Here is a 56,952-nt window from a genome sequence, read left to right as displayed (position 1 = left end):
CATACGCCTTCAACAACCTGCAGGAATTCCTCGACCTGTATTACCAGGGCACCGACGTATTGCGCACCTCGCAGGACTTCTACGACCTGACCTGGGCCTACCTGTTGCGTTGCAAAGCGCAGAACGTGATTCACACCGAACCGTTCTTCGACCCGCAGACCCACACCGACCGGGGTATCCCGTTCGAAGTGGTGCTCAACGGCATCGCCGCGGCACTCAAGGATGGCGAGCAGCAACTGGGCATCACCAGCGGTTTGATCCTCAGTTTCCTGCGCCACCTCAGCGAAGAAGAAGCCGAGAAAACTCTGGACCAGGCACTGCCATTCCGTGACGCGTTTGTCGCGGTCGGTCTCGACAGCTCCGAGATGGGCCACCCGCCGAGCAAGTTCCAGCGCGTGTTTGATCGCGCCCGACACGAAGGTTTCCTGACCGTTGCCCACGCCGGCGAAGAAGGCCCGCCGGAGTACATCTGGGAAGCCATCGATCTGCTGAAAATCCAGCGCATCGACCATGGCGTGCGCGCCATCGAAGACGAGCGCCTGATGCAGCGAATCATCGACGAGCAGATCCCGCTGACCGTGTGCCCGCTGTCGAACACCAAACTCTGCGTGTTCGATCACATGTCCCAGCACAACATCCTCGACATGCTCGAGCGTGGCGTGAAGGTCACGGTGAACTCCGATGACCCGGCGTACTTCGGTGGTTACGTGACCGAGAACTTCTACGCGCTGCATGAACACTTGGGCATGACCCAGGATCAGGCCAAGCGTCTGGCGCAGAACAGCCTGGATGCGCGACTGGTAAAACCCTAAGCAACACCGCATAACCCTTGTAGGCCTTCGCCTGCTCGCGATAGCAGGGTGTCAGCTAAAAAATCTATATCTGACACACCGCTATCGCGAGCAGGCTCACTCCTACATTGGATCGGTGTTAGCCGATAGATTGGGTTTCGGTCAGCTCTTCAAGGGTTTTACCCCGGGTCTCCATCCCGAACAGCCACACCACCCCCGCCGCAATCGCAAAGCACGCCGCGCCCAGCGCAAACACCCCGCCCTGCCCGGTAATCGGGAACACCAGTCCGGTCACCAACGGTCCGAGCAGCGAACCCACGCGGCCAATCGCCGAGGCGAAGCCCGAGCCGGTCGCCCGCGCCGACGTCGGATAAAGCTCCGGCGTATAGGTGTAGAGCACCGCCCACATGCCGAACAGGAAAAACTGCATCAGCAACCCGGTGCCGATCAGCAGTGCCACGTTGCCGCCAAACACCGCGCTCTGCCCATACAGGAACGCCATTACACCACCGCCGAGCAACGTCACGATGCACACCGGTTTGCGCCCCCAGCGCTCAACCAGCCATGCGGCCATGAGAAACCCGGGAATCCCGCCCAGGGAAATCAGCACCGTGTAATACACCGACTGCGTCACCGCGAAACCCGACTGTTGCAACAGCGCACTGAGCCACGACGTCAGCCCGTAAAAGCCGAGCAGCGCAAAGAACCACAGACTCCAGAGCATCGTCGTGCGCTGGCGATACTGCGGCGACCAGATCTGTTTCAGCGCCGCAAAGAAGTTGCCCGGCGGCGTCACGGTTCGCGGCAATCGAATCGGTTCCGGCAACGCGGCACCGCCGAGCGACGAACGCACCCGCGCCTCGATGCCGTTCAACACCTTATCCGCAGCGTCATCGCGCCCGGCCTGCTCCAGCCAGCGCGGTGACTCGGGAATGAAAAACCTGATCGCCAGTACGAACACCGCCGGCACCGCCAAGACCAGAAAGATGTCGCGCCAGCCAATCAGCGGCAGCAGAAAGTAGGACAGTACGCCGGCAGCCACGAAGCCGAGCGGCCAGAAGCCGTCCATCAACGCGATGTAACGTCCGCGGCGCTGCGCTGGAATCAGCTCGGAGAGCATCGACTGGGCGATCGGAAACTCCATGCCCATACCGATCCCCAACAGGATGCGGAACAGCGTCAGCGTCTCGACCGTTTGCGCTGTCGAGCACAGATAACTGGCCACGCCCCACAGCACGATGCTCCACTGAAACACCGGTTTGCGCCCGAAGCGATCGGCGAGCATGCCGGACAGCGACGCCCCCAGCACCATGCCGAAAAAACTCGAGCTGGCGAGCAATCCCGCTTGCGCACTGCTCAGGCCGAACTCGGCTTTGATCGAGCCGAGCAGGAAGGTCATCATCGCCAGATCCATGGAATCGAAGAAAAAAGCCAAGGCGATGATGATGAAAATGATCCGGTGATAACCGCTGATCGGCAGTCGTTCCAGACGTTCTGCCGCGCTGTAGCCGTGAGTCTCCATGCCACCTCCCCCATCCGAAAAATATCCCCGGATCGAGTGTGCTTGATCGCGAAACGGCGTTCGTGCTGGATACGACCTGTTCGCAGTCGCGGGCGACGCCAGAAGCGCTTCCGCAGTTCCGGACGTCGATTGCGAGTGCTCTACAACGCCATTTCCAGCTCGGTCTCCTTGGCAAAACGGTGAAGTTCCCGTTGGCCGGTGGCGGTCAATTGCAAAGCTCTCGAGTCGTTGGGCAGGGTCAGCCAGCCGGACTGCATGAACAACTGCAATAACGCGGCGCCGAGTGATCCCCCCATGTGCGGACGACGTTCGCTCCAGTCTGGACAAGCACACGCCACCTGCACGTTGCGATGGGCCAGCGCCTGAATGAACACGCCACGTCCAGCCAACAGTTTCGAACCCTTGTGGGTCACCACGACGCGTTGTTCGAGCTGTTCGATCCAGCCGGCATCAAGCAAACGCTGATACAGGTCCGCCGCCAGCGTACCGCCGAGGTGGTCATCGCAAAAACGCGCGCGCAACAATGAGGACGGCGCGGTTTGCGGTTTGGCCATGGGGGTGGTGCGTTTGAAGACCTCGGGAATTTCCCGTGGAGCACTGGCGATGGTGGCGCTGGCCAATGCTTCTATCGCAGCACCGACCTCCGGTGCCGAGAGACGGAAAAAGCGTTTGCGACCACGGACTTCGACCTTCAACAGACCACCCGTGGATAGCCGCGCCAGATGCGCGCTGGCCGACGATGGCGACAGCCCTGCCAGTAGCGCAAGCTCCTCGGTTTGCCGGGCCGAGCCATCCATCAACGCCCACATCATCGCGCTGCGCTTGGGGTCGGCCAGCAACGTGGCGATCTGGCTGATGCAAGGTGCATGTTCCATGTGTTCACTCCCTGTTGAATCGTATCGTCTACTGCTCGGAGACATCTTGGCCGGTAATGAGTCATCGGCCAAGACGCGAAAATCGCCATGAACCGGGGCGAGGCAAGCCGCTGACGCAGCCTGCTCCGGCACAGAACCCGCAGCAGTTGCGCGACCGTCACTCGAAGACTGGCGACGCGGTGCGTGGGTCTCCGGGCCGGGGTGTCGGTGCTGGCATGAGGCGGGCGCTAGTATAAGCGGGTTAGCCCGCGCGTCCTGCGCCGGGGCCTGCGCAGGTGGTGATTGTTCCTGACAGAAATTTCTCTATTTACCTGCGACTAATGATCAACTTCCGAAAAAGCGGGAAATTGACTACTCACTTCAGCGCATCGGCTGGCGAGCATTTCCCTCAGAAGGTTCACCGGCTTACTCAACTGGGCGCGATGGGCGCACAACAAATTCAGCGGTGCGCGCTCACAAAGCAGCTCTGGCAGCAGCACTTTGAGCCGCCCGGCGAGCACATCCGCACCCACGTCCAGCCACGACTTGTAGGCAATTCCGGCGCCGGCCAGCGCCCACAGACGCACAACGTCGGCGTCATCGCTGAAACGGTCACCACTGACGGTCAGACCAACTTCACGTTTACCGTCATGAAAACTCCAATGGTCATGCACCCGGCTGCCGAGCATGTACAACAGGCAGTTGTGCTGGGCCAGTTGTTCGAGCTGGCGCGGTTCGCCGTGTCGGGCCAGATACGCCGGGGAGGCGCACAGCACGCGGCGGTTGTGCGGGGCGATAGGCAAAGCAACCAGACTTGAGTCCTCCGGCTCGCCGTAACGCAAAGCGATGTCCACGGGTTGGCGGAACAGGTCGGCGATGCGATCGCCGAGCAGCAAGCGCACGGTCAGCTTCGGGTGCTCGCGCTGGAACTCGTCGAGCCACGGCAGCAACAGGTTGCGGCCGAAGTCCGAAGGCGCCGACAACTGCAAAACCCCACTGACCTGATCCTGTCCGCTGGCCAGCAAGCGCCGACCTTCATCAAGATTGCTCAGCGCCGCCCGCGCGTATTCGAGAAAGCCTTCGCCCTCGGCGGTCAGGCGCAGGCTGCGGGTCGAGCGAGCGAGCAAGCGTGCGCCGAGCTGCTGTTCGATCCGTTTCAACGCCGCACTCGCCACGGCAGCGGACATGTCCATCACCCGCGCGGCTGCCGACAGACTGCCCAGATCCGCCGCCCGGACAAACAACTGCAAATCGTCAAAACGCAGCATGCTCAGCCTCGATTATCAAAAAAATATTGAAAGAGACTGCTCTTTTAGCCGGTTTTATCTCGCAGAGAAATAGCCAATCATCTCTCCATCGCATTCATCCCGCTTCTCTGGAGCCGAGCATGTCCCAGCCCTTCACCGCTATCGCCACCCTGACCGCCAAACCCGGCCAACAGGATCTTCTCGAACAAGGCCTGCGCGCCCTGGTTGAACCGAGCCGCGCCGAAGACGGTTGCAGCCAGTACGATTTGCACCGCGACCTCGCCGATCCGCAGGTGTTTTATGTGATCGAACACTGGGCCAGCGAAGCGATTCTTGAGGCGCACAACAACAGCGCGCACTTTCAGCACTTCCAGGCCAGCGCCGGCCACGCCATCGAACACTTCCAGCTCAACCGCCTCGGCGCGATTGTCTGATCCCTTCTTCTATTACCCGTACGGAGCCACTCATGAAAGCCATCGCCTATTACGCTTCCCTGCCGATCAGCGACGCCAAGTCCCTGCAAGACATCGAACTGCCAGAACCGGTCGCCGGCCCGCGCGACGTGCTGGTGGAAGTCAAAGCCATTTCGGTCAACCCGGTCGACACCAAAGTGCGGCAGAACGCGGCACCGGAAAACGGCGCGGCAAAAGTGCTGGGCTGGGACGTTGCCGGTGTGGTCAAGGCTGTCGGCAGCGAAGTGACGTTGTTCAAGGCCGGCGACAAGGTTTTCTACGCCGGCTCCATCGCCCGCGCGGGCGGCAACAGTGAACTGCATGTGGTGGATGAGCGCATCGTCGGCCATATGCCGAAATCCCTCGGTTTTGCCGAAGCCGCCGCACTGCCGCTGACCGCGATCACCGCATGGGAGTTGTTGTTCGAGCGCCTGCAAATCCGCGAAGGCAAAACCACAGAAGACCAGAGCCTGCTGATCGTCGGCGCGGCTGGCGGGGTGGGTTCGATCCTGACGCAATTGGCCAGGCAACTGACCGGCCTGAAGGTCATCGGCACCGCATCCCGCGAGCAAACCCGCGATTGGGTCAAAGAACTGGGCGCCGACCTGGTCATCGATCACAGCCAGCCGCTGAGCGAAGAACTCAAGCGCGCCGGGATCGACAGCGTGACCCACGTCGCCAGCCTGACCCAGACCGACCAGCACCTGGATCAACTGGTCGAAGCGCTGGCGCCGCAAGGCAAACTGGCGTTGATCGACGATCCGAAGTCGCTGGACGTGAGCAAACTCAAGCGCAAGAGCCTGTCGCTGCACTGGGAGTTCATGTACACCCGCTCGCTGTTCGAGACGCCGGACATGATCGAGCAGCACAAACTGCTCAACCGCGTGGCGGATCTGATTGATGCCGGAACGCTGAAGACCACGGTGGGCGAGCATTTCGGCACGATCAATGCGGCGAACCTGCGTCGCGCCCATGAGCTGCTGGAAAGTGGCAAAGCCAAGGGGAAAATTGTTTTAGAAGGTTTCTAAAAAACCGCACAGCGCAGCCTTCGCCGAACCTAGAGCGGTCGGCGGAGCTGCGCTGTTTTTTGCCGTCAGTCCGATGCTTGACCCTTGTCACAATTGCGATCGTATTCAGGTCTACAATCGAAGCCTCTGCGATACATCTTTTACGCAAGGGAGGTCAGCAATGAAGATCCTGATAAAAGAAGTGGCAAAGTCTCAATGGCAGGTTCGTCTGGACCAACACGCCGTGACATTCCGCAGTGAAGCCGAAGCACTGGCCTTCACCCGCACCCTCGAAGCGCGACTGTGCGCACCCCATCAGATTCCCGATCGCAGCCAGCAGCGCGCCGCCGGCTGAGGTATTCATGCCTCGGCCTGAGCTTGCGCCAGTGCCCGGGCATTCTGCAGACGGCGGGTGAGCAGGGCCACGCACACCACCAGCAAACCGCACAGGCTGATGACCATGGCCATCGGCACGGCGGTGCCGTCGTGCAACACCCCTACCAGCGCCGAAGCGGCGGCGGCGACACTGAATTGCATACAGCCGAGCAGCGCCGAAGCACTGCCGGCCCGTGCACCCTGCCCGTTCATCGCACAAGCGGCAGCATTGGGGCTGATGCAACCCAGGCTCGACACGCAGATGAACAGTGGAATCAGCAGCGGCCACAAGGACTCTGTGTGCATTGCGCTGACCGCGAGCAGCGTCAGCCCGGCGGCGAAGTAAACCCATACCGCCCGCGACAGCAGGAATGCCGGGCCGCGCTTGGCCAACATCCGCGCGTTGACCTGCGCCACCAAAATGAACCCCGCCGCGTTGGTGCCGAACAGCCAGCCGAAATGCTCGGCCGGCACGCCATACAGTTTGATGAAGATAAACGGCGAACCGGCGATGTAGGCAAACATCCCGGCGATGGCGATGCCGCCGGTCAGGGCGTGGCCGAGGTAAACCCGGTCCTTGAGCAAGCGCCCGTACTGACGCAGCGCGCCGGACAACGGCTGACGCGGCATGTGCGCCGGCATACTTTCCGGCAGCCCCAGCGCCACGGCCAATCCGGCCAGCGCGCTGAATCCGGTCAGCACCAGGAAGATCGACTGCCAGCCTGTGGTGTTGACCAGCAGACCGCCGAGCATCGGCGCCAGAATCGGCGCCAGGCCCATCACCAGCATCAATTGCGAAAAGACTTTCGCCGAACCGACTGCGTCGCACTTGTCGCTGACCACCGCCCGGGAAATCACCATCCCGGCACAGCCGCCCAGCGCCTGGACGAAACGCGCACCGATCAGCCATTCCAGGTTTGGCGCATAAGCGCAGGCCAGGGATGCCAAGGTGAACAGCGTAAGGCCCACCAGCAACGGGATGCGTCGACCGAAGCGGTCCGCCACCGGGCCATAAGCCAGTTGGCCGATGGACAGACCGGCGAAATACGCCGCCAGCGTCATCTGCACGTGTTTCTCGTCGGTGCCGAACGCCAGCGCCATCGAGGGAAAGGCAGGTAAATAGAAGTCGATCGCCAAGGGCCCGAAGGCAGTCAAGGCACCGAGAATCAGAATGGTACGGAAGTTCATCAGGCATCCAGGTTGGCAAGTCGGCAGCCCGACAGTCTAGCCGCGCCCGAACGCCTTGAACATTCCGATAGCTCGCTAACGATCAAATTCAGACGAGCTTCACCTCATATCCTTCCTCGCGGATCGCTTCGATGACCTGATCAGCACTCATGGCGCTTTCGACGCCGACCTCTTTAGCCGCCAGATCAACCCGCACACTGGCCGCTGGATCCTTGGCCTGCACGGCGTTGGTGATGGCTTTGACGCAGTGACCGCAGGACATGCCTTGAACGTTGAACACTTGCATGGAATGACTCCTTTGAGTGAGGTTGCCCGCAGTCTCGAGCTTGCCACGATGGCAAGGTCAAGTTCTTCAATAAACTGCCGGGCTGGCAATCGGCGCCGCGCTCGGCCAAGCTGCGTACATCAATGACTCGATTCAGGAGATTCAGCCATGCGCTGGTCAGCTTTCAGCCTGTTTGGCTTTCTCAGCCTCTTTGCCGCCGTCCCTCAAGTGCAAGCTGCTGGCGAGGATTATGCGGTGCTGATCATTTCCCGCGAGCGCCTGGAAGTGTCGACTTCTTGCGAGATCGGCGTGTACATCCAGGATCAGCTTTCGGCGCGGCTGCTGCAGGAGCAAAGCATTTCCTTCAACTTGCCGCCGGGCACTGTTTCGCTGCGCTTGAAGTTGCTGCCGGGACAGGTCGCCGGTTGTAACCCGGGGATGCTCGCGCCGGGGTCGCAGGAGATCAAACTGCATGCCGGTGATGTGCTGAAGTATCGGTTGGCGATGAATTCGGAAGGCGTCTACTTGAAGCCTGCGGCTCTCGAATACTGAGTCGCTAGCCAAAAGATCGCAGCCTTCGGCAGCTCCTACAGGGATTGCACTCCAATGCAGGAGCTGCCGAAGGCTGCGATCTTTTGCTTTTGAGATTGGCGCTTGACCTTGCCCGCATGGCAAGGTTGATCCTTGTAGGCATCTACTACAGGGAGTACGACCGATGTCCGATTCCATCACGTTCGATCTGCCGATTGCCGGCATGACCTGCGCCAGTTGCGCCGGCCGTGTCGAGCGGGCGTTGAGCAAAGTCAGCGGTGCCAGTGCCGTCAGCGTCAACCTCGCCACCGAGCAGGCCCGCGTACAGGCACCGGGCGACAGTCTGCCGGCGTTGCTGGACGCGGTCGAACGCGCCGGTTACAGCGTCCCGCAGCAGACTATCGAATTGAATATCGAAGGCATGACCTGCGCGTCCTGCGTCGGCCGCGTCGAGCGCGCCCTGAACAAAGTCCCCGGAGTGAAGAACGTCAGCGTCAACCTGGCCAACGAACGTGCACACCTCGAATTGCTCGGTCAGGTCGACCCGCAAACGCTGCTTGAGGCCGTGAGCAAGGCCGGTTATTCGGCCAGCGTCTGGCAAGCCGAACACCCGCAAACCGATAACCAGCAACAGCGCCTCAAGCATGAACGCTGGGCGCTGATCTGCGCGATCGCCCTCGCCCTGCCGCTGGTGGCGCCGATGTTGCTGCAACCGTTCGGCATCCACTGGATGCTCCCGGCCTGGGCGCAATTCGCCCTCGCCACGCCCGTGCAGTTCATATTCGGTGCACGCTTTTATGTAGCGGCGTGGAAAGCCGTTCGCGCTGGCGCCGGGAATATGGACTTGCTGGTGGCCCTCGGCACCAGCGCCGGCTACGGTTTGAGTCTTTACGAGTGGGCCACCGCCGCCGGGCGCATGCCGCATCTGTATTTCGAAGCGTCGGCGGTGGTCATTGCGTTGGTGCTGCTCGGCAAATACCTGGAGAGCCGCGCCAAACGCCAGACCGCCAGCGCCATCCGCGCGCTGGAAGCATTGCGTCCGGAACGGGCGATTCAAGTCATCGACGGTCGCGAGCAGGATGTCGCCATCAGCGCCTTGCGCCTGAACGATCTGGTGCTGGTCAAACCCGGCGAGCGTTTCCCGGTCGACGGCGAAGTCATCGAAGGCCAGAGCCACGCCGATGAAGCACTGATCAGCGGCGAAAGCCTGCCGGTACCGAAACAACCCGGAGACAAAGTCACCGGCGGCGCGATCAACGGTGAAGGCCGCTTGCTGGTGCGCACCCAGGCGCTCGGCGCAGAAACCGTGCTGGCGCGGATCATCCGTCTGGTAGAGGACGCTCAAGCCGCGAAAGCACCGATCCAGAAACTGGTGGATAAAGTCAGCCAGATCTTCGTGCCAACGGTGTTGCTGATCGCGTTGGTGACACTGATCGGCTGGTGGCTCTACGGCGCGCCAATGGAAACGGCACTGATCAACGCCGTCGCGGTGCTGGTCATCGCCTGCCCGTGTGCGCTGGGGCTTGCCACGCCGACGGCGATCATGGCCGGCACCGGCGTAGCGGCGCGCCACGGCATTCTGATCAAGGACGCCGAAGCACTGGAACGCGCCCATGCAGTCAGCAGTGTGGTCTTCGACAAAACCGGCACGCTGACCTCCGGCACGCCGCGCATTGCCCATTTCAGTGCAGTGGATGGTAATGAAGACACGCTGCTGAAACTGGCCGGTGCGCTGCAACGCGGCAGTGAACATCCGTTAGCCAAAGCGGTGCTGGATGCCGCAGCGGAACGAGGCCTGAACGTGCCGGATGTCAGCGACAGTCAATCGCTGACCGGTCGCGGCATCGCCGGCAATCTTGAAGGCCGGCGTCTGGCGCTGGGCAATCGGCGGATGCTCGAAGAAAGTGCTTTGAACGCGGACAACCTGAGCGAATCTGCCCAGACTTGGGAAGCCGAGGGCCGCACCCTGTCGTGGTTAATCGAACAAAGCCCGGAACCGAAAGTACTCGGTTTGTTCGCCTTCGGTGACACCCTGAAACCCGGTGCACTGGAAGCCGTGCAGCAACTCGCCGCCCGGGATATCCACAGCCATCTGCTGACCGGCGACAACCGTGGCAGCGCTCGCGTGGTCGCCGAGGCCCTCGGCATCAGCAATGTCCACGCCGAAGTGCTGCCAGCGGACAAAGCCGCGACCGTCACCGAGCTGAAAAAAACCGGCGTGGTCGCCATGGTCGGTGACGGCATCAACGACGCCCCGGCCCTCGCCGCTGCCGACATCGGTATCGCCATGGGCGGCGGCACCGACGTGGCCATGCACGCGGCGGGCATCACCCTGATGCGCGGCGATCCACGGTTGGTGCCGGCGGCGCTGGAGATCAGTCGCAAGACTTATGCGAAGATCCGCCAGAACCTGTTCTGGGCCTTCGTCTATAACCTGATCGGCATTCCGCTGGCGGCGTTCGGTTTTCTCAATCCGGTGCTGGCCGGTGCGGCCATGGCGCTGTCGAGCGTCAGCGTGGTGAGCAATGCGCTACTGTTGAAAACCTGGAAACCCAAGGACCTGGAGGAACACCGATGAACATCGGCCAAGCGGCCAGACACAGTGGCCTGAGCGCGAAAATGATCCGCTATTACGAGTCGATCGGCCTGCTCAAAGCGGCGCATCGCACCGACAGCGGTTACCGGGTCTATGGCGACGATGATCTGCACACGCTGGCGTTTATCAAGCGCTCGCGGGATCTGGGCTTTTCGCTGGAGGAAGTCGGCAAACTGCTGACCCTCTGGCAGGATCGCCAACGGGCCAGCGCCGATGTCAAAGCCTTGGCCCGCCAGCACATCGACGAGTTGAATCAGAAGATCCGCGAGCTCGGCGAACTGCGCGACACCCTGCAAGACCTCGTCGAGCACTGCAACGGCGACCACCGCCCCGATTGTCCGATCCTCAAGGAGCTGGCGTCGGGCTGCTGCGCGCAACCCGCCCGCGCTTGAGCGCCAAAAACTTTATCGTGAGCAATGTGCCGAGGGGAATGCCGTGGAACAGCATGACCACGGCACCCGGCGTCCACCAGGCGTAGAACGGCGCGGCAATCAGCATGCCGATGCCGAACCCGGTCATTTGCAGCAAAGTCAGCACGCTGAAGATCGGCAGGCGCAATTGCTCGGGTTCACGTTGCAGACGCGACATCAGCCCGACTTCGGAAAAGCCGTCACCCAGTCCCGCCGGCAATGAAAACAGCAGCAGGCCGTAGAGGCTGTGTTGCTGGAACATCAGGATAAAGCCGCAGGACATCAGCGCCACGCCGAAGAAAAACCGCCGTTCCAGATGGATGTTGTCCGAGCCTTTGAGACGGCTGGCGATTCGCGCACCGAGGAGCTTGCCGCTGGCCCACACTGCGAGCATCAGCCCCAGCGTGGTACTCGCCGACTCCGGCGTGAGCAGTCTGGAGATGATCGGAAAGCCGACGTTGTGCGCGGCGCTGCCCAAAGTGTCGGCCATGGTGACCGCGAGCATCGCGGCAATCACCGGCGCAGAGCGCAGGCCTTGCTTGAGCGCTGTCCATTCGCCGCGTTCCGGTGCGTCGTTGACGGTTGCGGGTGCGAACCGCAGCGGCACAATCAATAACGCGGCCAGCAAATAGGTCAGCGCATTCAGTGCGAACACCGTTTCAAAACCAAACCCCGCCACCAGCAACCCTGAAACCAGGCTGCCGCCAACCATCGCGGCGGACGAGGCCGAGGTGATCCAGGCGTTGGCCTTGAGCAGTTGATCAGCGGGGATCAGACGCGGCAACTGACTGTTGAGGCCGATGGCGAACATCGAGTTGCCCAAGCCCAGACCGAAGGCAATCACCGGCAACAGCATGGCTTGCTGGCTGACAGGCACAATCAATAACAGACCCAGCACACTGGCGCGCAGCAGATCGAACGCGATCAGTGGCGCGCGTCCGCTGCATCGCCGGTAAAACGCGGTGCCGATCAAACTGGCAAAGATCCCCCCACCCACGCGGCTGGCGAGGAAAATCCCGACGCTCATGGCGCTGTTGCTCAGCAGGTAGACGTAGGTGGCCAGCGCGACCATGTTGAGAAAGGCGCCGAAATCGGAGATCAGTCGAGCGGTGACGATCAGGTGGGTGTTGCGCGGGGTGGTCACATTCAGTCCTTGAGTGTGGTTGGAGCGGTGGACAGTAGACGCGAAATTGCGTTGATCCGAAAGGGCCCTCACCCTAACCCTCTCCCAGGGGGAGAGGGGACTGATTGGGGGATGCTGTGGAGATACGCCGACCTGAAATTTCTTTACCGAATCCAAACAGGTCCAAACGCTGACCTCGTCCAATCCATAATCGACCCGGTATTTCAGGTCGATGTATGACGCAAGACACCTCGGTCGGCCCCCTCTCCCTCCGGGAGAGGGCTGGGGTGAGGGGCTTTTCTGAGTATCAAAAAAAACCCGGCCGAAGCCGGGTTTCTCATCAAGCGATCACTGCATCCACGGTGGCGGCGGTGGTTCGTCGGACTTGCCTTTCGGCTCGTCGTCCGCTGCCCGGATGGCCTGCTTGCGTTCCTCGTCGAGGCGCGCCGCTTCGATCTCGCGCAACACCCCGCCCACGTCGGCCAGGTCTTCCGGATCATCGAACTCACCGGTCAGCACACTGTTCGGGTGCAGGGTGCCGGCTTCGTACAACGCCCACATTTCCTTGGCGTACTTGGTCAGCTTCAACTCCGGGGCAAAGCGTCCGAAGTAGGAAGCCATGTTGCCAACGTCGCGTTCCAGCATGCTGAACGCGTGGTTGTTGCCGGCAGCGTCGACGGCTTGCGGCAAGTCGATGATGACCGGACCGGTCGGCGTCAGCAGCACGTTGAACTCCGAGAGGTCACCGTGCACCAGACCGGTACACAACATCAGCACGATCTGCGAGATCAGGAACGCGTGATACTCGCGCGCCTGATCCGGCTCCAGCACCACGTCATTGAGACGCGGCGCGGCATCGCCGAACTCGTCGGCCACCAGTTCCATCAACAGCACGCCGTCGAGGAAGTCGTAGGGTTTGGGCACCCGCACGCCGGCGCCGGCCAGACGGAACAGCGCCGCCACTTCGGCGTTCTGCCAGGCATCTTCGGTCTCTTTGCGACCGAACTTGGAGCCTTTTGCCATTGCGCGAGCCTGTCGGCTGTTGCGCACCTTGCGGCCTTCCTGATACTCGGCCGCCTGGCGGAAACTGCGTTTGTTCGCCTCCTTGTAGACCTTTGCGCAACGTAACTGATTGCCACAGCGCACCACATAAACAGCTGCTTCTTTGCCACTCATCAGTGGGCGCAGCACCTCGTCGACCAGACCGTCCTCGATCAGGGGTTCAATGCGTTTTGGAGTCTTCATCAGCTTTTATTGTGGGTCCTTTATTACCAAACACGCGAATGTCACTCGTTATACGGCAATCCTCGCATCACGGGGAGGGGTTGCCGACCTGTGAACGTTGAGAATGCACACACTGTGCCGGATTAAACAGGGCCAACTCTGCGCTCGCGCATCGACCGTGGGGAATCATAGCCGAGGCTGTTGTACTTGTTGGTACATGTCTTCAAGGGCATTTGCGACAGAATCTGACATCCGGCTGATGCCCCTTCGGCAGATTTTTGCAAAGTCGCCTCAATTTCCCTGTTTTGCAGCCGAAGCCCTCAATGACAGAGGGATTTGTCCGGCAATCGTTCCACAACAATCAGCGATGCCGCGCTCGGGGATACGAGTGATCCACAACGTTTTCGGCTGCCAATAAACCACAAGTCATCTGCACTGCGTGGGCCTACAAGAAAATCTGGAGCGCGGATGAACATCAAACAGAAATTGACGTGGGCGTTTGCAATCATCGCCTGCTTGCCGGTAGTGCTGGTCGCAACGCTGGTGGTGATGAACTTGCGCAGCGATGCCCGGGACAGTTTCGTCGACAGCAGCGGTCGCGAAATCCGTCAGGTCAGCAATGCCATGCAGCTGTTTTTTGATGGCATCAGCCAGAACGTCGATTACCTGGCGGCGCAGCCGCTGATCAAAAACACCGACGACAGCCTCAAGACCTACATGGGCGCCAACGCCGAATCCATCCCGCAGGGCGAGATGGACAAAAAGGTCTTCGCGTTCCTCCAGGACCTGGGCAACGCCCACCCGGCTTACGCCTACGCCATCGTTGGCACCGCCGCCGGTGGTTATGTGTCGTGGCCGGACGATCCCAAACTCAACAATTACGACCCGCGTCAGCGGCCGTGGTACAAGGCTGCCCAGGCCAAACCGGGCAAACCGTTGCGGACCGCCGCTTACTACTGGGCGCAGGACGATGCGACCTACGTCAGCACCGTGCGCACCATCGACAACAAACTCGGCAGCAACGGCGGCGTGGTCAGCATCGACGTGACGCTCAAGCAGCTCACCGAGATCGTCAAACAGATCAAGCTGGGCGAAACCGGCTACCTGATGCTCCTGGAAAACAGCGGCACGGTGCTGGTCGATCCGAAACAGCCGGAACACAACTTCAAGCCGCTGGACAGCCTCGGCGAAGGCTATGCGCAGCTGGCCAAGGCCGGCAAAGGCCTGGTCGAAGTCGAGCTTAACGGTGAGCGCTACATGGCCAACGTCTGGCCATCGGAACAATTGGGCTGGACCTTCGTCGGCCTGATCAAGCAGAGCGATGTGATGAGCTCGGCCACGCAACTGACCTGGCTGATCGCAATCATCGCCGCCGTGCTGGCCGTGCTGTTCGCCGTGGTTGGCGCCAGTTTCGCCACCCTCATCGTGCGGCCGATCCGCAGCGTCGCCAGTGGTCTGGAAGGCATTGCGCAGGGCGAAGGCGACCTGACCAAAAACCTCGATATCCGGGGCAACGACGAAACCGCGCAACTGGCCAACTGGTTCAATCAGTTCCTCACCGCGATCCGCAGCCTGATTCAGCATATCGGCGGCGCCGCCGGGAAAATCCTCGCGACCTCGCAGAGTTCGACCCGCGTCTCAAGCGATATGGCCGAAGCCGCCGGGCGTCAGCGTGAAGCCGTCGACATGGTCTCGACCGCGTTCCACGAAATGGTCGCCACCGCCAACGAAGTCGCACGCTCGTGCAGTCAGGCGGCTGACTCCGCCGACAGCGGCCAGCGCCAGGCCCGCCAAGGCCAGCAACAGATTGATGCGGCGGTGCACAGCGTCGATCAACTGAGCCAGGAACTGGAGCAATCGGCGCAGTCAATGCAGCAACTGGAGCGCGACAGCAACGATATCCAGTCGATCCTCGGCACCATCCGCTCCATCGCCGAACAGACCAACCTGCTGGCGCTCAACGCCGCCATCGAAGCGGCGCGTGCCGGTGAACAGGGGCGCGGTTTTGCCGTGGTGGCGGATGAGGTGCGCGCACTGGCCAAACGCACGGCGGATTCGACGGCAGAGATCGATGGCTTGCTCGGCAATCTGGCCAAACGCACCAGTCAGGTCACACAACAGATGCACGCCAGCCTGCAGGTCTCGCAGCAGTCGGTGACGCGTATCGGCGAGGCGCGCGAAAGCTTCGGGCAGATCCGCGAATCGGTGGACGTGATTCGTGACATGAACACGCAAATCGCTACCGCCGCTGAAGAACAGCATCAGGTGGCTGAGGACATCAACCGGCACATCAGCCAGATTCACGGGGATGCGCAGTTGGTGGCAGAACTGGCCAACTCGGCGCGTCTGGATTCGCAGAGTCTGGCGGGGTTGTCGAATGAGCTGGATGGGTTGGTCAGACGGTTTCGTACCTGAACCTCAACAGCCACCCTCATCGGAACGCCGCCCGCCCAGCCCTCTCCCAGAGGGAGAGGGGGCTGACCGAGGTGTCTGGCGTTATGCATCGACCTGAAATACCCCGTCGATTATGGATTCGGTAAAGCAAGATCAGGTCGGTGTAACTCTAAAGCATCCCCCAATCAGTCCCCTCTCCCTCCGGGAGAGGGTTAGGGTGAGGGGCTTTTCAAGCGTCAGCGTTCGATAATGGCGGTGACGCCTTGGCCCCCGGCGGCGCAGATTGAAATCAGCCCCCGGCCCTTCCCCGCCGCGTCCAGCAACTTCGCCAGGTTCGCGACGATGCGCCCACCGGTCGCCGCAAACGGATGCCCGGCCGCCAGCGAACTGCCCTTAACATTGAGCCGGCTGCGATCGATCGCACCCAGCGGCGCGTCGAGGCCCAGGCGCGTTTTGCAGTATTCGGGATCTTCCCAGGCCTTCAGCGTGCACAGCACCTGAGCGGCAAAAGCCTCGTGAATTTCGTAGTAGTCAAAATCCTGCAAGGTCAGCCCGTTGCGTGCGAGCAATCGCGGCACGGCGTACACCGGCGCCATCAGCAGCCCTTCGGCGCCGTTGACGAAATCCACTGCCGCCGCTTCGCCGTCGCGCAGATAAGCGAGGATCGGCAAACCGCGTTCCTTCGCCCACTCTTCACTGCCGAGCAGCACCACAGACGCGCCATCGGTCAGCGGCGTGGAGTTGCCTGCCGTCAACGTGCCTTTCGCGCTTTTTTCGAAGGCGGGTTTCAGCGTTGCGAGTTTATCCAGGGTCAGGTCCGGGCGCAGATTGTTGTCGCGGGTCAGACCAAGGAACGGTGTCATCAGGTCGTTGTGCCAGCCCTCGCTATAGGACGCAGCGAGTTTGTGGTGGCTTTCGAGAGCCAGTTGATCCTGATCTTCACGCGGGATGTTCCAGGTCTGCGCCATCAGTTCGCAGTGCTGCCCCATCGACAGGCCCGTGCGCGGTTCACCGTTACGCGGAAATTCCGGGATCAGGTGTTGCGGCCGCAACTGCAGAAAGGTTTTCAGCTTGTCGCCGGTGGTCTTGGCGCGGTTGGCTTGCAAGAGGATTCTGCGCAGGCCTTCGCTGACACTGATCGGCGCGTCCGAGGTGGTGTCGACGCCACCGGCGATGCCGCTCTCGATCTGGCCGAGGGCGATCTTGTTCGCCACTAGAATCGCCGCTTCCAGGCCGGTGCCGCAGGCTTGCTGAATGTCGTAGGCGGGCGTCGTCGGGGACAGACGCGAGCCGAGCACGCATTCGCGAGTCAGGTTCATATCTCGTGATAATTTCAGCACCGCACCCGCCACCACTTCGCCGATGCGCTGGCCGTGCAGGTTGTAGCGTTCGATCAGGCCTTCGAGAGCGGCGGTGAGCATCGCCTGATTGCTGGCAGTGGCGTACGGCCCGTTGGAACGAGCGAAAGGGATACGGTTACCGCCAATGATTGCGACGCGGCGCAGCTGACTCATGAATAACTCCTTTTCCGAAGGTTTGAATTCACGCCAATCCCCTGTAGGAGTGAGCCTGCTCGCGATAGCGGTGGGTCAGATAAACATTTCTTGACTGATACACCGCTATCGCGAGCAGGCTCACTCCTACAGGGGTCAGCTGTGTTTCTGAATGTGGGTTCGGCAACACAAACGCCGGGGGCAAACTACTCTGCTGTTCTAGCGTAGGCCTTATTGCGTGGATCGAACGATTGATTGCCATCGGTAGTCCACACTTTGAACCCCAACTTCTGGAGAGCGTTCCATGTCTGACCGCTATATCGACTTCGCCAACTCGTCCATTGGCCACCGTCTGGTCGGGGCGCTGGGCCTGCCGTCGCCGGTGCGGCTGGAACGCTGGCAGGCCGGACGCCTGCGGCCGGTGGAAGGGGCGCTGCTGATCGGCGGCGGGCCGCTAGCCGAGCGTGTCAGTGCGTTCGCCAACCGTTTGACCGACGGCATCTACCGCTACGGCGAACAACCGGCAACCGCTACCGAATGGATTCCCGGCCACGGCCCGAAACTCAAAGCCGTGGTGTTCGACGCCAGCGAGTTGCTGCACACCGACCAGCTCAAGCAACTGCGCGAATTCTTCCAGCCGTTGATGAAGAATCTTGAGCACAGCGCCCATCTGGTGATCCTTGGCCGTGCCCCGGAAACCCTCAGTGATCCGTTTGCTGCCAGTGCGCAACGAGCGCTGGAAGGGTTTTCCCGTTCGCTGGCCAAGGAACTGCGCAGCGGCGGCACGCTGCAATTGATCTACGTCGGTGAGGACGCCGAAGATCAACTGGAAGGCCCGCTGCGGTTTTTCCTTTCGCCGAAAAGTGCGTTCGTGTCCGGCCAGGTGATCCGCCTGACGGCTTGTGCGACGCCAGTGACTGACTGGACCCGGCCGCTGGCCGGACGCAAGGCGCTGGTCACTGGTGCGGCTCGCGGTATCGGCGCATCGATTGCCGAAACCCTGGCGCGCGACGGCGCCGAGGTGATCCTGCTCGACGTTCCGCCGGCGAAGACCGATCTGGAAGCCCTTGCCGCCCGCCTCGGCGGCCGCGCGATTACCCTGGATATCTGCGCCGCCGATGCCGCCACGCAATTGATCGAACAACTGCCTGACGGCCTCGATATTCTGGTGCACAACGCTGGCATCACCCGCGACAAAACCCTGGCCAATATGACCCCGGAATTCTGGGACGCGGTGCTGGCGGTCAACCTCAATGCACCGCAAGTGCTGACCCAGGCTCTGCTCGACAGCGGCACGCTGCGCGACAACGCGCGGGTGATTCTGCTGGCCTCGATCAGCGGCATTGCCGGTAATCGCGGGCAAACCAACTACGCCGCGAGCAAGGCCGGGCTGATTGGTCTTGCGCAAGCCTGGGCGCCTACGCTGCTGGAACGTGGGATCAGCATCAATGCCGTCGCCCCCGGTTTTATCGAGACGCAAATGACTGCACACATTCCGTTTGGCCTGCGTGAGGCGGGCCGACGCATGAGTTCGCTCGGTCAGGGCGGTTTACCGCAAGACGTCGCCGAAGCTGTTGCATGGCTGGCGCAACCGGGCACCGGCGCATTCACCGGGCAGGCGCTGCGGGTCTGTGGACAAAGCGTTCTGGGGGCTTAGGCATGAGCATCGAATGGCATACGCTGGATCGCGAACCGAGCCTGCCCGGGCTCTACGCACGGGCGGCGACGCGACGCAAAATCACCGGCACCCAATTACCCGACAGCGGCTTGCGCTGTTGGGTCGATGTCGATGGCCAACGCCTGGCGGCCTATCGCCAGGTCTGCGGATTCGTCGATGACGGTCTGTTGCCGCCGACGTATCCGCACATCCTCGCCTTTGCATTGCAGATGCAATTGCTCACCGCCAAAGCATTTCCGTTCCCGCTGTTGGGCCTGATTCATCTGAGCAACCGCATTCGCGTGTTGCGCCCGATGGGCGGGATCGGTCGCGCGCAGGTCAGCGTGCGCGTGACGAATCTGCAAGCGCATCCCAAAGGTGCGACGTTCGATCTGCTGACCACCCTGGATGATCAGCTCGGGCCGCTGTGGGAAGCGGAAAGCCAGATGCTCTGTCGCGGCGTCAAGCTTGAGGGCGAGCCGGTCGAGCAGACCTGGGAGCCATCGCAATCGCTGGTGGAGGTGGCGCGCTGGAAAGCCCCGGCCGATATCGGTCGGCAATACGCCAAAGTCTCCGGAGACTACAACCCGATTCACCTGAGTGCGGCCAGTGCCAGGTTGTTCGGTTTTCCAACGGCCATTGCCCATGGTTTGTGGAACAAGGCGCGGACCCTCGCGGCGCTGAACGATCATTTGCCCAAGGCCAACCTTGAGATCGCCGTGCACTTTCGCAAACCGGTGCGCCTGCCCAGTGAGGTGACCCTGCTGGCGAGTGCGGCGGGGTCCAGTGGTGAGTTGCGGTTGATCGGTGCGCAAGACCTGGAACACATGGTCGGGCAGTGGCAACCGATTGCCTGAGCACGCGGGATACCGTTAATTGTGTGTATATAACTTAAGTTTTCGTCGTCATTCCCCCTTCCGCTGAAAAAACCAGGGCCTTGATTATCAAGGCCTTTTTTTGTCCGGCTATATCCTGGGTATTAGTCCTTAGGCGCTGAACTTCACCTTATATATAAAGGCGTTAATACCAACTTGAGAATGGCCTGAAACCTGCCCCTGGACTGAGATTGAGCACAACGGGCGAAGGCATCACCGACACCAGATCGGCGAGCCATCGAAGACAACGAACGTTGTGACAGGTGCAAGGAATCTCAATCATGAAAACTCAAGATGTGTGGTGCAAATCGGCAATCGCTCTGGCATTGATTCTCTCCCTCGGCCTCGCCGGCTGCAGCAGCGGCGGTGGCGGCCATCACAGCAGCTCCGGCAGTTCTGCGGCGGACGGCACCGCTGGCACTGGCGGCACCTCGGGTACTGGCGGTACGGGCGGCAGCGGTGATACTGCAGGCACAGGCGGAACCGGCGGGACCGGGAACACAGGTGGTACTGGCGGAACCGGTGGCACCGATCCGACCAATCCAACCAACCCGACAGACCCAACGGATCCGACCAACCCGACCAATCCGACCACTACACCGCTGGTGACCACCACCCTGGTGCAGGATGTCGGTAAGACCGTCGCGGGTGTCGGCGATGGCGTTGGCCAGATCGGCGACTCGCTGAGCACCGTACCGGTGGTCGGTGGTGTGGTGCAGAGTGCGGCCAACACCGCAGGCAATGTTGTCAGCACCTTGGGTGATGGCGTCGCCAATGGCGTAGGCAAACTGGCCACCGACCCTAATGGCCTGACCACCACCGTAGCTTCGGTTGGCGGTGTAGTGACGGATGTTGGCAACGGCGTCTCCGACCTCAGCGCCAAGCTGTCCACTGCGACGGGCAGCGTACCGGTGGTGGGCGGTGTGGTGACCAAAGTCGCGCCGCTGCTTGATGGTGTCGGCGAGAAAGTCACCATGCTCGGCAATACCCTCGACACCACGCTGACCAGCGGCCCGACCAGCCAATTGACGAACAAACTCGGCGGTAGTCTGGTGCCAGTGATTGCGATGGTTGAAAGCACCACGGACAAACTCGGCGCGACCACAGGTCTTGGCGATCCACTCAAAGGCGTGGTTGCGCAAGTCGGCGGCGCGGTGAACACACTGGGCGGCAATGTTACCGATGCGGGTAACGGCAACGCCTTGACCAATACGCTCGGTGGCGCCTTGAGCAATACCGGCACCGCAGTCGGCAAGGCCGGTGGTCTGGTGTCTAACGGCACTGGTTCGGGTACCGGTGGAGTGGGTGGTGGTTTGGGCGGTGGCCTCGGCGGCACCGGTTTGCTGCAAACCGTTGGCGGCGCCGTGGTCAACGTCGGCGCGGGCCTGAATGCCGGCAATACCAATGGCGTGGTCAGCGCAGGCGGCGTTACCGCTGTCGGTCTCGGTAATACCGTCGCGTCGCTCAACACCGTGCTTGGCGGTTCGGGCACCCCGATCACTGCTACGACTTCACCGCTGGCCACGGTTGGCGCCACCTTGGGCGCAGGCCTGAACCCGGTCACCAGTGGCGTTACTAACGTGACTCAGCAACTCGGCGCCGCCACCGGCATCGGCTCACCTGTTGCAGGTCTCACCGGCCAGGTGGGCGGCGCGGTCAGCAGTATCGGCGGCAGCATTGCTGCGACCAACAACCCGGTCACCACCGCAGTCGGTGGTCTGGTCAGCAACGTCGGCGGCACCGTCGCCGCCGTCGGTGGCCTGGTCAACGGCGGTACCAGCGGGGGTACCACCAGTGGCGGTCTGGGCGGTGTACTCGGTGGTCTGACTGGCACCCTGGGAGGCAACAAACGCTAAATTGCACCTGGCCGATTCGACGGCCTCACCTACAGCGCCTACGCTTGGTTGAGGGCGGAAGATTCCCACGAGTCTTCCGCCTTTTTTCTTAGGAAAATTCAGCCCAGTGCCGTGATCTGACCATGGAGTGTCCTATGCGCGTAATGGCATCCCTGCTGTTCCTCAGTCTCAGTTCCGCCGCCCTCGCCGACACCCAGCCCAGCTTTCTCAACAGCAACGAAACCATCCGCAATCTGCCGGTGCCGAACCTGCCGGCCGACGCCTATCGCCCAAGCGCCACGCCGGTGCAAGTGCCGGACGCTGGTGCCGCCACTGCGCAACCGCTGTTGATGGACACCAAGATCAAACTGCAAACCGTGCAGATCGAAGGCGGCACGCTCTACCCGCTCAACGAACTCGCCGAAATCTATAAGCCCCTGATCGGCCGGCAAGCCACGCTCGCCGAGCTGATCGAAGCCACACGCAACATCACCCGACGCTATCAGCAGGACGGTTACCTGCTGTCCTACGCGTTCTTGCCGCAGCAAAATTTCAATGACGGCGTAGCGCGCGTGGTGCTGGTGGAAGGCTACGTCCGCGATATCCAGATCCAGGGCGATGTCGGCCGGGTCAAAGCGCTGCTCGACAAACTGGCGGCGAAGATTCAGGCCGAGCGGCCGCTGACCCGCAAGACCTTCGAGCGCTACACCACGCTGATGACGCGCATTCCCGGGGTGACGATCCAGGCCCAGGTGCCACCGCCCGGCACCACCGACGGCGCCACAACGCTGGTGGCCCAGGCCAGTCGCAAACCCTTCACCAGCACGCTGAGCACCACCGAAGACAACCGCAACGGCACCCAGGCCCTGCTCGGTGTCAGCAGCAATTCGCAAACCGCGATGGGCGAGCAACTGACCCTCAGCGGCCTGTTTCCACCGGGTGACGATCACGAACATTACTACCGGCTCGACTACAACCAGTTCCTCAATGACGAGGGCGCACAACTGGCGCTGTCGGCTTCACGCTACCGTGCTGACCCCGGCACCAATGTCCTGCTCGACAATGGCCTGCAACTCAAACCGCACCGCGAAAACGACCGCTACTCGATCGGTTTCACCCTGCCGCTGATTGCCGCTTCCAACGAACTGCTGACGGCCGGCTCAAGGCTTTACGCGGTCAACGACAAGACCCGCTACAAGGTGATCGGCTTCCCGCTGAGTGTCGAAGAACGCACCGACATCCGCGCCCTCGCCTTCGAGAGCGACTGGCGCAAGGCCGATGCCCGCCAGTTGCGGATCCTCAGCGGCGGCGTGTACCAGGGCCTCGACAGCATGGGCGCGAAAACCAACAACAACGCCATCGACCTCGACTTCTTTCGCCTGCGCCTGTCTGGCGTGCAGAGCGACAAGTTCCTCGACAACTGGCAAGGGGTGCTGTCGGCCGCGTTGTACTGGAGCGACGACACCCTGCCCGACAGCGAGCGCGCGGTGTTCGGCGGGCAGAATTTCGGGCGCGGTTATCCCGACGATCAAGCGTCCGGCGACAAGGGCTGGGGCGTGGCGTACGAGGTCAACTACAGCTTCAACCGCGACGGCAACTGGGTGCGCATCCTGCAACCGTATGTCGTGCTTGATCGCTCGCGCAGTTGGTTCAACGAATTGCCGGTGCGGGCCAACAATCTGTCATCGGCGGCGATCGGGCTACGGTTTGGCGATGCCAAGTACTACAACATTGCGCTGGAAGCGGCGAAGGCGATGTCGGATGAAGCACTGGACACGTTCAATCGCCGGACGCGGTACAGCATTAGTTTCAGTTATCAGTTGTAGGGCCGGGATTGCCCCGACCGTGAATCAAAACAACGATGGGAGCGAGCCTGCTCGCGAAAGCGCTGGATCAGCCAACAAATCTGTCGACTGACACACCGTCTTCGCGAGCAGGCTCGCTCCCACAGGTTTCACGTGATGCGGATCAGAACGCGTAACGCACCTTCGCGGTAAAGCCGTCGGCATTGAAACCGCTGGCCGTTACGTAGTTGTACGAACCGCCGACACTCCACGCACCCATCCGATAGTTGGCGCCCAGGCCCAGTTCATAGCTGTCGCGCACAGGTGTGGTGCCACGGCTGGTGAATGAATCGCCGCCGAGTACGAACGATGAGGAGGTCGCAACCTTGTCGCCAATCACGTCATGCCAGGCCATGACTTTCGCCTCAGGCTCCAGACTGCCGGTGCCGAGCGCAAAATCAGCGGCCAGGCGCGCACCGAAGCCCATCTCACCGACTTCGTAACGCTGGCTGCCGACATTCAGCGCTGCCGAACTGCCCTTCTCGCGATAAGAATCCATACCGACGTTGGCGTAACGCGCACCGACCTGCGGCTCCAGCACCACACCCGGGGTCAGGCGCAGGGTATAACCGGCCAAGGCACTGACGCCGAATACATCGCTGTCGTAATCGCCTTTGGCGCGGGTGCCGGCGATGTAGCGTTTGGATTCGTTGTCGTTCCAGCCGTACATCAGCGAAGCGTCGACAAACCAGTTGTCACGCGTCCAGTTGCTGTAAACCGTCAGCGCATGGCCGGTCACTTTGGTTTTGCTGCCGAGATCGGATTTCACATCGGTGTCGAGGTAGCTGTAAGCCAGACCGATCGATGTGTCGGCGGTCAACTGACCGTCGGCACCAACGGCAATCCCGTGGCTGTCGGCGTCATAACCGGCGACACCGCGACGGGCATCCTGGTCGGCATTGCTGCTGAGGGCTTGCAGCCAGACGCCTTTTTCCAGGCTGCCGGTGGCGGTGCGTGCACGATTGGCGCGGCCATTGATCAGGTCAGAAACCAGCGTCTGGCTGTTGGTGGCGGCGTGCAGCACGCCACGGCTGACGTCCGGGCTGAGTGTCTCGGCCAGCCGCGCCAGTTGCGTGTCGGTGCTGGCGTTGGCAAACGCCTGGAACACCGGATCCTGTTCACCAAGACGTGACATCAGCGAGGCCGACAGTCCGACCAGAGCAGAAGCAGCGTTTTGGCTGCCACCGGCATCGAGGGTATTTTGCGTCAACACATTTTGCGACTTGGTGCTGACCAGCGCCTTGACGTCGTTGCCCTCAACGCCATAGCTTTTGACTTCGAGCAATGCCGAGGTCGACTCGACCGTAAGGTTTGCGCCGCCGATCAGATTGCCAGAACGGATCAACGTGTAACGGTTGCCGCCAGCGGCCGTGCGAAAATCGCTGGAGCGCGCCTGCAATTGCAGGTGTCCGCCCGGCGCGATCTCGGTGGTGCCGGTGACGGTCAGAATCGCCCGGTTGATGTCGGTGTCATTGCCGACCGACATCGCGATATTCGAGTCCGCTTCCTCCATGTCCAGATTGCCGATGATCGTGGTGTGAGGCTGCATCAAGGTCAACGTGGCCTCTTGAATGGCCACATAACCGGACTTGATCACCGAGCCATAGAAGTCGACCTCTCCATCGACCGACATCCCCGACAGCCCAAGCAAATCGCCTTTGACGTCACCGCCCCACCAATACAAATAACTCGTCCCATCGTCCACTTGAATGGCCGCCGTCGAGCCTTCGACCAAGCCTCCCGCCAAGGTGATATTGAATGAGCCTTGCGCCGCCGGTTGATTGCTCACATGGATGCCAATGCTCTCGCCGGAAATGGTGCCCCTGTTGAAAAGGCTGTCGGTGTTATTGCCAGGCTTGGGTACAAACGCCGCCCCGTTTAACGTCAAACCTTCCGCGCCACTGCCAGTGGCCTTGATCGTCGAGGTGTTGAAGATCGGCATGGACTGCGAGGTGTTCTCCATGTAAATGCCACGGGCGTTGTTACCGCTGACGATGATGGAGCCACCGGCATCGTTGGTCACGCCGTAGCCCATGGTCGTGCCGATCAGCGAAACCCCTGTGGCGTTATTGCCGGAGACGTTGATAGCGCCGTTGTTGATGAAGTTGCCGGTGATCGGCATGTCCTTGATGGCGATACCCGTCGAATCCCCATTGCTGGCCAGACCGTTAACCGTCACCGAGCCCTGGTTGGTGAAGTTCGAGTCCAGCTCTACCCAAGACACCCCCGCCGACTTGATGTCGATGCCGACACCGTGGGTGGCACCATCAATAGTGATCGCGGCCTTGTTGATGATTTCAGCATTGACCCTCGAACCGGAGAACTGCGCGGCGCTGGTCATGGCCGATGGCGAGCTCTCGACGACGTTTGCTACACCGACGAGGTTCAGGAAGTCATAGGTCTGGTTGACGCTGACCAGAGGTCCGCTACCCAGATCGTAATTGAGGGTGACAGCCCCGGTAACCGGAGCGTTGACAGCGAAAGCCGCAACAGAAAGCGCCAGCAAAGAGCGGCGCAGACCAGAAGTATTCAAACGAGAGTCCCTTCGAAAACATGAAAAACAGTTTCAGCAGGGGTCACGTATTCATACAGGCATCCCTACCGGCCCGCCATGTGTCCTGGCTCGGGCGCGGGGAATCTACAGGAGCCATCATTTTGATACCATCAAAAAGTCAAAGAGATGGCGCCAAATTCTCAAGAACCCGACCAGCAGTCGAACCGCCATCGCGAGCAGGCTCACTCCTACAGAAGAACAAGAGCAATGCACCAAACCCCGCATCACCTCTGCCCTTCACCACTCAACAGGATGAGCGTTAGCTCGGCTGCAGCTTTTGATCTTGACTCACCGGCCGCGTCGGCAGGCTGAGTGGAGGGATTGAACCGGGGGTGGGAGCGTAGCGACCGTTTGGCGAAGCCAAACACAGCGAGAGGAGGTGCAGCGAAGCAAACCGTAGGCGCTGCCCCCGGATCGATCCCGGAGCGAAGGAACCCCGAGCCTCAGCGAGCGGGCCGAACGTTGCGGCAAGCCTTTTTGGGTACTTTTTCGGCGTCTGGAAAAAGTGCCTCGCCGTAAGGGCGAAACCGCCAACAGCAACACCCGCAGCAACGGATATTCACCCAAAACACCCAACGCACGGTCGGCCCAAAGGCCGCCGAGTTCAACCTGAGCCAGCCTGCGACTTAGGCTTGGGAAACAAATTATCCAAAGTCTCCAACAACCTGACGTGATAAATCGGCTTGCGAAACAGATCCAGCACCTGCAACCGCAACAGATCACTGACGTCTTCCATATCTGCATGCCCCGACATCACAATCACCGGCAAATGCTGGCGCGAAGTATGCTCACGCAAGCGCTTGATCAACGACATGCCGGACTCCTCCGGCATGCGCAAATCAGTGATCACCAACGCGATATCCGGGTGGCGAGTCAGATGATGCAACGCCAGCTTCACCGACGTCGCCGTATGACAGACAAACCCCTCCCCCTCCAGCAACTCCGCCAACTCCAGCAACGCGTCCTCTTCATCGTCAACCAGAAGCAACTGTTGCCGGGGCAGCGAGGAAGCAGTCATGGGCAATCCCTGAAAACTGAAAGTGAACCCGAGTGTAGCCCGACATCATCCGGGCATTGAGCTTCGTTTCAGCTCAGGGGGACGGCGCAGGCGTCGTCGACACGGCCGTTCCACCCAGCGCCACCAGCAAGTTGTTGAACATGACCACCACACGGCCACCCACTGGCGTGACGAACACGATGACCACCACCGCGACCATCGCCACCACAATCGCATACTCGATGGCCGATGCAGCGTCATCATCGGCCAGGAAACTGCGAGCACGAATCATCAGGTATTCAAAGAGCATCGCCGTTCTCCTTGATCGTCAGGGTCTGGTCACGGCAGTGCCGCCCAGTCCGGTCAAAATGTTGTTGAAGTAGAACAACACCCGATTACCGAGGGGGGTCACAAATGCCACAACCACAACGGCCACCATCGCCACCACGATCGCGTACTCGATAGCCGATGCCGCCTCCTCGTTTCTGAACAACAGACGCACTCTGGCCATCAAGTAATCAACAATCATCTGGAACATACATCCACTCCTTCGCGCCTCTGGCGCCGATGTCGCACTACAGCGGCAAGGTTCCACCGTGCCATTTGAGCATTGTCAACAAACCCCCACCCAACAACTGTAAGAACGGATTAACCTGAAAGTATTAATCCAATCGTGTTTTTGCCATCGGCTGCTGTTAATTGGCCAAGACTCATACTTTCGTGAGTTATTTTCCTGTCAGTAATGGCGTTTTGGCTTGGATCAGCTAGCGTGGAAATAGCGAAATAGTTGCATGTTCATAGCTGCCGGATTGGGAACTTCTCTCGTTAGCAATAGCAGTGGGTAGTGCAGCAGGAAAGGGAGAGCCGTCATGAACAGTCGCGTCACCATGGGCCTTGCAGCCATCCTGTTATTGGGAGCCATTTTTGTCGGTTACTGGGGACTGGTACTCAGTCGTCAACCAGCGCCCGTCGCCGTCGCCCCCGTCGCCCCAACTGTCACTGTTGAAAAAACTGTCGCGATCGCCGAAGACCAGACCCGCCAACCCGTGGTGGTGCTGCTGCACGACGTGCCACCCTTCACTGCGCTGACCGCCGCCGATGTAGCGGTGGAAAAACTGCGCAGTGCACCGGCGGGCAGCTTGAGCACTGTCGATCAGGCCATTGGCCGCACACCTTGGCGGCACCTCAGCGCCGGCACCTGGCTGAACGATGAAAGCTTCACGGCGGGCGGCTCACTGGCACGCATGATTCACACTGACGAACGCGCGCTCACCGTGGCCGTTGACGAAGTGATCGGTGCCGCCGGGCAACTGATTCCCGGCGATTACGTCGATGTCTTGCTCTACCTGCGCCAGGACTCCAGCAACCTCGAACAGTCGGCGCAGATCGTTTTGCCGGCCATGCGCGTGCTTGGGGTGGGTGACCAGTACGGCCTGACCAACGACGGCCAACCGGCCTCGCCGGCCCTGAGTGCAGACGAAAAACTCAAACAGGATCAACGCCGCGTCGCCGCGCGCACCGTGGTGCTGGCGGTGCCGGAACAACTGCTCAGTCGCCTGATGCTCGCCACCCAGGCCGGCACCTTGCGCCTGGCCGTACGCAGCAGTGAAGAGCAACGCCTGGCCAAATACTGGGCCGGCGAAAACCAGTCCACGGCCCATCTCGACACCGCCAACCGACAACTCTTCCAGTTCAACCAACTGGCCATGGGCACCGCACCGAAAGCACCGTCCAGCGGTGGTTCCGGTGGCGCCGCACGGCCTGCTGTGGAAATCATTCGCGGCAACCAGATCACCCAACAAAACCCATGACAGCGCAAGGATCCAAGGGCATGCAGAGTCGTTTCAGGCCGACATTCAAACCCATGCTGTGCGCCCTGTTACTGATGGGACTGTCGATGGACGCCGCGTTGGCGGCGGTCGGCAATTGCTCGGCACTCGGGCGCATGCCGCCAGTGATCGAAATCGGCGAAGGCTTTCAGCAGGACGTGCAGTCCCCCGTGGCGATCACACGTCTGGCGATTGGCGACCCGAAAATCGCCGACGTCCACGCCAACGGCAGCTCGTCCTTTCTGCTCACCGGTGTTGCACCCGGCGCCACCAGCCTGATGGTCTGGACGTCATGTTCAAGCGAGCCGCGCCAGAGCATGGTCTTTGTTCAGGGCGCCGCCACTGCCGCCATGACCGGCACCCTGCCCTCGGATGACCCGAACCTGCCGTCGCAAGTACAGACCGATATCCGTTTCGTCGAAGTCAGCCGCACCAAACTCAAGGAAGCTACCGCCTCACTGATCGGTACGCGCGGCAATTTCCTCTTCGGTTCGCCCGGCACCCTGCCGCCGATTGACGGGGTGCCGCAGCCACGCCTGCCGGTGGACAACTCACTGTTCAACTTCTCGTGGATCGGCGGCAAGACCATGGCGATCATCAACGCGCTGGAAACCTCCGGCTTCGCCTACACCCTCGCGCGGCCGAGCCTGGTGGCGCTGAACGGGCAAAGCGCAAGCTTTCTGGCCGGCGGTGAAATTCCGATTCCGGTGCCCAGTTCCGGCAGCGACAGCGTGTCGATCGAGTACAAGGAATTCGGCATCCGCCTGACCCTGACGCCGACCATCATCGGTCGCGACCGCATCGCGTTGAAGGTCGCCCCGGAAGTCAGCGAACTGGACTTCAGTAACGCCGTACAAATTGCCGGCACCACTGTGCCGGCCCTGACCATCCGCCGCACCGACACCAGCGTGTCGCTGGGCGATGGCGAAAGCTTCGTCATCAGCGGCTTGATCAGCACCACCAACAGCTCGCAGGTGAACAAGTTTCCCGGCCTCGGCGATATCCCGGTGCTCGGCGCATTTTTCAAAGGCTCGCAGATCAAACGGGAAGAGCGCGAACTGCTGATGATCGTCACCCCGCATCTGGTCCAGCCATTGGCCGCCGATGCCCAGCTGCCGTCGTTACCGGGCGAAAAACTGCGCAATTACGATCCGAATTTCTATCGCATGTTCTTCCTCGAGAACGGCAATTTCGACAAGCGCAGCGGGTTATCGCAATGAGCCAGAGCCTGAGCCAGACCTTTCTCGCCATCACCCGCAACAGCACCGATCTGGAGTGGCTGCAGGGCGCGCTCGCGCCGCTCGGTCAGGTGGTCAGCGCCGGTGGCGGCAGCCTGGATGAGCTGCTGGCGCTGGTCGACGTCACCTTTGCCAGCCTGGTGTTCGTCGGGCTGGATCGCGAACACGTGGTCGCCCAGAGCGCGTTGATCGAAGGCGCGCTGGAAGCCAAACCGATGCTGGCGATCGTGGCCCTCGGCGACGGCATGGACAATCAGCTGGTGCTCAATGCGATGCGTGCCGGGGCCCGGGATTTTGTCGCCTACGGTTCGCGTTCCAGCGAAGTCGCCGGGCTGGTGCGGCGCTTGAGTAAACGCCTGCCGCCCGTGGCGCCGAATACGCAACTGGGCGGCCTTACGGTCATGTATGGCGTGCAGAGCAGTTCCGATGGCGCGCTGTTGGCCAACCACATGGCCCTGGTGGTGCAAAAGAGCGGTCAGCAAACCTTGCTGCTCGATCTCGGTCTGCCGCGCGGTGACAGCCTCGCCCTGCTCGGGCTGGAAAGTTCGTTTCACTTTGGCGATGCCTTGCGTCACTTGCGCCGGCTCGACGCCACGCTGATCGACAGCGCCTTCACCAGCGCCGAAGCCGGCCTGCGCATTCTCGCCTACGCCAGCAACGATGAGCCGTTGGAAAACACCAGCGCCGCCGAGCTGTACATGTTGCTCAGCGCCCTGCGCCAGCACTTCCAGCATATCGTCGTGAACCTCACCGGGCAGACTGACAGCGAAGCCTTGCGCACCTTTGTCAGCCATTGCGACAAGTTGCTCTGGTACACCGACCAGAACGTACTCAACTGCCGACGCAATCTCGCGGTGCTCAATCTGTGGCGGGAAAAAGGCATGAAACTCGACCACGGGCGCCTACTGATCGACCGCTACCTGAGCAACGTCGCGCCCAACTCCGAAACCCTCGGCAAGACCTTCAATCTGGAAGTGATCGCCACGCTGGCCCTCACTCCAGAAGTGCGCCTGAACGCGAAAAACCAGGGCGTCAGCCTGTTCGAACTGGCCCCGCGAGAAAAACTCACCCAGAGCCTGCGCGCCCTCGGTGAGCGCCTGGCCAAACGCTCCGAGGGCCTGGCCAAGCCCAAAGTCACCTGGTTCGACCGCTTGCGAGGCACCTCATGAGCGCAGAAAAACTCTTCGGCGCTGCGCCCCGCAGCAGCGGCGGCAACAGCGATCACGAAGGCCTGAAACTGGTCCTGCATCGCTACATCATCGACGCCCTCGAAGAGTCGGGAAAAAACCTGCTGGAAGGTTCTCGTCAGCAACTCGCACAGTTCGTCACCGACAAGGTCGCCGAGTACATCGCCCGTTTGCATCTGGCGATTTCCCGCTACGAGATGGAGCGGCTGGCCGAAGAGATCGTCGACGAACTCACCGGTTTCGGTCCGCTGGAAGTGTTGCTGCGCGATCACTCGGTGACCGAGATTCTGGTCAACGGCCCGCACCGGGTATTCATCGAACGCGACGGTGTGCTGCACCAGAGTGACCTGCGGTTTATCGATGCGCATCACGTCGAACGCGTGATGCAGCGCATCCTTGCACCGCTCGGACGGCGCCTCGACGAGTCCTCGCCGATGGTCGACGCACGCCTGCCGGATGGCAGCCGGGTCAATGCGATCATTCCGCCGATTGCCCTCGACGGCCCATGCCTGTCGATTCGCAAATTCCGCAAGGACATGCTTAAAAGCAGCGACCTGATCGCCATGCAAACCGTCGACCTGTCGATCTTCGAGTTTTTCCAGGATGCCGTCGGCAAGCGCTGCAACATCCTGATCAGCGGCGGCACCGGCACCGGCAAGACCACGCTGCTGAATATTCTCAGCCAGTTGATCAACCCGCACGAACGTCTGGTGACCATCGAAGATGTCGCCGAATTGCAGCTCGGCCACCCGCACGTGGTGCGCCTGGAAACCCGTCCGCCGAATGCCGAAGGCCACGGTGAGGTGAAGGCCAGCGACCTGATTCGCAACGCCCTGCGGATGCGCCCCGACCGGATCATCCTCGGCGAGATCCGCGGTGTCGAAGTGGTCGACGTACTCACGGCGATGAACACCGGCCACGACGGTTCGATGAGCACCGTGCACGCCAACAACGCCCAGGATGCCCTGCTGCGCCTGGAAACGCTGGTCGGCCTGACCGGCCGTTCCATCGCCGAACGCACCCTGCGCCAGATGATCTGCGCCGCCCTCGACGTGATCATTCAGTTGACGCGCATGCCTGACGGGCGCCGCTGCGTCAGTGAAGTGGTGGAAGTGGTCGGCATTCGCGAAGACGTCTACGTCACCAACACGCTGTTCCGCCTCGACCGCCGTACGGGCTTCGGCTTCCTGCGCGAAGCCGTCAATCCGGCCGGCGACAAGCTGCGCCACGAGACACATCTGGGCTGACGGCAAGGAGCATCGAGCATGCTGGGACCGATCATTCTCATCGTTATCTGCCTGACGCTGCTGGGGCTGTCGATTCGCCTGTTTTTGCAGGGTCTGCGCAAGACCGCCACGGAAAAAGTGCTCAACCGTCTCGCCGCCGGACAACCGCAACTGGCGCCGGAAAAACCTGTGTGGGTTGGACTGGAACGGATGTTTCTGCGCGCCGGACTGGGCCGTCCGACCGAACGTTTCGGCCTGTGGCTGAGCCTGTGGGCGCTAGCGATAGCGCTGGGGTATTTTCTTGCCGACTGGATCGGCCTGCTACTGATGATCGTCATACCGCCACTGCTATTGCGGCTATACATCGCCATTCTTTACCAGCGTCGGATCAAACGCATGATCGAGCAACTGCCGCAGTTGCTTGATCACACCGTGCGTAGCCTGAAGTCCGGGCGCACCCTGAGTGACGCAGTCATGGGCGGCATTGAAGCCAGCGAAGATCCGCTGAAAAAAGCCATGGGCCGGGTCCAGCGCAACGTGCAACTGGGGGTGAACCTGCCCGATGCGGTCAGTGATTTTGCCGAGCTGTATGAACAGGATGAACTGCGCATGTTCGCCCTCGGCCTGAAGGTCAATCATCGCTACGGCGGCAACGCCAGCGAGCTGCTGGAGAACCTGATCAAACTGATCCGCGAACGCGACCAGGGCGCCCGCCAACTGCGCGCCCTCACCGGCGAAACGCGGATGACCGCGTGGGTGCTCGGCTCATTGCCGTTGCTGCTGGTGAGTTACTTCATGCTGACCAACCCCGGCTACATGCTGGGGATGTGGAACGACGCCAGTGGTCAGCACATGTTGATCAGCGCCGCCGTGCTGCAAGTGGTCGGCAGCCTGGCGCTGTGGCGCATGTTGAGGAGCGTCTGACATGGTCTGGCTCGCGGCACTGATGTTGCTGCTCGGCGCCTTGATGCTGGTAATCAATCACCTGCTGATGGAGCGGCGCCGGGTGCGTCAGATCAATCAGCGCCTGCAAGGACAACTGGTACGCGAGAACCGCTTCGGCAGCTGGTTGCGTGCACTCGGCAGCAGCAAGTTCGGTCAGCGCTCGGTGAGCATCGACAGCGAAACCCAGACCCTGCTCAATCGCATCGGCTGGCGCCGCGCCAACGAACGGGCGCTGTATGCGGCATGCCAGGTGGGTACGCCGTTGTTGACGCTGGGCCTGGCGATCTTTCTGCAAGAAGTGTTCTTCCCCCAAGCCGACAACCGCTGGCTGGTGCCAATGCTCGCCACCGGTGGCGGTTACCTGCTGCCCAAACGCCTGCTGGCGTACGCCGCAGCACGGCGGCAGAAAACCATCGCAGTGGAGGTTTCGACGTTTATTCCGCTGCTGCGCATCCTCTTCGAATCCGGCATGGCAGTGGAACAAGCCCTGCGTGTACTCAGCATCGAAGCGCAAAAACTGCTGCCGGAACTGACCAGCGAACTGCGTCTGATCCTGACCCGTGTCGACTCTGGCCTGGAACTCGGCCAGGAGTTGAACAAAGCGGCGGTGATGCTTGCCGTGGACGAATTCAGCGACACCTGCGTGATCCTCCAGCAACTGATTCAACAGGGCGGCGGCGCGATGAAATCGCTGCTGGCGCTCAAGCAACTGCTGGATGACCGACGCCTGACCCGCCTGCAGGAATACATCTCGAAAATGTCGGCGAAGATGTCTGTAGTGATGATGCTGTTTCTGTTTCCGGCACTGCTGATCGTCCTCGCCGGCCCGGGCTTCACCGCGATAGCCCGGGCGTTCGCAAACTGACCTTGCTCATGGAGAGCGTTTGATGAAAGTACTGATAGTCATGGCAAGTCTGTTGCTGCTCGGTGGTTGCGCCACCGACGGCCAGGCACCCTGGACAGCGCTGCTGGCACCGAGCAGTTGCAGCAAGATGACCCAGGAGCAGGAGCTGGCCCTGAACCTCGCGGACGATCTGGCCAACGACGGCAAACTACACGCCAGCCTGGCTAACCTGCAAAGCCTGCCGGACAACATCAGCGAAGTGCGCCTGCGCAAAGCCAAGGTCTATCGTCTGCTCGGCCGTAGCGAAGCCGAGCCGCTGTACCGCGGCCTGCTCGGCGGCTGCCTGACCGCCGAAGCCGAACACGGCCTCGGCCAGCTCTACGCTGCTCGCGGCGACAACGGCCAGGCCCAGGCCCACCTGCAACGCGCCGCGCGCCTGGCCCCCACCGACGAAAAAATCCGCAACGACCTGGGCGTGGTCTACCTCAACCAACTGCGCCTCAACGACGCCCGCTTCGAGTTCCTCACCGCCATCGAACTCAAGCAGAACAACCAACTGGCGACCCTGAACATGGTCACCCTGCTGCTGTACCAGAACGACTGGCCACAAGCCGCGGAAATCGTCAGCCGCGCCAAACTGACCCCGCAACAATTCACCGAAGCCCAGGAACGCGCAGAAAAACTCAAAGCCCCGGTCAAGGCCAAACCTGCCACCGGCAATCAAGTGGCCGCCGTCGCTGACCCGTTGCCGTCATCGCTCAAATAAGGAGACAGCCATGAACCCCTTCAAAGGCCTGTGCTACCTGACCCTGCTCAGCCTGCCCCTCAGCGCCGCCGCCATCGACGCCGGCCCCTCTTCGGCGCAACAACAGGAAACCGAAGGCTGGCTGGTCCTGCAAAGCCGCAACAAAGCCGCCTCCCCCAAACCCCAAACGGCGACTGCGACCGAACGGGATTTGGCAATGCAGCGCTGGCTGAAGAAGTACAAATACGAGATTCCGGATTTTTATGATCCGGATGCGGGTGGGAAGATCGAGAGCAAGAATTAGTGATGGGGTGACCTTGCGAGCGCTTTCGCGAGCAGGCTCGCTCCCGCCTTTTGAAATGCACTCCACCTGTGGGAGCGAGCCTGCTCGCGAAGAACGATGACACGGTGTGCCTGCCGGATCAGGCCTGCGGATCCACCCGATCCAGCGCCCGGTTTACCGCCAGCTCGGCCAGCATGACGATCTGCTGAATCGCCAGCGCGGTATTGCGCTCAGGCCGGCCAAGCTGATCGGCAAAGTTACCGGCCAGGGTGTTGGCCGACGCCAGGGATTCGCAGGCATGGGCGAGCAGGCTTTCGGTGTCGATTTTCGGATGGATGAGAAACATCGTGCTGGCTTGCCGGGGTTTTTCAGGTTCGGGGCAGAGGTAGAAATCGAGAGCGCGTTTGATGGCTTCGCGGTTCTTGACGAGGTCGTCGGCGCGGATGGCATCTTCGAGCGGGGTGGTGGCTTCGTTGGGTGGGTCGGGGATCAGTTTGTCCATATCAACTCCTACTTGGCTGAGGAGCCACCTTTGTCGTTTCCACACGACAAAAGGTGGCAGCTGTACGCAGGGTGGAAAACCGATAAGTAGGCAACCGGCCAGACCGAAGCCTGCCCGCGCACAGCCGCCGCGACACAGTTTGCAGACGAAAGAAGACGCCGACAATGATTGCGGTAGCGATGCAACGCATCTACTTGAAATTCAGGTTTCCACACCCGGTCGCTGAATTGGCAGCGACAGCCAAAGACTAGAGAGCGCACGTCCGACGGACAACCTGAAAACAGTGTGGGAAGGTTCCGGTTATCTGCCACAAATTTAAACAGCCAAAAGCCAACCCTCACCCTAGCCCTCTCCCGGAGGGAGAGGGGACTGACCGAGTTGTTTGGGAGAGCTACGCCGACGTGAAAGACCGAGTCGAATTCAGATTCTGAAACAGATCAAAAGCCCCTCACCCTAGCCCTCTCCCGGAGGGAGAGGGGACTGACCGTGGTGTTTGGGAGAGCTACGCCGACGTGAAATACCGAGTCGGACTCAAATTCTGAAACAGATCAAAAGCCCCTCACCCTAGCCCTCTCCCAGAGGGAGAGGGAACTGACCGTGGTGTCTGGGAGAGCTACGCCGACGTGAAATACCGAAGCAAATTCAGATTCTGAAACAGATCAAAAGCCCCTCACCCGCTCCTAACCACTCAACAGGATGAGCGTTAGCTCGGCTGCAGCTTTTGATCTGCTGGCCCCTTCGGCAGGCTGAGTGGAGGGATTTATCCGGGGGTGGGAGCGCAGCGACCGTTTGGCGAAGCCAAACACATCGAGAGGAGGTGCAGCGAAGCAAACCGTAGGCGATGCCCCCCGGATAGATCCCGGAACGAAGGAACCCCGAGCCCTAGCGAGGGGCCGAACGCCGGGGCCCAGCCTTTTGGTTACTTTTTGGCGTCTGAAAAAGTGACCCGCCGTAAGGGCGGAACCGCCAGCCGCAACACCCAAAAAAACGGATATACACACCAAACCCCAAGAACCTGGTCGGCCCAAAGGCCGCCAAGTCAATGCGCCGTAACCCTCTGCCGCGCAGCAGAAGCACTCGGCGACAAAGCCAAAGCCAACTGCGTCCGATTATGCATATGCGTCAACCGCAACACCTGCGAAACATAAAGCTTCACCGTGTTCTCGGTAATCCCCAACTCACAGGCAATCTGATAATTGGTCTGCCCCTTGCCCACCAACCGCGCCACATCCAATTGCCGCGGCGACAACTGATTGAAAATCTCCGGCATCTCCTGAGCCTCAGCCTCGACAGGCTCACCGCCCAACACATCACGAACCACCGCCGAAGGACTACGCCGCACCTTGTCCAGATCCTGATAAAGGTCATCAATCGACTCAGACAGATACTGCAACTTCTGATTCAAATGCCCCAATTGCAGATTCTTCTGCCGCTCCTGCAGCGCCGCCTCCTGACGCCGCACCCCGTCGAGCAACTCATCCAGATCAATTGGCTTCTGATAATAATCGGCAATCCCGGCACGCAATGCCTTGATCACATCCTGCTTGTCGGCACGCCCAGTGAGCATGATCGCCTCGAACACCCGACGCTTGCCCGCCAAACGCTGCAACGCCTGAATCAGTTGAATGCCATCCATGTCCGGCATGTGCAGATCACTCAGCACCAGACCGATTTCCGCGTCCTCACTGAAACGCTCGATCGCCTGCAGACTGGATTCGCATGGCACACAGCGATAACCGTTGCTTTCAAGAAACTCGCACAGCTCCTCCACGATCAACGGCTGATCGTCGACCACGAGGACTTTTACCGCAGACGTAAGCTTGTTCACGTGCTACTCCATGTCCCAGGCCAAAGCTGACCATTCCTGTACTGTCAGCCTTTGGCTGTATAACCAGTTCATTTGAAAGTAGACGTACTTTCCGACTATGTACATAGAACTAGTGGCGCTTGGCGACTAGTGGATCCAAAGCATGACGAGCACTGCACCGACCAGCACGAACGGTGCAAATGGCAGCTTTTTTGACATCTCCGGGGCCATATATCGCAGACGTTCTCTAAGCCCTTGACTCATATGGAGCCAGACTCTTGGCGCCAGCAGCATCCAGATCAGGCTGGCGACGCCCGCCCCCATAAATACGCCAAGAATAAACAGACCGTCCGTCGCAAGACCGAGGGCTGTCATTAATTTCACATCGCCGGCGCCCATGCGACCCATGAAGAAACCCGGCAGGGTCAGCGCCAGCGCGATCAGGCAGGCCCAACCGCCCTGCCCCGCCTCTGCGCCCAGCCAAGTGCTGCCGGTCCACAACAGATAGATCAGCGCCAGCGCCGCCGCACCGAGCGTCAGCCCATTGGCAATGCGTCGCTGGCGGGCATCTTGCGCCGCGCACAGGCCCAGCCAGATCAGGAGGAGAAAACTGTACATCCGGTAAAAACCGTCCATTTTTGCGGAATGATTCTATGCTGAGACTACGCAGTGACAGTCAGGGTAGACGCACTCATGAAAACCGGCTTTCGCAAGTCGCAAAAAGGTGCGGTGGCGATTGAGTTCGCCTTGGTGTTCATCATCTTTTTCGCCGTGTTTTACGGCCTGGTCAGTTACAGCCTGCCCTTGGTGATGATGCAATCGTTCAATCAGGCCACATCCGAAGCCGTGCGCCGCAGTGTCGCGGTCGATCCCAACACGCCCAACTATTCAACCGTGGTGATCAACACCGCGAATGCCACGCTGACCCAGCAATTGTCCTGGATCCGTCCGATCTTCAACCTGGTGGTCGGCGTTGACACCAGTGTCGAATACAGCGCGACGGGCCTGCTGACAGTGCAAGTGAATTACCCGGTCAGCAAGCTCAATCAGGTCATGCCGTTTCTGGTTCTGCCGGGCATCGGCGCGGTACCCAGCCTGCCCACTTACCTGACCGCCAAGTCGAGTCTGCAATTTTGACGTCTGGAGACAAACTTTTCGGGCGTTTGCTCAAACGCACACCGCCCGCCGCCCATGAGTTGCCCGACCCACTCGGTTCACCCGCAACAGGCTTGCACCTGTACCTGAACGACGACGGGGACGTGCTGCAAATGGCCGGGCCGCTGCGGCACCTGTTGGCGCAGTTCAAGACTCACGATCGGCCCTTACCGCTGAGCGCCTATCTACTGCCGCACAGCACACTGACCATCGAAGGTCGACCAAGGGAGTGGCAGGGGCTTTTGCTTGATCTCGACTTCTTCGGTCTGGGCGAGCAGACCGTGCACGTGCGTGGCTGGGTTCAACCGCTGGGCGAGGGCTGGCTGATGCAGTTGATCGATATCGCCGACTTGTTGCTCGAACGCCAACAATCGCGCCAGCGTGATGCCTGCCGATTGCTCGCCGGGCAGATCAGCGACCAGTTGCGCGCATGCAGCCAGGCGCGGTTGCCGGCGATCGTCAGCGAACAATTGCAAATGATCGCCCAGCGCTGGCACATCCCTTGTCTGGCGCTGGCCTTGCTCGATGATGAGCAGCAGGGCTGGCAGATCTATCGTCAGCATCGGGCCCACGATGCGCCGAACCTGTGGCACGACCAGCAACGTCTGGGCACGCCGCTGGACAGCCTGAACGGTGCCGCGCCGCAACGTGTCGGCGCGCATCAGGGCCTGGATGAACATTCGCGAGTGCAGGTTCTGTTCGGCAGTGCCGAAGGTTTCGCGGTGCCGTATAGCGATGAACACGGTGTGGTGGCCTGGCTGCTCTGTGGGTTTTATCCCGTGGACAGCGCCGCACCATACCTGACCGAGCGTGACTGGATGGCACTGCTCGGCGCGCTGGCCGGGCCGTTGCTGGGGCGCCTGCGCGAACAGCAGCATCACCTGCAACTGGAACGCATCGAATCGCTGCAAACCCTGCTCGGTACCGGCTGGTGGGAGATCCTTGCAGGCGACGCCAACATTCAGCTGGCGCCCACGCTGGCGGCGGCCCTGAACGTCAACCCTGGCGGATTGCCGCTGGAAGACTGGCTGACGCAAATCCATCCCGCCGACCGCGACGAGTTGCGCAGCCGTCTGCACGCTTTGCAACAACACGGTGAGGCTCTGACGCTGTCGGTGCGTCTGCACGGCGGCAATCCCGCGCAAGCGCCCACATGGTATCGCGTACAGGGCCAACTGATTGGCAGCGGCGAGCACCGCCGGCTGGTCGGTTTCATGCTCGACATCAGCGACATCCAGAACCAGCAACAACGGGCCGCCGCCGCGCATGCGCGGCTGGACAACCTGATTGCCAGCTCGCCCGCGGTGATTTACGTCCAGCACTACCACGAAGGCGCGCTGATCCCGGCGTTCTTCAGTGCCAGCTTGCAACCCTTGCTGGGCTGGAACCTCGAGGACTGCAGCGACGGCGCACTGGTCGAGATGATCCATCCCGAGGATCGCGAGGTGTATTTCGCCCGCAGCCGCCAGTTGCTGCGCGAAGGTTCGGTGCGCAGCCGTTATCGACTGCGCGACCGTCGCGGCGAGTATCACTGGTTGCTCGATGAAGCCCGTCTGCTGCGCAATGACCTCGGCCTGCCGGTCGAAGCGGTCGGTTTGTGGCTGGACGTCACCGAGGCGACCCTGGCAGCCGAACAGGTGAAAAAGAGTGAAGAGCGCTATCGGATTCTGGTGGAAGACTCGCCGGCAATGATCTGTCGCTATCGCCCGGATCTGATTCTGACCTTTGGTAACCGGCCGCTGGCGAAGTATCTGGAATGCACGCCGGAGGAACTGCCAGGGGTCGATCTGGGCAGCTGGATGTCCGAGGAACAACGTACTGCGTTCGTCCAGCGCCTCGCTGCACTGACTGCGGAGCAACCGGTGAGCACCGCGGAAATCAGCCTGCAACTGCCCGGCAGAGAACATGCCTGGTGGGTGTGGTCCGATCGCGGCGTGTTCGATGAGCACGGCCAGTTGATCGAAGTGCAAGCGGTAGGCCGCGACAACACCGAGGTGCGCCGCTCGCAGCAGCAACTCACGCAAAGCGCGAAAATGGCCACCCTTGGCGAAATGGCCACCGGCCTCGCCCATGAAATCAATCAGCCGCTGAACGTGATGCGCATGGCCATCGTCAACGTGCTCAAGCGTCTGGGCAACGGCGATGTGCAGGTCGATTACCTGACCGACAAGCTCAATCGCATTGATGCGCAGGTGCAGCGGGCAGCGAAAGTCGTCGATCACATGCGCGTATTCGGCCGACGTTCGGAGATCGAGCAGCAACTGTTCAACCCCGCCTCGGCCATTGAAGGCACGCTGTCGCTGCTGGCCGAGGGCATGCGCGGCAAAGGCGTGGATTTGCGCATCAGCGAGACCGGGTTCGAGGTGCAAGTGCGCGGCTACGTCGATCAGCTTGAACAGGTGTTGATCAATCTGATGGTCAACGCGCGGGATGCGTTACTGAGCAAACGCGAGAAGGACTCAAGCTTCAAACCGTGGATCTCAATCTACGCTGAACGTGATGAGCAGCATGTGCGACTGTGGGTCGAGGACAACGGGGGCGGCATCGATCCGCGTTTACTGGAGCGGATCTTCGAGCCGTTTTTCACCACCAAACCCATCGGCGTCGGCACCGGGCTGGGGCTGTCGGTGAGCTACGGCATCATCGACAACATGGGCGGCCGGTTGAGCGTGCGCAACTCGGTGGAGGGTGCACGGTTCTGCATCGAGTTGCCGGTTGCCGTGGACGCCTAGATCACCAGATAGGCCTTGCCGGTCTGGCCGCAGGTCATGTTGGCACCGACGTCGACATCCATCAGGTTAATGCCCAGGCCTTTGAGCAGGTTGTTCAGCAGCGGGTCGAGCAACGGGCTGACCAGGTTGGTCACCACCGGCAGCAATTTGCTGGCGACATCGCTGATCAACGAGGCAACGTCGGTAACGATAGCCCCCAATGGATTGCTGCCCTGGGGTTTGTAGACGATCAGGTTGATGCCCGCGAGGGTGTTCGACAGGCTGCCGACGATGTTACTGGTGGGTGCGGCCGACTGAATGCTTGGGGGCAATTTGAGGTTCGCCGGGGTGGCGAATGGCGTAGCGCTGGAGAACACCAGATCCTGATTGTTTTGCGCGACGCTGGTGTCGAGTTTGATCGCAATGCCGCCAGCGCCGTATTGAATATGGGTGGAGGGGTCGCAAGTCCCGATGCCCAGAATTTTGTGGCACGTGACGATTCCCAGATCAACCAACGGTAACGGCGTGACAGTCGGTTCGGCGGCCGAGGAAAAGGCGTTGGCAGGGTCGATCTTTCCGAGTTTGAGGTCGGCAATGGATGTGATGGTGTGGGCAGTCAGGCTTTTCGTGCCTGTTGTCCCGGTTGGGCAGCTGTAATCGGTGACATAGCTTTTCGCGCCACCAGCATCCAGGCTGATGTCAATTTCAGGGGATGGCAATAGGAGTGGGTCAAGTTGTTGGCAACCGACGCAGGCAACCGAACTCAGGACTGCTACCAGATTCAGACTCAGGACTGCATTGAGCGTCGGCGTCAGTCCCGCGACCAATCCCAACACCGCATTGGTCAGCCCCGTGACCCCGGACAGCACCGGCAGGCTCACCGACAACATCGTGCGCACCTGCGCCGTACGCACATAAATCCGGTCCGGCCCGGTCGGATTGACCTTGGCCCGCGCCGGATCGCCAATGGCGGAAAACTGCGGCGGCTCGATCACTTTCACCCGCACCGTGACATTCGCCAGCCCGAGCACGCTGATCGGCAACGTCGCCGCCACCGCACTCTTGCTGTTGGCCAGTTGCACCACGCCCTGAATCAGTTGCAGCAGTTGCAGATTGGCGTCCAGCCCTGCTGCCGTGGTGCCGGTCTGCAGTTGCAGGATGTCGCCCAGTTTGACCGGCGCCGCGTTGATCGCGGCCACCTGCAATTGGCCCAGCGCAGTGATCACCTGCGCGGTCGCACCATTGAGTTGCACCACCGTCGCCGCCGCCTGAATCAGTTGCGTCACCGTGGCCTGAGTGTTGAGTAATTGCGTGTAATTGCCCGCCGCGACGTTGAGATTGATCGCCAGTTGATCAAGGTATTTGAGCAAGTTGATATCAGTGTTCAGCAGGCCGTCCCAGCCTAACGCGGTGAGGTTGACGTTACCGCCGAGCAACCCGGAAAACAGCGGATTGAGGATGTTCGACTGGGCCGTATCGATGCTCGCCAGCGTGCTGCGAATATTCAGCTGGGCGACCGTTGGCTGCGGTTTGGCGGCCACCGCCGAGGCATTCAGCGTGGTATTGAGACTGACCGGTGTAGCGCTGAACAAGGCTTGTACGCCGCCGGCAAAACTGGTGATCACCGTGCGACTGGCGACGACTTTGACCGCAGCCATTTGCGTGGCATCCACGGCGAACGTGCGTAAACCGCTGGCGGCAGTCACCAGGGTGCCGCACGTGGTGGCGAGGGTGTTGCTGGCATCGACGATGTAGCCATTGCGCACGGCGCTTTGCCCGGCATAACTGGCGGCGCTCAGCCCCGGCAGGCAATTACCGCCACGGCTGACGGCTTCGAGGGCGGCGTTGTCGACCACGCGCTGCAATTTGCGCTGTTCCATGTACAGGCGGCCGGTGTCGACCACCAACAGCAGCATCACCACCGCCAGACTGAGGGTGGCCGCCGCTATCAAGCCAATCGCCCCGCGCTGGCGGGCCGGGCCGTTGAATCGCGAACGAGGCGACATGGCGCACTCCTTTGCCGCTAGCTCCATTGGTGCAACTGAGTGTAGACGCGCAATCCCCGGTAGGAGCTGCCGCAGGCTGCGATCTTTTGATCTTGGCCTCTGAAAAGCAAAATCATAAGATCGCAGCCTTCGGCAGCTCCTACCGGTGGTCGTCGCAGGGCAAAAAAACGGGAGCTCAGGGGCTCCCGTTTTTTCTGAACAGACTCAACGCGGTGGATAGTTGGCCAGAATCCGCCCGACAGTCTCGCGAATGGCATTGCTGCGATCTTCGGGATTCGGCCTGCTGGCGAGCATCTGCTCATCGCTGCCGCGCCACACCAGTTTGCCGTCCTTGCCGTCGAGCAGGTCGATCTGGATGGTCGCGACCTTGTAGGTGATGTTGCGCGTTTCGTTGTACATCGGTGCGCCCCAGTAGCCGTTCCACGGGCCACCCCAACCGCCACCGTAATTGGTCGTCACTTGCTGCTGACGATCCTCGACGATCAGGTAGGTCTGCACATTCAGGTCACCCTTGGCCCCCGCCGCCGCAGGACGCAAACCGCGCTGGTCGAGCTGATCGGCGACGGCCTGGCGGATGCGCTGTTCGGTCAGGTCGCTTTTGATTCGTGGATCATCGGGGCGATATTGCAGGGCGGGGTCTTTCCAGCTCCAGCTGCGATAGGCGGCAAAGTCGCGGCTGGCATCGAAGTCGTGGTTGACCTGGTTGGCGGCGCAGGCGCTGAGCAGCGCGGCCATGGCCAGTAAAGCGAGACGGCGGAACATGGTTTTTCTCCGGTTGAAGACATGAACCTGCGGCAGCTTCCCGTTGGCAGAAAGCTAACTCGGAGGATACGCCGACATGGCCTTTTCCACAGCTTCGCGGATCGAATCGGTGCGATCGATTTCGCTGCCCTTGTTCGCGGTTTCGGCACTGGCACTCCAGACCGGTTGCCCGCTGCCGGCGTCGAACAGATTGACCTGCACCACCACGACCTGCTCCGAATACGTGCGCACGATCGGCACCGTGTTGTACATGCCATAACCGCGACCATATCGATCGTAGCCGCCGTATCCGCCGCCATAGTAGCCGTAGTCGTCCTGGACCTGCCGCAAACGGGTTTCCAGCCGCAGATCGGCGCTGACCAACAGGTCGGCCGGGCGATTGTCGTGCAATGGGCGCAAACCGCGCTGATCCAGCGCGTTGCTCACCGCTTCGGCCACTTGCGCCGAATCCGCCCAGGCCGTGCCCGGCGGCAGTTGCCCGTTGAGCCAGGCCCAGCTGCGATAGCGCCCGTAATCACGCGGCGGCGCCGGGTACGCGCTGCGGTCAAACGTAGTGGCGGCTTGCGCTGGCGCCGGCGGCAAGGGCCGCGATTGCGCCACGTACGGGTTGCTGCTCTGGCAAGCAGCCAACCCCAGACAGATCAGCAATAACCCGGATTGAGCTTTCATGTCGCGCTCCGATCAGATCGGCCGGCAGATCCAGTGCAAATAGCGCCCAAGCCCGGCGAAGCTTGGGTGACGGCGGTGAGCGAGCTCCATCTCAAGCAAATCCGCGAGTTCGGCGCGGGCCTGGAATTCCACCGGCATGTAGTCGTGGAAAACCCTGATCCCGCTTTGGGTTTCGACCTGCCACAGGCCGTCGAGTTGCGTTGCCAATTCCCGTGGGTCGAGAGGCTGTTGCGGGGTCAGGCTCTGCTTTTCCCCGGCCATGCTGTTCTTGCGCATTTTCTTGAAATGGCCTTTGAGCAGGTTGCGGTAGATCAGCGCGTCGCGGTTGTAGAACGCCAGCGACAACCAGCCGCCGGGCTTGGTGAGTTGGTGCAGCACCGGCAGGATCGCGTGGGGTTCGGCCAGCCATTCGAGCACGGCGTGGCAGATCACCAGATCGTACGGTTCGTTGAGTTGGCCGAGCAGTTCCTGCCACGATGCCTGAATGAACGTCGCGGTTTGCCCAGCCTCGGCAAAACGCTGGCGCGCACCTTCGAGCATCGGCGCGGCCGGCTCGGTGAAGGTCACATCGTGGCCGCGCTCGGCCAGCCACAGCGACATGTGGCCGAGACCACCACCGATGTCGAGAACGCGCAACGGACGATCCGGCAGTGCCTCGATTAGGTCGGCCTGCAACACCGCGAGGCGAATCGCGCCTTTCGCGCCGCCATAGATTTTTTCGGCGAACCGCGTCGCCAACTGATCGAAATGCCGGTCGCTCATCAGCTGAACCGCCGTTCGCTGTCGGCAAGCTTGGCGCGCACCACTTCATTCATGTCCAGGCCCAACTCGCTGCACAGCAGCAACAGATACAACACGATATCGCCGACTTCCTGACCGGCGTGGGCGAGTTTGTCGGCGGGCAACTGGCGCGACTGGTCTTCAGTCAGCCACTGGAAGATTTCCACCAGTTCGGACATTTCGACACTGGCTGCCATGGCGAGGTTTTTCGGGCTGTGAAATTGCCGCCAGTCATTACGGTCGCGAATGGCGTGCAGGCGTTCGGTCAGTTCAACAAGGTTCATCGGGTTCTCCTGAAGGCGTATAGCTTCGGGGGGATACCCACCAAAGGCAAGCGGCGCAGGCTCGCTCCCACACAGAATGGGTGCAAACCTTCTATCATGCAGGGAACTCGGCCACCCGCGTTGTGGCCCAAGGCTCAGCTCTTTCATCAGGATGCACACATGCAGGTAGAAAGCTTTTTCGAATGGCTCGGGCAGGCGCTCGGTTCGGTCATCCGGTTTATCGTCGATGGCCTCAGTGGTTTGTTCAACATTCTGAGCAATGCCGGCGGCAACTTTGTCGACGGGCTGGCCAAAACCCTGGGCATGGACACCTCGATCATCAGCATCATCGCCCTGATTGTCGGGCTGATGCTGTTGTGGTCGGCGATTCGCGCGTTCATGAATGCGTCGATCATTGCCGGGATCATCTGGTTGTTGCTGGGGTTGTGGCTGCTTAGCTGGATTATTCACTAGCGCCACAAAACCTTGTAGGAGTGAGCCTGCTCGCGATAGCGGTGTGTCATTCGAAGCTGTTTTGACTGAACGGACGCTATCGCGAGCAGGCTCACTCCTACAGTGAATCGCGTTTCAGGCCAGAGGAATCGCTACAATGCCGCTCCCCAAGGAGCCCGCATGTCCAACCTGATCGCCGACTGGCGCGACCGCCCGACGCACCGCAAGGTCTGGGCACTTGCCGCGCCCATGATTCTGTCCAATATTTCCGTACCGTTGGTGGCGCTGGTCGACAGCACCGTTATCGGCCACTTGCCCCACGCCCATCAATTAGGCGCAGTGGCGGTCGGTGCCAGCCTGTACACCTTTCTCGCCTGGGCCATGGGCTTTCTGCGCATGGGCACCACCGGATTTGCCGCGCAGGCCGCCGGGCGCAGCGACGGTGCGGCGTTGCGGCAGATTCTGTTGCAGGGCTTGCTGCTGGCGATGGGACTGGCACTGGTGCTTGGCACCTTGGGTGTGCCGCTGAGTGGTGTTGCGTTGCACTTCATGCAACCGTCAGCGGAGCTGGATCAACTCACCCGGGACTTTTTCCATACACGCCTGTTCGGCCTGCCGGCGGCGCTGGCCAGTTATGCGCTGGTCGGCTGGTTCCTCGGTACGCAAAATGCCCGGGCGCCGCTGGCGATTCTGCTGACCACCAACCTGATCAACATCGTCCTCAATCTGTGGTTCGTCATCGGCCTGGATTGGGGCGTGGTCGGTTCGGCGCGGGCCTCGGTGATCGCCGAATGGAGCGGCGCCCTGCTCGGCCTGCTGCTGACCCGCAAGGCGCTGCGCGCGTACCCCGGGCACATCGCTTGGGCAGCGCTGAAAATCTGGCAGAGCTGGCGCCCGTTGCTGGCGGTCAACCGCGATATCTTTATCCGCAGCCTGGCGCTGCAATCGGTGTTTTTCATGATCACCGTACAAGGGGCGCGCCTGGGTGATTCGACGGTGGCCGCCAACGCGCTGCTGCTCAATGGCTTGCTGCTCACCGCGCATGCGCTGGACGGTCTGGCCCACGCCGTCGAAGCCTTGTGCGGACACGCCATCGGTGCCCGTGATCGTCTGGCCCTGCGTCGCTCGCTGGTGGTGGCAGGCGGCTGGTCACTGATCGCCAGCCTCGGCTTCGCCCTGCTGTTCCTGCTGGCCGGGCACTTGTTCATCGAGATGCAGACTGACATCCAGAGCGTGCGCGACACCGCGTTCGTCTACCTGCCCTACCTCGCCGTGCTGCCGCTGATTGCAGTCTGGAGCTACCTGCTCGACGGTTTGTTCATCGGCGCCACCCGCGCGCGGGAAATGCGCAACGGCATGCTGATCACCGTGGTGCTGTTATTGCCGTTCGCCTGGGCGCTGCAAGGTCTGGGCAATCACGGGCTGTGGATATCTTTTCTGCTGTTCATGGTGTTGCGCAGCCTGACCCTCGGTGCGCAAGCCTGGTGGCTCAAGCACAACGATGGCTGGTTCAGTGGCGGCGTTCACTGACTCGGCGTATGGGCGATAAACCCGACCACCTGATCGAGCACCGGCGCCAGACGCCGCAACGGCCGCGACAGGGTCGCCACCAAGGTTATGTGGCTGGGCCGCGAATAATACAAATCCTGCGCCGGCACACCGGCCTCGCGCAGCTTGCTTGCGAGACCGCCGGTGTTGCGCGTCGGGTTGACCAGATCATCCCGGCTTGCCGCAATCAACAGCGCAGGCGGTGCGCCGCGACTGACATGGTTGATCGGCTGCGACTGCGGCGGTGAATCCGGCCAGAAGAACACCGGACGCACCTCGGGATTCTTGATCGGCAGAAAATCATACGGCCCGGCCAGACCGATCCAGCCTTGTAAATCCCTGGGCGACATGCCCACCGCCGCGAGCCATTCGCTGTCCAGCGCGAGCATCGCCGCGTTGTACCCGCCCGAGCTGTGTCCCATCAGATACAAGCGCTGCGGGTTGCCGGAAAACTCGTGGATATGCGCTTTGGTCCATGCCACCGCACGCGCCCCGTCTTGCAGGAACAGCGGATAGCGCACCTGTGGATACAAACGGTAATCCGCCACCACGGCAACAATCCCTCGGGACGCCAGCGCTTCGCCGACAAAGCGGTAGTCGACGCGCGAACCGCTGTTCCAGCTGCCGCCATAGAAAAACACCACCACCGGCGCGCCGGGCATCGGCTGATGCGGCACATACACGTCGAGCTTCTGCCGAGGATCGTCGCCATAGGCGATGCCCACGGTTTTGGCGTACGTGCTGTCAGGAGTCAACGCATTGAGCAACTGCACCGGCGAACAACCGCCCAGCACCAGCAGCAACACGATCCCCAACCCTTGCCGGAATAAACCTGCCATACGCGCCGAACCTCGCCTCAGGACTGATCGCTGCGCCACTGGCGCCGCACATGGTCAAGCCGCTGCTGCTGGGTCAGCCCCACCGGCGGTGGCACCAGCACGGCTCGCGGATGCAGCAAGCGTAGCCATAACCAGCCATCGAGCACGGTGCGGTCGCTGAATCCCAGCGTCAGGCCTTGATGCACATGGGAGGCCATCGTCGCGTAATCGGTTCCCAGCGATTGGCACCAGCGCCAGATATGCTGCTCCAGCAAGCAGGTTTGCAGGCGTTCGCGCTGGCGCCGGGTCAGGCTTTCTTCGATGCTCAGCGGCTCGACGGCTAGCCCCGGGTTGCGCAACTGCTGCCAGCCCAGACTGCCAATAGCCCGGTCGGCCCAAGTGCCACCGAACCAGCGCAGCTGACGGATCGGGCCGAGCCAGCGGCTCAGCTCAGCGGCGTCGCAGGCATCGAAAAAATAGCTCGCGGTCTGCCGGTTGTAATAGCTGAGCAAAGCCCGGTGGTTCAATCCAAACGACACCGTGAGCATGCGCTGCAAGTGACTCAGCAGTTGTTGCGCCGCAACCTCACTGCTCAGCAACAGCCCGCGCCAGGTGTTCGGGTCGCTGTGACACAACGCGGCCAATGCCGGGCAGTCACGCAGCTCGATCAACACCGGGCCGTGCTCGCTGACCGGTTCGAACTCAGTGCCTTCGAACAGGCTGAAACACTGCACACCGGCAAAAGCCCGGTGCAGGGTCAGCAAGGCCTGCGGTGCATCCGGGCCATCGAGCAACAGCCACTGCGCCATGGGCTCAAGCGCCGCGCCATTCATGTTGCGCCGCTCTGTTCAAGCGCGGTGACCAATCGACAACTGCACACCGATTGAGCGCAATGGTTGAAACTGCCGCCGCCGGGAATCAGGCACAACAGCAGCAACGGTTCACCGCAAGTCAGCAGTTGCTGCAAGCCGTCACTCACCAGGCTGTCTGGCAGAGGCATCGGCAGGTCATCATCGGTGTCGGCAACGGCAGATGGCGGCTGCAGCACGCCGCTGATCATCGGCTGATCCGGATCCCCTTCGAAGAAACTCACCACCACCTCGACACCCTCGCTCAGCGCCGCCATGGACACCTGCGCCAGGGACGGCGCAAGCGGTAGCCAACAATGACTCGGGGCGGCCCCTTCGCCCTGGTAGAGCCAGTCGAATTGCACCGCCACCGGGCGCATCCGGTCAGGCTGCGGTTCATCGACCGCCACCACCCAGGCCCGTTGCAGGCTGTGCATGCGCAGGCGCGATGGCGCTGTAGCCGATGTGTACGGCACTTGCACCGTACCGAACAGGCGGTTGACGTAGGGAGGTTCACGGGATGGATCGGCGCGATGTTCAATGCGTGTGAGCAACCACGGCCGATTGCATTCAGCGAAGGGATGACCGGCCAACCGCAGCCAGCGACCGCTGCGCAACGCTGGCAGTTCACTCTGGCCTTCAGCCCGTTGCACACCCGATAAACGGGTCCCGATTGCACTTTGCAATTGCCATTGCCGCAACGCGGGTGACCTGTCTTGCCCGTCGTCCCCGCACGGATACTGCGCGGTACCGGCTACGGGTAACTGCGCCGGATCATCGGCGAACACCAGGCAATGCCGGTCGCGATCGTGTTCAAAGTAGTAGTGAATCCGCGCCTGCGCACACAAGCGCTGGAGCAGTTGCAAATCGGACTCGCGGTACTGCGTGCAGAACGTCCGGGCCGGGTAGCCGCCGGACAGATCGAAGCGGCGCTGGGCACCAACAATCCCGTGCTCCCTGAGCACTTGTTCGATGATCTGCGGCACCGAACGGCCACTGAAGATGCGCTGGCTGAAGCGCAGCCCGAGGCAAGCGAGTTTCGGCCCCAGACGGATCCGGCTCAATCTCGAACCCTCTGCGTGTTCATGCTGGACAAGGCTCTGCAATTGCCCGTGCACGCCCTCCCCCGACGGCCCGAAACAGAGGAACGCCGAACGGTATAGCAGGCCGGCGAGATCCAGGTGCGGATCGTCGATCAACACATCGATCTCGAACGCAAAGGATTCGCTGAGGGCTTCGCTACCGGTAAAGGCCAGGACTTCGAAAGGGTCGGACAGGCCCGCTACATCGAGACGAAAGGACGACTCGTTGACTGGTTCGAACATGGGCGGATCTCTACAGGAGGGGCGGTCGGGGATTCTCGCCGAGAGCCATGGCCGAGTAGAGAGCTGAAGTACAACTTAGGAAATGACCTACGCGAAAAGCAGACCGGATGACTTTGCTGGCCGGGAATGCCATGGATTTCGCGAAGATTTTGGGAGATATCCCACCGGATCATCCGAATTTTCCGCCACGCTCAGGAAAAATTCAGACAACCCGGCAAGATCGCCACCTGGCCTCAGGAAGACAGGTAGGAGGAGCGGGTCAGGCCCAGACGCAAGGCATCGAGAAATTGCGTGCGCTCGCTGGCACTGATGCGGGCACTGGCGCACTTGTCGCGGTAGTGAGTCATCAGTTCTTCCGGCGACAAGTGCACGTAACGCAGCATGTCTTCGATGGTGTCGTGGGTCTCGATACCGGCGTGATACACGCTGCCATCGGCGTTCTGGTAGATGTTCACCGAGTCGGTGTCACCAAACAGGTTGTGCATGTCGCCGAGGATTTCCTGATAGGCGCCAACCAGGAACACGCCCAGCAGGTAATCTTCGCCTTCATTCAAACCGTGTACCGGCAGGCTGGTTTCGATGCTCTGCTCGTCGACGTACTGATTGATCTTGCCGTCGGAGTCGCAGGTCAGATCCTGCAGCACCGCACGGCGCAGCGGCTCTTCGTCGAGACGGTGCAGCGGGATGATCGGCAGCACCTGATCGATCGCCCAGGTGTCCGGCAGGCTCTGGAATACCGAGAAGTTGCAGATGTACTTGTCGGCCAGCTTGTCGTTGAGCTCGTCGAGCACCTGACGGTGCGAACGCTGACGGGCTTTCAGCGAGTTGTGCAGGCGACGGCAGACGGCGAAGTAGCACTGCTCGGCCAAGGCTTTTTCAGCCAGGGTCAGCTTGCCGTCGGCGTACTGCGCGGCAACGTCGCTCATGTAGTGGGTGGCGCGCCAGTAGGTTTCGGTGACCATTTCGATGTCGGTCGGGCCGAGCAGGTCAACCAGCCACTGCACGGTTTCCGGCAGCGACTCTTTGTTTTCGATCTGCGGGATCTCGTCGTTGTGCTTCTCGACGTCGGTTACCTGCACCACCAGCATGGCGTGGTGCGCGGTCAGCGAGCGGCCGCTTTCGGAGAAAATGTGCGGATGCGGCAGGCTCTGCGCGTCGCAGAATTCCTTGAGCATGCCAACCACGACACCGGCGTAATCGTCCATGTCGTAATTGATCGAGCTGGCGTTGCGCGAGTGCGTGCCATCGTAGTCGACGCCCAGACCGCCGCCGACGTCGATGTGATCGACCGGCAGACCGAGATTGCGCAGCTCGCCGTAGTAACGGATCGCTTCCTTGAAGCCGTGCTGGTAGTCAGCCAGGTTGGCGATCTGCGAGCCCATGTGGAAGTGCAACAGGCGAATGCCCTGATCCAGGCCAGCCGCGCGGAAACGCTCGACCACCGACAGCAGTTGTGCTGCCGACAGACCGAATTTGGATTTCTCGCCACCGGTGTCCGCCCACTTCGACGACGCCAGCGACGACAGACGCACGCGCAGGCCGACCTGTGGCTTGACCTTGAGCGAGGCGGCTTCTTCGATCACCAGACCGACTTCGGATTCTTTCTCGATGACGATGAAGACGTTGTGGCCAAGCTTCTGGCCCATCAGCGCCAGACGGATGAACTCGCGGTCCTTGTAACCGTTGCAGACGATGGTGCCGCCCTTCGGCGCCAGCGCCAGCACGGCCAGCAACTCAGGCTTGGAGCCGGCTTCCAGGCCGATGGAAACGTCCTGGGTGGCGATGATGTTCTCGATCACCGCTTCTTGCTGGTTAACCTTGATCGGGTACAGCGCGGTGTACTTGCTCTGGTACTCCAGGCGCTCGATGTTCGAATCGAAGGCACCGGTCAACTGACGGACGCGGTCTTGCAGAATGTCCGGGAAACGAACCAGCAACGGCAAGGACAAACCGCTTTTGCGCAGTTGGTCGACTTGTTCGAACAGGTCGATAGGCGAACTGCTCGGGCCGTTCGGACGAACTTCGACGCGACCGGCGTCATTGATCGCGAAATACCCGGCCCCCCAATGGCGAATCCCGTAAACACTGCGGCTGTCCGCAACTGTCCATTGGCTGCCATCGTCTTTGCGTGTGCGTCGTACGGACATCGAAGTCCCCTATAAAGAAGTCATAGTGCGTCGCCTGATCTCAGGCCGGCGCATTCTAAAGAATGAAAATGACGGTTTGTCAGCGCGGCGGTAGACCGCACTGACTGCGTGGAGTTTAGAAACCGGTCATGAACAGGCTCTGTGAAAACCATGGAGACGACGCCGGATCTGAAGTGTTTCAGCGCCGGATCAAGCCGCAGGTGGTTTTCACAGAGGCTGCTAGCCGCCGGACTTCTTCGCTTTGAAACCGTGCTTGATCAGCTCAGCCAAGAGTAGCTCGACATGATCGCCCTGGATTTCGATGATCCCGTCCTTCAACGCGCCGCCAGTGCCGCAACGTTTCTTCAACGTTGTCGCCAGCTCCTTGAGCGCGTCTTCGGCCAGTGGCACGCCGGTGATGGTGGTCACCGTTTTGCCGCCACGGCCCTTGCTCTCGCGTCGCACGCGGGCAATGCCGTCGCCAGCCGGGATCACGGTTTGTTTGCAGATACAGGCGTCCACCGGCTTACTGCATTCCGGGCAATGACGACCTGCGTCGGTGGAAAATACCAGGCCGCCCAGGGCGGCGAAGGATGCGGCTTTTTTGGCCACCGGCAATCCTCTCGGGAGGACAAAGACTGATCGCGACCTTGGGCAAGGTCATCGACCGCGAAGCCCCACTCAGGCAGGGGCAGCGCTACTGCACCGGAATTTGGCGACGAGACTGCTGAACCGTAGGAGCTGCCGAAGGCTGCGATCTTTTGATCCTGCTCTTGAAAAACAAGATCAAAAGATCGCAGCCTTCGGCAGCTCCTACAGCGGGTCAGCAGGCCAACCTCAAACTCTTTGGTGCAGCTTGAAAAGGTCGCGCAGTGTAACGGCAAAAATCCCGATTGCTAAGTGCCAATCGGCGCCAATTTATGTGTTCTTTGCGACGTCGCTTTGCTGCGCCTTCAGATAGCGCTTCAATGCAGCCAGAGAGTCCGGGCAATAAGGCTTCTGCTGGATTTCCTGCAGCACCTGCTCGACCGGAATAAAGCGCGCTTCCAGCACCTCTTCCGGTTGCAGTTTCAATGGGCCGTCCCACACAGCAGAAAACGCCGAACACCACAGCCGATTGCCGGTGTCCTCAAAATAGAAATGGTCATGAGCCGTCAGCTCGACGCCGCTGACGCCCAATTCCTCTTCCAGTTCACGGGCCGCCGACTCGGCGTAGGTCTCGTCTGCCTGGACCATGCCGCCCGCCGCGACGTCCCAGTAGCCGGGATAAATCGCCTTGCTCAAGGTGCGCCGGTGCACGCACAGCTCACCGGCGGAATTGAACAACATGATGTAGGTGCCACGGCCAATCAGCCCGCGCTCGCGCAAATCGGCGCGCACGAGCGCGCCGAGCAAGTTGTCCTGCTCATCGACCCAGGCGATCTGTTCGGCATCCGAGGCGGCGCGATGGGCCGCCTCTTTGGCGTTCGGGCTCATGAATCAGCCCTGATTGAGCAGTTGACGCAAATCGATCACCGCGGCGTTGGCCCGGGAAATATAGTTGGCCATGACCAGCGAGTGGTTGGCCAGCACGCCGAAGCCGCTGCCGTTAAGAATCATAGGACTCCAGACCGGCTCCTGCGAGGCTTCCAGTTCACGGATGATCTGACGCACGCTGACGGTGGCGTTCTTCTTCGCCAGCACATCGGCGAAATCGACTTCAATGGCGCGCAGCAGGTGCGACAGCGCCCAGGCCTGACCGCGGGCTTCGTAGAACACGTTGTCGATCTGCATCCACGGGGTCTCGACGACTTCTTCGTCAACCTGCGGCACTTCGCCGATCGCCGGCACTTCGGTTTTCAGCGCGGTATTGAGTTTGACCCGGCCGACGCTGGCCGACAGGCGTTGCGACAGCGAACCGAGACGGGTGCCGACATCGCCCAGCCAGTTGTTCAGGTTGTCGGCGCGAGCATAGAACAGCGCGTTTTTCTGGGTTGGATCGGACAGGCGTGCCTGATAACGACTCAGCGAGTTGATGCCTTCCTGATATTCCGACTCACTCGACGGCAGGATCCAGCTTTTGTTGTCGAAGTTGAAACGCGGCTCGGCCTTGGCCAGATCGGCATCTTCCGCCGACTGCGACTGCGAACGGGCAAAGTCTTTACGCAGGGCACGGGTCAGGTCACGCACCTGCACCAGCACGCCGTATTCCCAGCTTGGCGTGTTGTCCATCCACAGGCCTGGCGGGAAGCGGTCGTTGGAAATGTAGCCGCCCGGCTTGTTGAGCAAGGTGCCGGCAACGGTCTTCAGGGTTTCGACGGTGGTGTAGCCGATCACCATCTGCTTGCCTTCTTTCTCGGCCGCCACTTGCGCGTTTTGTGCGACCGGAAACAGCGCCGGCTCCTGGCTCCAGTACCAGCCAAGGCCAATGGTCACCAGCAGGTAGATGCCGACCAGCGTGGCCAATGCACGGCTGAACAGTAATCCGCCAACATAGCTGCGGGTGGCCGACTTGGGTTCGGCGGCACGTTCAGGCGCGCTGCCCGCGCGATTTTTCCAGTCCAGCATGGCGATATCCTTTCAATCACTTGGGTTCAACGGTTCGACCACAACCATACAACAACGTGCCGGGGCCGGGCACCCGCGCGTAAAGATAAGCCGCAATTCGTTTGGGCGAATGACGCTTCGACGATGACTAAGGGAATCCCCGATGTCCACGCTTCAGCCCATCGGATTGAAAACCATCGCAAAGGTCATTCACTGCACGGATAAAAGCACGACTGCCCCGTCATCCTGATTACCCAGCTTAGTCAGGGAGAGCCCGGCCTACGGGGACTTTTCAGACACCCAGGTCTAAAACAAAACCGTCCGGTCAGAAACTGAATGATGACGTACTGCAGATTATTGACGTACGACACTCGTGTAAGGGAAAAGAGGTGCTAGCATAGAGCCACCAGTCGATCTCAGCATGCAGCCTAACTAGTAGTCAGGATATGACCGAGCCAGAAGACCCCAGCCGTGAGCGTCTCAAGCACCACTTTGCCCAGCGGGTAATTCATCAGGCACGTCAGATTCTTGAGATATGGCAGCGCCTGCAACGCACTGAGTGGTCCAATGTCGATCTCGCCGAACTGAGCGAGGCCAACCTGCGCCTGCTGCGTTTTGCCGAGCGCTTCGAACAGCCCGAACACACGCAGCTTGCGCGCCATATCAGCCAATCGCTGGAAGCGGTGGACGCCAACCGCGGTCGCCTGAGCAGTGGCTTGATCACCGACCTCAATCGCTTGATGCAGCGTTTGTCACGCACCGGCCTGCGCCATGGCGATCAACTCGACCAGACGTTCCTGCCACCGCTGCGCAAACCGATCTATGTGATGCTGCAAGATCACGACCGCGCCGAACGCCTGGCCAAACAACTGGAATTCTTCGGTCTGAGCGCGCAGGCGCTGGACAGTGTGTCGGCGTTTCGCTCCTCGATGGTCGAGCGCCTGCCCGCGGCGATCGTCATGGACGTCGATTTCAGCGGCGCCGGCATCGGCCTGAAACTCGCCGCCGAGGCCCAGGTCGGTTTGGAAGAACCGCTGCCGCTGCTGTTTTTCAGCCTGCACGAAACCGACACGCCAACCCGCCTCGCCGCCGTGCGCGCCGGCGGCCAGGAGTTCCTCACCG

General features: G+C 61.1%; 52 protein-coding genes and 1 pseudogene (2 of these 53 only partly in view). 26 read left to right on the top strand and 27 right to left on the bottom strand.

The annotated features are described in order from the left end of the window. Positions 1–812, top strand: partial view of an adenosine deaminase gene (locus H8F23_RS20275; protein WP_194935561.1) — the 3' portion only. It extends 142 nt beyond the left edge of the window; only the last 812 of its 954 coding nucleotides appear in the window; the start codon falls outside the window, past its left edge; the stop codon is at positions 810–812. Positions 813–930: 118 nt separating this feature from the next. Here the strand turns inward: H8F23_RS20275 and H8F23_RS20270 are convergent, their stop codons facing one another. The 3 genes from H8F23_RS20270 to H8F23_RS20260 form a co-directional block, all read right to left on the bottom strand. Then, positions 931–2,313 carry an MFS transporter gene (locus H8F23_RS20270; RefSeq protein WP_116256688.1) on the bottom strand — a complete coding sequence of 461 codons (1,383 nt, stop codon included), beginning with the start codon at positions 2,311–2,313 and terminating at the stop codon, positions 931–933. Positions 2,314–2,453: 140 nt separating this feature from the next. Further along, positions 2,454–3,188, bottom strand: coding sequence for an ArsR/SmtB family transcription factor (locus H8F23_RS20265; protein WP_093430305.1), 735 nt, complete (start codon positions 3,186–3,188; stop codon positions 2,454–2,456). Between the two features lie 317 nt (positions 3,189–3,505). Next, positions 3,506–4,435: a LysR family transcriptional regulator gene (locus tag H8F23_RS20260; RefSeq protein ID WP_194935560.1), complete on the bottom strand. Its 930-nt coding sequence runs from the start codon at positions 4,433–4,435 to the stop codon at positions 3,506–3,508. Between the two features lie 119 nt (positions 4,436–4,554). Between H8F23_RS20260 and H8F23_RS20255 the strand changes: the two genes are divergently transcribed. From H8F23_RS20255 to H8F23_RS20245, 3 genes are all read left to right on the top strand, one after another. Further along, the gene (locus tag H8F23_RS20255; protein WP_194935559.1) at positions 4,555–4,848 is read left to right on the top strand and encodes a putative quinol monooxygenase; all 294 of its coding nucleotides are present in this window, start codon (positions 4,555–4,557) and stop codon (positions 4,846–4,848) included. Between the two features lie 32 nt (positions 4,849–4,880). Further along, positions 4,881–5,894, top strand: a complete 1,014-nt coding sequence (locus H8F23_RS20250) for a zinc-binding alcohol dehydrogenase family protein (protein ID WP_194935558.1) — start codon at positions 4,881–4,883, stop codon at positions 5,892–5,894. Between the two features lie 160 nt (positions 5,895–6,054). After that, the gene (locus H8F23_RS20245) at positions 6,055–6,228 is read left to right on the top strand and encodes a hypothetical protein (protein WP_007914687.1); all 174 of its coding nucleotides are present in this window, start codon (positions 6,055–6,057) and stop codon (positions 6,226–6,228) included. Positions 6,229–6,233: 5 nt separating this feature from the next. Here the strand turns inward: H8F23_RS20245 and H8F23_RS20240 are convergent, their stop codons facing one another. Both H8F23_RS20240 and H8F23_RS20235 read right to left on the bottom strand, forming a co-directional pair. Further along, complete coding sequence (locus tag H8F23_RS20240) at positions 6,234–7,436, bottom strand: multidrug effflux MFS transporter (protein WP_194935557.1); 1,203 nt, start codon at positions 7,434–7,436, stop codon at positions 6,234–6,236. Positions 7,437–7,524: 88 nt separating this feature from the next. After that, positions 7,525–7,722, bottom strand: a complete 198-nt coding sequence (locus H8F23_RS20235) for a cation transporter (RefSeq protein WP_007914683.1) — start codon at positions 7,720–7,722, stop codon at positions 7,525–7,527. A 147-nt stretch (positions 7,723–7,869) separates the two neighbouring features. On the opposite strand from H8F23_RS20235, the gene H8F23_RS20230 reads away from it, so the two are divergent. The 3 genes from H8F23_RS20230 to cueR all read left to right on the top strand — a co-directional run bounded on the left by H8F23_RS20230 (position 7,870) and on the right by cueR (position 11,220). Next, positions 7,870–8,253, top strand: a complete 384-nt coding sequence (locus H8F23_RS20230; protein ID WP_016987375.1) for a hypothetical protein — start codon at positions 7,870–7,872, stop codon at positions 8,251–8,253. Between the two features lie 163 nt (positions 8,254–8,416). After that, positions 8,417–10,810 carry a copper resistance metal-translocating P1-type ATPase CueA gene (cueA, locus tag H8F23_RS20225; RefSeq protein ID WP_194935556.1) on the top strand — a complete coding sequence of 798 codons (2,394 nt, stop codon included), beginning with the start codon at positions 8,417–8,419 and terminating at the stop codon, positions 10,808–10,810. Continuing rightward, on the top strand, positions 10,807–11,220 hold the full coding sequence (gene cueR, locus H8F23_RS20220; RefSeq protein WP_025111722.1) for a Cu(I)-responsive transcriptional regulator: 414 nt from the start codon (positions 10,807–10,809) through the stop codon (positions 11,218–11,220). Before cueA ends, cueR begins: the two co-directional genes overlap by 4 nt. Here the strand turns inward: cueR and H8F23_RS20215 are convergent. After that, entirely contained in the window at positions 11,174–12,382 is a 1,209-nt protein-coding gene (locus tag H8F23_RS20215) for an MFS transporter (RefSeq protein WP_194935555.1), read from the bottom strand. The genes cueR and H8F23_RS20215 overlap by 47 nt on opposite strands. Before the next feature lie 327 nt (positions 12,383–12,709). Beyond that, the gene (locus tag H8F23_RS20210; protein ID WP_007914672.1) at positions 12,710–13,606 is read right to left on the bottom strand and encodes a PA4780 family RIO1-like protein kinase; all 897 of its coding nucleotides are present in this window, start codon (positions 13,604–13,606) and stop codon (positions 12,710–12,712) included. A 447-nt stretch (positions 13,607–14,053) separates the two neighbouring features. Between H8F23_RS20210 and H8F23_RS29330 the strand changes: the two are divergent. Together H8F23_RS29330 and H8F23_RS29325 are read left to right on the top strand one after the other, a co-directional pair. Continuing rightward, a pseudogene (locus H8F23_RS29330) lies at positions 14,054–15,142 on the top strand (cache domain-containing protein); the annotation flags it as partial. A gap of 90 nt (positions 15,143–15,232) precedes the next feature. Then, on the top strand, positions 15,233–16,000 hold the full coding sequence (locus H8F23_RS29325; RefSeq protein ID WP_371748302.1) for a methyl-accepting chemotaxis protein: 768 nt from the start codon (positions 15,233–15,235) through the stop codon (positions 15,998–16,000). A 215-nt stretch (positions 16,001–16,215) separates the two neighbouring features. On the opposite strand, the gene H8F23_RS20200 is transcribed toward H8F23_RS29325, so the two are convergent. Then, complete coding sequence (locus H8F23_RS20200) at positions 16,216–17,493, bottom strand: acetyl-CoA C-acetyltransferase (RefSeq protein ID WP_194935553.1); 1,278 nt, start codon at positions 17,491–17,493, stop codon at positions 16,216–16,218. Between the two features lie 283 nt (positions 17,494–17,776). Here H8F23_RS20200 and H8F23_RS20195 point away from each other — a divergent pair, with 283 nt between their 5' ends. The 4 genes from H8F23_RS20195 (at position 17,777) to H8F23_RS20180 (ending at position 23,665) form a co-directional block, all read left to right on the top strand. Beyond that, positions 17,777–19,129, top strand: coding sequence for a 3-oxoacyl-ACP reductase (locus tag H8F23_RS20195; protein ID WP_194935552.1), 1,353 nt, complete (start codon positions 17,777–17,779; stop codon positions 19,127–19,129). Between the two features lie 2 nt (positions 19,130–19,131). After that, a complete protein-coding gene (locus tag H8F23_RS20190) occupies positions 19,132–19,986 on the top strand; it encodes a MaoC family dehydratase (protein ID WP_194935551.1) in 855 nt (284 codons plus the stop codon). Between the two features lie 299 nt (positions 19,987–20,285). Continuing rightward, a complete protein-coding gene (locus H8F23_RS20185) occupies positions 20,286–21,860 on the top strand; it encodes a collagen-like triple helix repeat-containing protein (RefSeq protein ID WP_186620897.1) in 1,575 nt (524 codons plus the stop codon). Positions 21,861–21,994: 134 nt separating this feature from the next. Then, complete coding sequence (locus tag H8F23_RS20180) at positions 21,995–23,665, top strand: ShlB/FhaC/HecB family hemolysin secretion/activation protein (RefSeq protein ID WP_194935550.1); 1,671 nt, start codon at positions 21,995–21,997, stop codon at positions 23,663–23,665. A gap of 142 nt (positions 23,666–23,807) precedes the next feature. Here H8F23_RS20180 and H8F23_RS20175 read toward each other — a convergent pair whose 3' ends face one another. The 4 genes from H8F23_RS20175 to H8F23_RS20160 all read right to left on the bottom strand — a co-directional run bounded on the left by H8F23_RS20175 (position 23,808) and on the right by H8F23_RS20160 (position 27,772). After that, a complete protein-coding gene (locus H8F23_RS20175; protein WP_194935549.1) occupies positions 23,808–26,216 on the bottom strand; it encodes an autotransporter family protein in 2,409 nt (802 codons plus the stop codon). Between the two features lie 625 nt (positions 26,217–26,841). Then, complete coding sequence (locus H8F23_RS20170) at positions 26,842–27,255, bottom strand: response regulator (protein WP_194935548.1); 414 nt, start codon at positions 27,253–27,255, stop codon at positions 26,842–26,844. Positions 27,256–27,328: 73 nt separating this feature from the next. Continuing rightward, positions 27,329–27,544: a Flp family type IVb pilin gene (locus tag H8F23_RS20165; protein WP_123448490.1), complete on the bottom strand. Its 216-nt coding sequence runs from the start codon at positions 27,542–27,544 to the stop codon at positions 27,329–27,331. Between the two features lie 18 nt (positions 27,545–27,562). Further along, a complete protein-coding gene (locus tag H8F23_RS20160; protein ID WP_228759302.1) occupies positions 27,563–27,772 on the bottom strand; it encodes a Flp family type IVb pilin in 210 nt (69 codons plus the stop codon). 331 nt (positions 27,773–28,103) lie between these two features. Here H8F23_RS20160 and cpaB point away from each other — a divergent pair, with 331 nt between their 5' ends. From cpaB to H8F23_RS20120, 8 genes are read left to right on the top strand one after another with little or no spacing between them, the layout of a single operon-like run. Next, positions 28,104–29,045 (top strand): Flp pilus assembly protein CpaB, encoded by a 942-nt coding sequence (gene cpaB, locus H8F23_RS20155; RefSeq protein ID WP_194935547.1) that lies wholly within the window; start codon positions 28,104–28,106, stop codon positions 29,043–29,045. A gap of 20 nt (positions 29,046–29,065) precedes the next feature. Further along, positions 29,066–30,283, top strand: a complete 1,218-nt coding sequence (locus H8F23_RS20150) for a type II and III secretion system protein family protein (protein ID WP_194935546.1) — start codon at positions 29,066–29,068, stop codon at positions 30,281–30,283. Continuing rightward, positions 30,280–31,470 carry an AAA family ATPase gene (locus tag H8F23_RS20145; RefSeq protein ID WP_093430273.1) on the top strand — a complete coding sequence of 397 codons (1,191 nt, stop codon included), beginning with the start codon at positions 30,280–30,282 and terminating at the stop codon, positions 31,468–31,470. Before H8F23_RS20150 ends, H8F23_RS20145 begins: the two co-directional genes overlap by 4 nt. Further along, positions 31,467–32,735, top strand: coding sequence for a CpaF family protein (locus H8F23_RS20140; protein WP_116256699.1), 1,269 nt, complete (start codon positions 31,467–31,469; stop codon positions 32,733–32,735). The genes H8F23_RS20145 and H8F23_RS20140 overlap by 4 nt, the downstream gene beginning before the upstream one ends. Positions 32,736–32,753: 18 nt before the next feature. Further along, entirely contained in the window at positions 32,754–33,638 is an 885-nt protein-coding gene (locus tag H8F23_RS20135; protein WP_194935545.1) for a type II secretion system F family protein, read from the top strand. A gap of 1 nt (position 33,639) precedes the next feature. Continuing rightward, positions 33,640–34,524, top strand: coding sequence for a type II secretion system F family protein (locus H8F23_RS20130; protein ID WP_194935544.1), 885 nt, complete (start codon positions 33,640–33,642; stop codon positions 34,522–34,524). A 22-nt stretch (positions 34,525–34,546) separates the two neighbouring features. Further along, a complete protein-coding gene (locus H8F23_RS20125; protein WP_194935543.1) occupies positions 34,547–35,269 on the top strand; it encodes a tetratricopeptide repeat protein in 723 nt (240 codons plus the stop codon). A gap of 10 nt (positions 35,270–35,279) precedes the next feature. Then, a complete protein-coding gene (locus H8F23_RS20120) occupies positions 35,280–35,552 on the top strand; it encodes a DUF3613 domain-containing protein (RefSeq protein ID WP_194935542.1) in 273 nt (90 codons plus the stop codon). A 118-nt stretch (positions 35,553–35,670) separates the two neighbouring features. Here the strand turns inward: H8F23_RS20120 and H8F23_RS20115 are convergent, their stop codons facing one another. The 3 genes from H8F23_RS20115 to H8F23_RS20105 all read right to left on the bottom strand — a co-directional run bounded on the left by H8F23_RS20115 (position 35,671) and on the right by H8F23_RS20105 (position 38,458). Next, positions 35,671–36,033 (bottom strand): DUF6124 family protein, encoded by a 363-nt coding sequence (locus H8F23_RS20115; protein ID WP_194935541.1) that lies wholly within the window; start codon positions 36,031–36,033, stop codon positions 35,671–35,673. A gap of 1,039 nt (positions 36,034–37,072) precedes the next feature. Then, entirely contained in the window at positions 37,073–37,861 is a 789-nt protein-coding gene (locus H8F23_RS20110) for a response regulator transcription factor (protein WP_194935540.1), read from the bottom strand. 126 nt (positions 37,862–37,987) lie between these two features. Further along, complete coding sequence (locus H8F23_RS20105) at positions 37,988–38,458, bottom strand: prepilin peptidase (protein ID WP_194935539.1); 471 nt, start codon at positions 38,456–38,458, stop codon at positions 37,988–37,990. 75 nt (positions 38,459–38,533) lie between these two features. Here H8F23_RS20105 and H8F23_RS20100 point away from each other — a divergent pair, with 75 nt between their 5' ends. Further along, positions 38,534–38,977 (top strand): TadE/TadG family type IV pilus assembly protein, encoded by a 444-nt coding sequence (locus tag H8F23_RS20100; RefSeq protein ID WP_194935538.1) that lies wholly within the window; start codon positions 38,534–38,536, stop codon positions 38,975–38,977. Next, the gene (locus tag H8F23_RS20095; protein WP_194935537.1) at positions 38,974–41,727 is read left to right on the top strand and encodes a PAS domain-containing sensor histidine kinase; all 2,754 of its coding nucleotides are present in this window, start codon (positions 38,974–38,976) and stop codon (positions 41,725–41,727) included. Before H8F23_RS20100 ends, H8F23_RS20095 begins: the two co-directional genes overlap by 4 nt. Here H8F23_RS20095 and H8F23_RS20090 read toward each other — a convergent pair. The 5 genes from H8F23_RS20090 to H8F23_RS20070 form a co-directional block, all read right to left on the bottom strand. Further along, positions 41,724–43,712 carry a pilus assembly protein TadG-related protein gene (locus tag H8F23_RS20090; RefSeq protein ID WP_194935536.1) on the bottom strand — a complete coding sequence of 663 codons (1,989 nt, stop codon included), beginning with the start codon at positions 43,710–43,712 and terminating at the stop codon, positions 41,724–41,726. The two genes, H8F23_RS20095 and H8F23_RS20090, sit on opposite strands and share 4 nt — an antisense overlap. A gap of 204 nt (positions 43,713–43,916) precedes the next feature. Further along, positions 43,917–44,474, bottom strand: a complete 558-nt coding sequence (locus tag H8F23_RS20085) for a DUF4136 domain-containing protein (RefSeq protein ID WP_194935535.1) — start codon at positions 44,472–44,474, stop codon at positions 43,917–43,919. 54 nt (positions 44,475–44,528) lie between these two features. Next, positions 44,529–45,143 carry a DUF4136 domain-containing protein gene (locus H8F23_RS20080; protein WP_194935534.1) on the bottom strand — a complete coding sequence of 205 codons (615 nt, stop codon included), beginning with the start codon at positions 45,141–45,143 and terminating at the stop codon, positions 44,529–44,531. Between the two features lie 12 nt (positions 45,144–45,155). Further along, positions 45,156–45,905, bottom strand: coding sequence for a methyltransferase (locus H8F23_RS20075; RefSeq protein ID WP_194935533.1), 750 nt, complete (start codon positions 45,903–45,905; stop codon positions 45,156–45,158). Further along, positions 45,905–46,207, bottom strand: a complete 303-nt coding sequence (locus H8F23_RS20070; protein WP_007914625.1) for a MazG-like family protein — start codon at positions 46,205–46,207, stop codon at positions 45,905–45,907. Before H8F23_RS20070 ends, H8F23_RS20075 begins: the two co-directional genes overlap by 1 nt. 159 nt (positions 46,208–46,366) lie before the next feature. Here H8F23_RS20070 and H8F23_RS20065 point away from each other — a divergent pair, with 159 nt between their 5' ends. Both H8F23_RS20065 and H8F23_RS20060 read left to right on the top strand, forming a co-directional pair. After that, positions 46,367–46,660 (top strand): hypothetical protein, encoded by a 294-nt coding sequence (locus H8F23_RS20065; RefSeq protein WP_007914623.1) that lies wholly within the window; start codon positions 46,367–46,369, stop codon positions 46,658–46,660. Between the two features lie 159 nt (positions 46,661–46,819). Continuing rightward, complete coding sequence (locus tag H8F23_RS20060) at positions 46,820–48,169, top strand: MATE family efflux transporter (protein WP_194935532.1); 1,350 nt, start codon at positions 46,820–46,822, stop codon at positions 48,167–48,169. Here H8F23_RS20060 and H8F23_RS20055 read toward each other — a convergent pair. The 7 genes from H8F23_RS20055 to H8F23_RS20025 form a co-directional block, all read right to left on the bottom strand. Continuing rightward, a complete protein-coding gene (locus H8F23_RS20055; RefSeq protein ID WP_194935531.1) occupies positions 48,163–49,026 on the bottom strand; it encodes an alpha/beta hydrolase in 864 nt (287 codons plus the stop codon). The genes H8F23_RS20060 and H8F23_RS20055 overlap by 7 nt on opposite strands. A 17-nt stretch (positions 49,027–49,043) precedes the next feature. After that, positions 49,044–49,838: a DUF4123 domain-containing protein gene (locus tag H8F23_RS20050; protein ID WP_093430255.1), complete on the bottom strand. Its 795-nt coding sequence runs from the start codon at positions 49,836–49,838 to the stop codon at positions 49,044–49,046. Further along, positions 49,835–51,178 carry a type VI secretion system Vgr family protein gene (locus H8F23_RS20045; protein WP_194935530.1) on the bottom strand — a complete coding sequence of 448 codons (1,344 nt, stop codon included), beginning with the start codon at positions 51,176–51,178 and terminating at the stop codon, positions 49,835–49,837. Before H8F23_RS20045 ends, H8F23_RS20050 begins: the two co-directional genes overlap by 4 nt. 233 nt (positions 51,179–51,411) lie before the next feature. After that, entirely contained in the window at positions 51,412–53,325 is a 1,914-nt protein-coding gene (gene speA / locus H8F23_RS20040) for an arginine decarboxylase (protein ID WP_038360569.1), read from the bottom strand. Between the two features lie 219 nt (positions 53,326–53,544). Then, positions 53,545–53,916: a translation initiation factor Sui1 gene (locus H8F23_RS20035; protein ID WP_007914613.1), complete on the bottom strand. Its 372-nt coding sequence runs from the start codon at positions 53,914–53,916 to the stop codon at positions 53,545–53,547. A 306-nt stretch (positions 53,917–54,222) separates the two neighbouring features. Beyond that, on the bottom strand, positions 54,223–54,780 hold the full coding sequence (locus tag H8F23_RS20030; RefSeq protein WP_194935529.1) for an NUDIX hydrolase: 558 nt from the start codon (positions 54,778–54,780) through the stop codon (positions 54,223–54,225). A 3-nt stretch (positions 54,781–54,783) separates the two neighbouring features. Further along, positions 54,784–55,851: a DUF2333 family protein gene (locus H8F23_RS20025; protein ID WP_123471051.1), complete on the bottom strand. Its 1,068-nt coding sequence runs from the start codon at positions 55,849–55,851 to the stop codon at positions 54,784–54,786. Between the two features lie 425 nt (positions 55,852–56,276). On the opposite strand from H8F23_RS20025, the gene gcbA reads away from it, so the two are divergent. After that, positions 56,277–56,952, top strand: the start of a protein-coding gene (gene gcbA / locus H8F23_RS20020) for a diguanylate cyclase GcbA (protein ID WP_093430251.1). Its footprint extends 995 nt past the window's final position; the window shows 676 of its 1,671 coding nt (coding positions 1–676); it begins with the start codon at positions 56,277–56,279; the stop codon falls past the right edge of the window.

Origin of the sequence: Pseudomonas neuropathica (genome assembly GCF_015461835.1) — a bacterium.
GTDB lineage: Bacteria > Pseudomonadota > Gammaproteobacteria > Pseudomonadales > Pseudomonadaceae > Aquipseudomonas > Aquipseudomonas neuropathica.
This window is presented reverse-complemented; position numbering and strand designations above follow the sequence as displayed.

Bases quoted from the DNA above. Each gene is read 5' to 3' on its own strand.
- H8F23_RS20135 (WP_194935545.1), top strand. From the start codon at position 32,754: ATGCTGGGACCGATCATTCTCATCGTTATCTGCCTGACGCTGCTGGGG.
- H8F23_RS20055 (WP_194935531.1), bottom strand. From the start codon at position 49,026: ATGGCAGGTTTATTCCGGCAAGGGTTGGGGATCGTGTTGCTGCTGGTG.
- H8F23_RS20265 (WP_093430305.1), bottom strand. From the start codon at position 3,188: ATGGAACATGCACCTTGCATCAGCCAGATCGCCACGTTGCTGGCCGAC.
- H8F23_RS20180 (WP_194935550.1), top strand. From the start codon at position 21,995: ATGCGCGTAATGGCATCCCTGCTGTTCCTCAGTCTCAGTTCCGCCGCC.
- H8F23_RS20260 (WP_194935560.1), bottom strand. From the start codon at position 4,435: ATGCTGCGTTTTGACGATTTGCAGTTGTTTGTCCGGGCGGCGGATCTG.
- H8F23_RS20070 (WP_007914625.1), bottom strand. From the start codon at position 46,207: ATGAACCTTGTTGAACTGACCGAACGCCTGCACGCCATTCGCGACCGT.
- H8F23_RS20185 (WP_186620897.1), top strand. From the start codon at position 20,286: ATGAAAACTCAAGATGTGTGGTGCAAATCGGCAATCGCTCTGGCATTG.
- H8F23_RS20060 (WP_194935532.1), top strand. From the start codon at position 46,820: ATGTCCAACCTGATCGCCGACTGGCGCGACCGCCCGACGCACCGCAAG.
- H8F23_RS20190 (WP_194935551.1), top strand. From the start codon at position 19,132: ATGAGCATCGAATGGCATACGCTGGATCGCGAACCGAGCCTGCCCGGG.
- H8F23_RS20240 (WP_194935557.1), bottom strand. From the start codon at position 7,436: ATGAACTTCCGTACCATTCTGATTCTCGGTGCCTTGACTGCCTTCGGG.
- H8F23_RS29325 (WP_371748302.1), top strand. From the start codon at position 15,233: ATGGCCGAAGCCGCCGGGCGTCAGCGTGAAGCCGTCGACATGGTCTCG.
- H8F23_RS20140 (WP_116256699.1), top strand. From the start codon at position 31,467: ATGAGCGCAGAAAAACTCTTCGGCGCTGCGCCCCGCAGCAGCGGCGGC.
- H8F23_RS20030 (WP_194935529.1), bottom strand. From the start codon at position 54,780: ATGAGCCCGAACGCCAAAGAGGCGGCCCATCGCGCCGCCTCGGATGCC.
- H8F23_RS20210 (WP_007914672.1), bottom strand. From the start codon at position 13,606: ATGAAGACTCCAAAACGCATTGAACCCCTGATCGAGGACGGTCTGGTC.
- H8F23_RS20090 (WP_194935536.1), bottom strand. From the start codon at position 43,712: ATGTCGCCTCGTTCGCGATTCAACGGCCCGGCCCGCCAGCGCGGGGCG.
- H8F23_RS20130 (WP_194935544.1), top strand. From the start codon at position 33,640: ATGGTCTGGCTCGCGGCACTGATGTTGCTGCTCGGCGCCTTGATGCTG.
- H8F23_RS20195 (WP_194935552.1), top strand. From the start codon at position 17,777: ATGTCTGACCGCTATATCGACTTCGCCAACTCGTCCATTGGCCACCGT.
- H8F23_RS20270 (WP_116256688.1), bottom strand. From the start codon at position 2,313: ATGGAGACTCACGGCTACAGCGCGGCAGAACGTCTGGAACGACTGCCG.
- H8F23_RS20165 (WP_123448490.1), bottom strand. From the start codon at position 27,544: ATGCTCTTTGAATACCTGATGATTCGTGCTCGCAGTTTCCTGGCCGAT.
- speA (WP_038360569.1), bottom strand. From the start codon at position 53,325: ATGTCCGTACGACGCACACGCAAAGACGATGGCAGCCAATGGACAGTT.
- H8F23_RS20125 (WP_194935543.1), top strand. From the start codon at position 34,547: ATGAAAGTACTGATAGTCATGGCAAGTCTGTTGCTGCTCGGTGGTTGC.
- H8F23_RS20235 (WP_007914683.1), bottom strand. From the start codon at position 7,722: ATGCAAGTGTTCAACGTTCAAGGCATGTCCTGCGGTCACTGCGTCAAA.
- H8F23_RS20045 (WP_194935530.1), bottom strand. From the start codon at position 51,178: ATGTTCGAACCAGTCAACGAGTCGTCCTTTCGTCTCGATGTAGCGGGC.
- H8F23_RS20075 (WP_194935533.1), bottom strand. From the start codon at position 45,905: ATGAGCGACCGGCATTTCGATCAGTTGGCGACGCGGTTCGCCGAAAAA.
- H8F23_RS20025 (WP_123471051.1), bottom strand. From the start codon at position 55,851: ATGCTGGACTGGAAAAATCGCGCGGGCAGCGCGCCTGAACGTGCCGCC.
- H8F23_RS20080 (WP_194935534.1), bottom strand. From the start codon at position 45,143: ATGAAAGCTCAATCCGGGTTATTGCTGATCTGTCTGGGGTTGGCTGCT.
- H8F23_RS20050 (WP_093430255.1), bottom strand. From the start codon at position 49,838: ATGAATGGCGCGGCGCTTGAGCCCATGGCGCAGTGGCTGTTGCTCGAT.
- H8F23_RS20170 (WP_194935548.1), bottom strand. From the start codon at position 27,255: ATGACTGCTTCCTCGCTGCCCCGGCAACAGTTGCTTCTGGTTGACGAT.
- H8F23_RS20115 (WP_194935541.1), bottom strand. From the start codon at position 36,033: ATGGACAAACTGATCCCCGACCCACCCAACGAAGCCACCACCCCGCTC.
- H8F23_RS20120 (WP_194935542.1), top strand. From the start codon at position 35,280: ATGAACCCCTTCAAAGGCCTGTGCTACCTGACCCTGCTCAGCCTGCCC.
- H8F23_RS20230 (WP_016987375.1), top strand. From the start codon at position 7,870: ATGCGCTGGTCAGCTTTCAGCCTGTTTGGCTTTCTCAGCCTCTTTGCC.
- H8F23_RS20150 (WP_194935546.1), top strand. From the start codon at position 29,066: ATGCAGAGTCGTTTCAGGCCGACATTCAAACCCATGCTGTGCGCCCTG.
- H8F23_RS20245 (WP_007914687.1), top strand. From the start codon at position 6,055: ATGAAGATCCTGATAAAAGAAGTGGCAAAGTCTCAATGGCAGGTTCGT.
- H8F23_RS20145 (WP_093430273.1), top strand. From the start codon at position 30,280: ATGAGCCAGAGCCTGAGCCAGACCTTTCTCGCCATCACCCGCAACAGC.
- cueA (WP_194935556.1), top strand. From the start codon at position 8,417: ATGTCCGATTCCATCACGTTCGATCTGCCGATTGCCGGCATGACCTGC.
- H8F23_RS20105 (WP_194935539.1), bottom strand. From the start codon at position 38,458: ATGTACAGTTTTCTCCTCCTGATCTGGCTGGGCCTGTGCGCGGCGCAA.
- cueR (WP_025111722.1), top strand. From the start codon at position 10,807: ATGAACATCGGCCAAGCGGCCAGACACAGTGGCCTGAGCGCGAAAATG.
- H8F23_RS20160 (WP_228759302.1), bottom strand. From the start codon at position 27,772: ATGTTCCAGATGATTGTTGATTACTTGATGGCCAGAGTGCGTCTGTTG.
- H8F23_RS20200 (WP_194935553.1), bottom strand. From the start codon at position 17,493: ATGAGTCAGCTGCGCCGCGTCGCAATCATTGGCGGTAACCGTATCCCT.
- H8F23_RS20065 (WP_007914623.1), top strand. From the start codon at position 46,367: ATGCAGGTAGAAAGCTTTTTCGAATGGCTCGGGCAGGCGCTCGGTTCG.
- H8F23_RS20250 (WP_194935558.1), top strand. From the start codon at position 4,881: ATGAAAGCCATCGCCTATTACGCTTCCCTGCCGATCAGCGACGCCAAG.
- cpaB (WP_194935547.1), top strand. From the start codon at position 28,104: ATGAACAGTCGCGTCACCATGGGCCTTGCAGCCATCCTGTTATTGGGA.
- H8F23_RS20255 (WP_194935559.1), top strand. From the start codon at position 4,555: ATGTCCCAGCCCTTCACCGCTATCGCCACCCTGACCGCCAAACCCGGC.
- H8F23_RS20100 (WP_194935538.1), top strand. From the start codon at position 38,534: ATGAAAACCGGCTTTCGCAAGTCGCAAAAAGGTGCGGTGGCGATTGAG.
- H8F23_RS20085 (WP_194935535.1), bottom strand. From the start codon at position 44,474: ATGTTCCGCCGTCTCGCTTTACTGGCCATGGCCGCGCTGCTCAGCGCC.